Source organism: Alloyangia pacifica (assembly GCF_900116195.1).
Classification (GTDB): domain Bacteria; phylum Pseudomonadota; class Alphaproteobacteria; order Rhodobacterales; family Rhodobacteraceae; genus Salipiger; species Salipiger pacificus.
Genome location: NZ_FOZW01000007.1, coordinates 55,148 through 111,541, shown reverse-complemented (window position 1 = coordinate 111,541; position 56,394 = coordinate 55,148). Strand labels below are relative to the sequence as shown.

The window sequence follows — 56,394 nt, the reverse complement described above, 5'->3', positions numbered from 1 at the left end:
GGTGACCGCGGCGCTCGACCGCTGGGACATCGTGCCCGACGACAGCGCCGGCATCCCGCTGCAGCTGACCCCGCCGGGCCGTTTCCTTCGGCAGGTGGCGGCGCTGTTCCAGCGCGAGCTGACCGCCGAGAGCCTGCTGTCGCTGCTCAAGCACCCGCTGACCCACAGCGGCTCGGAGCGCAACAACCACCTGCGCGCCACCCGCGAGCTGGAACTGCATATCCGCAAGAAGAGCTGGCCCTTCCCGCAGGCCGAGCTGATCGAGGCCTGGGGCGCGGCCGCCGGGTTTCCCGACTGGGCGAACTGGGTCGCCGAGACCTTCTGCCAGCCGCCGCTGCACGGCACGCGTGCATTGAGTGACTGGCTGATGATTCACGTGGAACGGGCGGAGGCCATCGCCGCCGGTCCCGAGATGGGCGAATCCGAACTCTGGAAGGAAGGCGCGGGCCGCAAGGCGCGGCAGGTGGTCGCCGAGCTCGAGGGCGAGGCCAGCCACGGCACCGACCTCGACGCGCGCGACTACGCCGACCTCTTCGGCGCGATCCTCGCCAAGGGCGAGGTGCGTGACCGCGACGCGCCGCACCCGCATATCCTGATCTGGGGCACGCTGGAGGCCCGCGTCATGGGGGCCGAGCTGCTGATCCTCGGCGGCCTCAACGAGGGCAGCTGGCCGGAAATCCCCGGTGCAGACCCCTGGCTGAACCGCAGGATGCGGCACAAGGCGGGCCTGCGCCTGCCCGAGCGCAACATCGGCCTCGCCGCGCATGACTTCCAGCAGGCGGTCGCCGCCGAGGAGGTCTGGCTTACCCGCGCACTGAAATCCGACGACGCCGAGACGGTGCCCGCCCGCTGGGTGAACCGCCTGATGAACCTGATGAACGGCCTGCCCGCGAAACAGGGCCCGGAGGCGCTGAAGGCGATGCAGGCGCGCGGCCGTCACTGGCTGGCGCTGGCGCGGCAGGTCGAGAGCCCGATAAAGACCCCCTCGGCCGCGCGACCCTCGCCGGTGCCGCCGGTCGCGGCCCGGCCACGACAGCTCTCGGTCACCGAGATCAAGACGCTGATCCGCGACCCCTACGCCATCTACGCCAAGCGCGTGCTGCGGCTGCGCCCGCTCAACCCGCTGCAACGCGCCCCCGACGCCCTGCTCCGCGGCATCCTCATCCACCAAGTGTTCGAGGAGTTCGTGCGCGAAACGGTCTCTGATCCGGGGCTTCTGACCCCCGAGGCGCTGCGCGCCAAGGCGGCCGAGGTGATCGGCGATCCGGAGGTCCTGCCCTTCCCGGTGACCCGCCATGTCTGGCAGTCGCGCATCGCCCGCATCGCCGAATGGTTCACCCGCACCGAGACCGCACGCCAGCAGATCGCCCGCCCGGTACATTTCGAAACCAGCGGCTCCAGCGACATCGCGTCCCTCGGCTTCACCCTCAAGGGCACCGCCGACCGGATCGACATCGACGAGAAGGGCAACGCGCACCTTTACGACTACAAGACCGGTGCCGCCCCCACCGCCAAGCAGCAGAAGAACTTCGACAAGCAGCTGCTGCTCGAGGCGGCGATGGTCGAGCGCGGGGCCTTCCCGAACCTGCAGCCGCGCCACGCCTCGCGCGCCGTCTTCGTCTCTGTCTCGACCAATCCGAACGAGGTCGAGGCACCGCTCGACGAGGTGCCGCCCGCCAAGGTCTGGAGCCAGTTCGAAACCCTGATGACCCGCTGGTTCGAGCCGGATCGCGGCTATACCGCCCGCGCCGCCATGCTCAGCGAGAACGATTTCTCCGACTACGACCACCTCTCGCGCTTCGGCGAATGGGACGTGATCGACGCCGCCGAACGGGAGATGCTGGAATGAGCCGCAACGAGGCCAGCGAAAAGCAGGTCGAGGCCGCCCGCCCCGATGCCTCCACATGGCTTGCCGCCAACGCGGGCTCGGGCAAGACCCGCGTGCTCACCGACCGCGTCGCACGGCTCCTGCTCGACGAGGTGCTGCCTGAACATATCCTGTGCCTGACCTACACCAAGGCCGCCGCCACCGAGATGCAGAACCGCCTGTTCAAGCGGCTCGGGGCCTGGGCGATGCTCGACGATGAAAAGCTGATCGCCGAGCTGCGCCAGCTCGGCCTCGACGGCGCGCTACCGCCCGAGCGGCTGCGGCAGGCCCGCACGCTCTTTGCCCGCGCCATCGAGACGCCCGGCGGCCTGCGCATCCAGACCATCCACTCCTTCTGCGCGAGCCTGCTGCGGCGCTTTCCGCTCGAGGCCGGGGTCTCGCCGCAGTTCACCGAGATGGAGGATCGCTCCGCCGAGATGCTGCGCGCCGAGGTGCTGGAGCGCATGGCCGAGGGGCGCGATGCCTGGCTGGTCGAGGCCATGGCCCCCTTCCTCGGCGAACAGCCAGAGGCGCTTCTGGCCGAGCTCTGCGGGCGCAAGGCGGCCTTCCTGCCGCCGCGCTCGCCCGAGGACATCCGCGCGCTCTACGGGTTGCCCGGCGACATGGACGAGGACGCGGTTCTGGCCGAGGTGTTCCTCGGCAGCGAGAGCGACCTAATCGCCCGGGTCATCCCCGTGCTGCAGACCGGCAAGAGTACCGATCAGGGCGCGGCGAAGAAGCTCGCGCGCTTCACCGGGCCGGACATGGCCGGGATGCTGGCGCTGGAGGACGCGCTGCTCACCCAGAAGGGCACGATCAGCAGCCGCGTGCCGACCAAGGACAGCAAGCAGGCGCTCGGCCCCGACGCACCGCGGCTCGAACAGCTGGCGCAGCGGGTGGAATCGGCCCGCGAGAGCCGCCTCGCGGTCGAGGCGGTGAAGCGCGAGATCACCCTGCACCGCTTCGCGCAGGTCTTCCTGCCCGCCTACGAGGCCGAGAAGATGCGCCGCGGCTGGCTCGATTTCGACGATCTGGTGGTGCGCGCCCGCGACCTTCTGGCCGACGACCGGGTCGCCGACTGGGTGCTCTACCGGCTCGACGGCGGCATCGACCACATCCTCGTCGACGAGGCGCAGGACACCAGCCCGGTGCAATGGCAGGTGATCGAGCGTCTGGCGCGCGAGTTCACCTCCGGCGAGGGTGCGCGCGGCGACGTGCGACGGACGATCTTCGTGGTCGGCGACAAGAAGCAGTCGATCTACTCCTTCCAGGGCGCCGACCCGCGCGAGTTCGACCGCATGTGCGACGATTTCGCCGAGCGCCTGCAGGGCACCGATGCGCCGCTGTCGCGGATGATGCTGGAATACTCCTTCCGCTCCGCCGGGCCGGTGCTGAAGCTGGTGGATGCGACCTTCGAGGGTCGCGAGGAGTCGGGGTTTTCCCCGGAACAGAGACACAAGGCGTTCAAGTCCGAGATGCCGGGGCGGGTCGATCTCTGGCCGCATATCGAGCCCGCCAAGGAGGAAGAGGAAGACGCCGAGTGGTACGAGCCCGTCGACCGCATCGGCGCGCAGCACCACACGGTGCGGCTGGCCAACCGCATTGCCCTCTTCATCGCCGAGACCATCGGCAAGCCGCTGCCCGTCGAAATCGGCTTTAGCGGTGAGTACAAGGCCCGCCCCGCCCATGCCGGGGACTTCCTGATCCTCGTGCGCCGGCGCGGCACGCTCTTCACCGAGATCATCCGCGCCATCAAGGCGCGCGGCCTGCCCATCGCCGGGGCCGACCGGCTGAAGGTCATGTCGGAACTGGCGGTGAAGGACATCGGCGCGCTGCTGGCCTTCCTCGCCACCCCCGAGGATGATCTCTCGCTTGCCACCGCGCTGCGCTCGCCGCTCTTCGGGCTGACCGAGAAGGCGCTCTTCGATCTTGCGCACCACCGCAAGCCGGGCAGTTACCTCTGGGTCGCCCTGCGCGAGCGGCGCGAGGAATTCCCGGCCGTGCTGCAGGTGATGGACGACCTGCTGAACCGCACCGACTTCCTGCGCCCCTACGACCTGATAGAGCGCATCCTCACCCGCCACCGCGGCCGCCAGAAGCTGCTCGGGCGGCTTGGCGAAGAGGCGGAGGACGGGATCAACGCGCTGCTGCAACAGGCGCTGGCCTACGAGCAGAGCACCGTGCCCTCGCTCACCGGCTTTCTCGAGTGGATGCAGTCCGACGATCTGGAAATCAAGCGCGCCCCCGACAGCGCCGGGGCGCGGATCCGGGTGATGACGGTGCATGGCTCCAAGGGTCTGGAAGCACCGATCGTGATCCTGCCGGACTGTGCCCAGCCCACCAAGACCATCCGCGAGCGCCTCCTGCCCGCCGGTGAGGGCGAGACCGCGGGCATGGTCTGGCAATCCAGCGCCGCGGCGCAGCCGCAGGTGCAGTCCGACGCGCTGGAGCGCGCCAAGGCCGCCGCCGAGCGCGAGCGCGACAGGTTGCTCTACGTCGCGCTGACCCGTGCCGAGAAATGGCTGGTGGTCGCCGCCGCCGGCAATCTCGGCAAGGACGGCAGCGCCTGGTTCGACCAGGTCTCGCGCGGCATGGAGCGCGCCGGGGCCGAAAAGGTCGGATATGATTTCGGTAGATGGGGTTCGGGCGAGGGCCTGCGGCTCGGACAGGCCGACTGGTCGCATCTTGCCTTCGAACAGGTCGAGGCGCAGGTGCCGGTGCTGCCCGACCTTCCGCCGCACCTGCTGACCCCCGCGCCCGTCCCCGCACCGCTGCCCGAGAGCCGCTCGCCCTCGGATCTTGGCGGGGCCAAGGCGCTGGCGGGGATCGAGGGGCTCGACGAGGAAGAGGCCAAGCTGCGCGGCACGGTGCTGCACCTGCTGCTGGAACATCTCGCACCCCTCGCCGCCCCGGAGCGCGCCGGCGCAGTGCCGCATGTGCTGACGCTCGCCGAAGATCTGCCCGAGGAGACCGACAGCATCGTGACAGAGGCGCTGGCGGTGCTCGGCGCTCCCGCGCTGGCGCCGGTCTTTGCCGGGGAAGCCCTCGCCGAAGTGCCGATTTCCGCTGAAATAGAGCCTGTCGGGCGCATTCACGGCGTCATCGACCGGCTGCTGGTCACCCCCGAGAAGATCGTCGCGCTCGACTTCAAGTCGAACCGCACCGTGCCTGCCACGCCCGCCGAGGTGCCAGAGGGGTTGCTGCGCCAGATGGGCGCCTATGCCGCCGCCTTGACGCAGGTCTTCCCGGGGCGCAGCATCGAGACCGGACTGGTCTGGACCGCGACGCAGGAGCTGATGGTCCTGCCACACGATCTGGTGTCTGCCGCCCTTTCGAGGACTACGATCGCTTGACGACTCCCCGGGGCGTGCCTACCTTCGCCTCCCGAAACCCGGGTGCGTCCCTGCCGCGCGCCCTGCCGCCAAACCCCTGCCAAGGAGACCTCCCATGGCCACCGTCCCCGTCACCGACGCGACCTTCGACGAAGAAGTGAAGAACTCCGACATCCCCGTTGTGGTGGATTTCTGGGCCGAATGGTGCGGCCCCTGCAAGCAGATCGGCCCGGCTCTGGAAGAGCTCGCCGCCGAGTACGAAGGCAAGATCAAGGTTGCCAAGGTCGACGTCGACCAGAACCCGAACACCGCCGCCATGATGGGCGTCCGCGGCATCCCCGCGCTGTTCATCTTCAAGGACGGCCAGGTGATCTCGAACCGCGCCGGCGCGGCCCCGAAGGCCTCGCTGCAGAGCTGGATCAACGAGTCGATCTGAGCCTTACGGCCCAAAGACTTCGCGAAATGCGCCTCCCGACCGGGGGCGCATTTTTCTTTGCGCAGCCTCCGGCCCCACCGCGCCCGCTGCCTTCCATTGTTCCTCAAATACGCCCGCCGGAGGCCACCACCCGCGCCACGCTCAGGCGCCGGGAAACACCCTCCTCGCCAGCGCCTGCACCCCGGCCCAGCGCCGCGCCTGCGCCGGTCCCCGGTCCTCGGCCTTTGCCGGCAGCCCCCACCATTCCGCCAACACCCGGTTGCGCAGCAGGAGCTGCACCGACGGATCCTCCGCCGCAACCAGCCCATAGCCGTCGAAAAAGGCGCTCAGGGCCTTGGGCGGCAGCACCTCCCTCTCGGGGATGGCCTCCTTCGGCGCATGCAGGATGGCGTAATCGGCCAGAAGCCGGGCAATGTCATGCCCCACCGGCACCACCCGTCCCCCGGCGAAATCGAGCCCCCAGAAGCCAGTCTGACCCATGACCAGGTTGCGCAGGTGCAGATCGCCATGGGTCTGCGCCGTGATGGTCTCGCGACCTTCGTAGAGGGATTGATCCGCGCAAAGCGCCTCGGCGCACCTCAGAAAGCGCTGCGGCTCCGCCACCTGACGCGCGCCGTCGGAAATCTCCGACATCACCGATCGCAGGAACCGCACCGTGTGTTTGGGCTGAAACACCCGCCGCTCACCAAGAAGCGCCCGGTGAAACCCGCCCATCCAGACCCCGGCCCGCCGCAGCAGCGCCGCCTGCTCGGTCAGCGGTGCCCCCTCCAGCAGCACCGACAAGGGCCGCGCATCGAGATACGCCATGAGGCAGGCCCGCCGCTCCACATCGAAGGCCAGCAGCTCCGGCACCCCCTGCGCATAGACCTCCTGCACCGCCAGATGCGCCGCCATGGCCGCGGCGAATTTCTCCGGGTCAGCCGGTCGTGCCTCGTACTTCAACACCAGCCGCGCGCCCCCCGGCCCCTGCATCCGCAAGAGGATCCGCGCCACCCGCGCGTCTTCGCGCCGGGCCAGCGGCGCGGCGCGCCAGGACGCCGGGTCAAGCCCGATCTCCCGGGCAAGAACCGGCCAATGCGCCAGCGCCGCCTGCGCCAAATCCCCCGCGATCATTCCCATTTCCCGCCCCCTGCGCTATCTGCCCCGGCAAGGGCAGCGCCTTGCGAGGGGACTTCTCAGCCCCCATATGGCGCCCAGCAAGAAAGGAAAGACAATGTCCGATCAGGAATTTCCGGGCTGGCACGGCACCACGATCATCGGCGTCCGCAAGGGCGGCAAGGTGGTCGTCGCAGGTGACGGGCAGGTGAGCCTCGGCCAGACCGTCATCAAAGGCACCGCGCGCAAGGTGCGCCGGCTGGCGCCCGGCGGTCACGAGGTGGTCTGCGGCTTCGCCGGCTCCACCGCCGATGCCTTCACCCTGCTCGAGCGGCTGGAAGGCAAGCTCGAGAAATCCCCCGGCCAGTTGCAGCGCGCCTGCGTCGATCTCGCCAAGGACTGGCGCACCGACAAGTACCTGCAGAAGCTCGAGGCGATGCTGATCGTCACCGACGGCAAGGAACTCTACGTCATCACCGGCGCCGGCGACGTGCTCGAACCCGAGCATGACATCGCCGCCATCGGCTCGGGCGGCAACTTCGCCCTCGCCGCCGCGCGCGGGCTCTACGCCTACGAAGAGGATGCCGAGACCATCGCCCGCACCGCCATGGCGATCGCCTCCGACATCTGCGTCTACACCAACGGCAAGCTGACCGTTGAGACCATTTCGGCCTGAAACAGAGCCTGAAAGGACGACCATGACTGACCTGACACCCCGCGAGATCGTCTCGGAACTCGACCGCTTCATCATCGGCCAGCAGGACGCCAAGCGCGCCGTGGCCGTGGCGCTGCGCAATCGCTGGCGCCGCAAGCAGCTGAGCGCCGACCTGCGCGACGAGGTCTACCCCAAGAACATCCTGATGATCGGCCCGACCGGCGTCGGCAAGACCGAGATCTCGCGCCGTCTCGCCAAGCTCGCCCGCGCGCCCTTCATCAAGGTCGAGGCCACCAAGTTCACCGAGGTCGGTTACGTCGGCCGTGACGTCGAGCAGATCATCCGTGATCTGGTGGATGCCTCCATCATCCAGACCCGCGAATGGATGCGCGAGGACGTGAAGGCCGCGGCGCACAAGAACGCCGAGGAGCGCGTGGTCTCTGCCATCGCCGGCGAGGACGCACGCGAGGGCACCCGCGAGATGTTCCGCAAGAAGCTGAAGAACGGCGAGCTCGACGACACGGTGATCGAGCTTGACGTGGCCGAGAGCGCCTCGCCCTTCCCGATGATGGAGATCCCCGGCCAGCCCGGCCAGAACATGGGGATGATGAACCTCGGTGACATCTTCGGAAAGGCCTTCGGTGGGCGCACCACGCGCAAGAAGATGACCGTGGCGGAAAGCTACGAGGTGCTGATCGGCGAAGAGGCCGACAAGCTGCTCGACGACGAGCAGGTCAAGCTCGCCGCCATCGAGGCGGTGGAGCAGAACGGCATCGTCTTCCTCGACGAGATCGACAAGGTCGCGGCGCGGCAGGAAGCTCGCGGCGGTGACGTCTCCCGCGAGGGCGTGCAGCGCGACCTGCTGCCGCTGATCGAGGGCACCACCGTCAGCACCAAGCACGGCGCGGTGAAGACCGACCACATCCTCTTCATCGCCTCGGGCGCCTTCCATATCGCCAAGCCGTCGGACCTGCTGCCCGAGCTTCAGGGCCGGCTGCCGATCCGGGTGAACCTGCGGGCGCTGACCGAAGAGGATTTCGTCCGCATCCTGACCGAGACCGACAACGCCCTGACCCGCCAGTACACCGCGCTGATGGCCACCGAGGAGGTCACCGTGACCTTCACCGAGGGCGGCATCCATGCGCTGGCTAAGATCGCCGCCGAGGTCAACGAAAGCGTCGAGAACATCGGCGCGCGGCGGCTCTACACGGTGATGGAGCGGGTCTTCGAGGAGCTGAGCTTCACCGCCCCCGACCAACCGGGCACCGCGATCACCGTCGACGAGGCCTTCGTCGAGAAGCACCTCGGCGAGCTGACCCGCTCGACGGACCTCAGCCGCTACGTGCTCTGACAAACTTGGATGCGGGGGCCAGCCCCCGCACCGCTTTCTTCCGTGGGGGGCCCCCCCCCACACCGCTTTCTCTCATGGGGGGCCAGCCCCCCACACCCCCCGGCGTATTTTCAAAGAGAAGAATGACGGCGCACCCGCGGCTTCTTCTCTTTCCAAATACGCCCGCCGGAGGCGTTCGGCCTCTACCACCCCTCGCATCCTCCGGCTATGTTCGCGCCAACATCTTCAGGAGGAGACCCGCGATGAAACGTTCCCACGTCAATGAGATCCTGCGCGCCAGCGAGGCCTTCATCCGCAGCCATGGCTACACGCTGCCGCCCTTCGCCTATCTCACCCCCGAGGGACTGAGGAAATCCGAGCATGGCGAAATCAAGCGCCGCCGCATGGGCTGGGACGTGACCGATTACGGCGGCGGGAAGTTCGACGAGCTGGGGCTCTTCCTGTTCACCACCCGCAACGGGCTCAATGCCGATCTCGGGCAGCGCAGCGCCATGCTCTACGCCGAGAAGATCATGATCTCGCGCAAGGACCAGCTCAGCCCGATGCACCGCCATGACCTCAAGGTCGAGGACATCATCAACCGCGGCGGCGGCACGCTGGTGCTGGAGCTGTTCACCGCCACGCCCGAGGGCGAGATCGACCGCGACGCGGCGGTCACCGTGCTCTGCGACGGCATGGAGCGCACGCTGCCGGCGGGCGGGCACCTGAAGCTGGCGCCGGGTGAATCGGTGACGCTTTTCCCGACCACATGGCACGCCTTCTGGGGCGAGGGCAGCGACGTGCTGATCGGCGAGGTCTCGACGGTCAACGACGATCTCACGGACAATATCTTCGCCGAGCCGCTGGGACGCTTTTCCGAGATTGAGGAAGACGAGGTGCCGCTGCACCTGCTGGTGTCAGATTACGACGACAAGCTCTGACCCGGCGCACGGCCCCTCAGGCCATCCACCACCGTTCGGCCATGCGCGAATCGTCCATCGCGCGCATGGCACCGACGCGCGCGGGCGTGGAGATGCGCGCCGAATGCGCCTGTAGGTGATTGGCGTACATCGGCAGGATCAGCCCGCCCTCGTCGCGGCTGATCCGCTGCATCTCGGCGTAGAGCTCGGCGCGCCGGGCGCTGTCGAACTCGGCCCGCGCCTCGCGCAGCAGCCTGCCGAAGCGGCCGGAGCCGCCGCGGCTGGCGTTCCACGGCGCGGCTTCGGTGAGAACGGTGGAGAAGGCCCAATCCTCGGTGGCGCGGCCCGACCAGCCTCCGGCGCGGAAACCGGCACTGTCGCGCGGCCATTGCGTCTCGGAGGGGAGTTGTCGCAGCTCCAGCGTGATCCCAGCCTGCGCGGCGCTGTCGCGGTAGAGCTCGGCGGCGCGGGTCGCGCCGTCGAAGGCGGCCTCTGAGACCAGCATCGGCAAGGCGATGTGGTCTTGCCCGGTCTGCGCGAGATGCCAGCGGGCGCGGTCAGGGTCGAACCCCTGCGGCTCCAGCGCGGTGAAATAGGGGTTGGCGGGGCCGATCGGGCTGTCCTGACCGATGCTGCCATGACCATGCAGGATTTCGGCGACCATCGCCTCGCGGTCCACTGCCGCCTTCAGCGCCTGCCGCAGGTGCGGATCGGCGAAGGGCGCGAGATCGGTGCGCAGGGCGAAGCCGTAGTGCTGGTTGCCCGCGAGGCTTTGCACGGTGAAGCGCGGCTCGGCCTGCAGCGCGTCTGCCTCAGCGGCGGGCAGCCGGTCGATGGCGTCGACGCGGCCCGAGCGCAACGCTTCGAGCCGCTCGCGCGGGTCGTTCATCGCGAGGAAATCCACCCCGTCGAACCAGCCCGCACGGCCATCCTTGTAATGCTCGGCGATCCGGCGGCCGATGAAGCGGCGGCCCGGCTCGAAGCGTTCGACCCGGTAGAGGCCGGTGCCGATGCCGCGCGCCATGGCCTCGGCGATCTGCCCGGCGGGGTAGATCAGCAGGTGGTAGTCGGCCAGCAGGTAGGGGAAGTCGGCGTTGCCGGTGGCGAGGGTGAACTGCACCTGATGCGGCGCGGTGGCGCGCATCTCCTCGATCTCGGCGACGATGGGCCGGGCCGGAGAGGCGGTGTCGCGATGCAGCGCCAGCGAGGCCAGCACGTCCTCGGCGCCGAAGGGCTTGCCGTTGTGAAAGCGCACGCCGGGGCGCAGGTCGAAGGTCCAGACCCGGGCATCGGGCGAGGCGCTCCAGCCAGTGGCCAGCTCGCCGCGCAGCGCGCCATCGGCACCGACCTCGGTCAGCGTGTCGAAGACCGCACCCTGCGCTGCGGCGCTCATGAAGAGCCCGGCGTGGGTCCGCGCATCCCAACTGTCGGTGCCGCGCGCGCCGCCCAGCGCGGCGCGGAAATAGCCGCCGCGGGTCGCCCCGGCCACGGCAGCGGCGCCAGCCAGCCCCGACGCGCCGAGAACGGCGGCGGCGAGGGCCGATTGCAGCACGCGGCGGCGGCGAATGACGGTCATGGTGCGGGGCGCTCCCCTGGAGACGGGACTTGAGTCGTATCTGTTGCGGCACTCACTCTGCACGGCGGCCTGCCCGGGTGCAACAGCGCCCCTGTTACAGGCCGGTCAAACCTGCGCCATCGCGGCGAACGGTCAGTATTCGTGCCGGTTCGGCAGGCTCTCGAGCATGGAGATCTGGTCCATCACCCGCACCAGTTCGGCGCTGATGCCGGGTTCGGACAGCGCGTGGCCGGCGTTGCGGATCATCCGCAGCTCGCCCTCGGGCCAGGCACGTGACAACTCCCAGGCACGGCGCGGCGGGCAGATCATGTCGTAGCGGCCCTGCACGATCACCCCGGGAATACCGCGCAGCTTGCCCGCATTCTTCAGGATCCAGCCGTCCTCGTCGAGGAAGCCCGCGTTGACGAAGTAATGGTTTTCAAGCCGGGCGAAAGCGCGGGCATATTCCGCCGGGGCCTCGCCGCCGTGGCCGTTCGAGTAGACCGAGGCCAGCGCGTTCTCCCAGCTCGACCAGGCGCGGGCGAAGCGCACTTCTTCGCGCAGGTCGCCGGAGAACAGCCGCCGGTGGTAGGCGCCGACGAGATCGCCGCGCTCCTCCTCGGGGATCAGGCTCTCGAAGCGCGCCCAGGTCTCGGGCCAGAACTGCCCGGCACCGCCACCGTAAAACCAGTCGAGCTCTGCCTGGGTCATCATGAAGACCCCGCGCAGCACGAGGTTGCGGACCCGCTCGGGGTGGCTGATGCCGTAGACCAGCGACAGCGTCGCGCCCCAGCTGCCGCCGAAGACGATGAACCGGTCGATCTCCAGCGTCTCGCGGATCTTCTCGATGTCGGCGACGAGGTGCCAGGTGGTGTTGTTCTCGACGCTGGCATGCGGCGTAGAGCGCCCACACCCGCGCTGGTCGAAGAGCACCACGCGGTAGACATCGGGATCGAAGTAGCGCCGCATCGCCGGACTGCAGCCGCCGCCGGGGCCGCCGTGCAGCACGATGACCGGAATCCCTGACGGATTTCCGCATTGCTCTACATAGAGCTTGTGCCCGTCACCCACGTCGAGCATGCGCTGGTCGAAAGGGTCGATCGCGGGATAGAGATGTTGCACTGCGCTCTTTTGGCCCGGGTATTTGTCCATGGAACCTCTATATTGGCTGATGAGCCCAAAAGAAAACGGGATACCGAAATTATGACCCTGACCGTCGATCCGTCCGAAGTCGCCAAGTTCGAAGCCATGGCGGCAGAATGGTGGGACCCGAACGGAAAGTTCAAGCCGCTGCACATGATGAACCCGGTGCGTCTCGATTATATCACGACGCAGGTGGCCGGCGAGTTCGATCGCGATCTTTCGCAGCCGCGGCCCTTCGAGGGGCTGCGCATCCTCGACATCGGCTGCGGCGGCGGGCTGCTCTGCGAGCCTATGGCGCGGCTCGGGGCCGAGATCGTCGGCGTCGATGCCGCAGAGCGCAACATCCCCGTGGCACAGACCCACGCCGAGCAGTCGGGGCTGGAGATCGACTACCGCTTCTCCACCGCCGAGGCGCTGGCCGAAGCGGGCGAACAGTTCGACGTGGTGCTGAACATGGAGGTGGTCGAGCATGTCGCCGACCCGCAGGCCTACCTGAATGCCTGCCACGACCTGCTGAGACCCGGCGGGCTGCACCTGTGCTCGACGATCAACCGCAACGCCAAGAGCTTCGCCATGGCCATCGTCGGCGCCGAATGGGTGATGCGCTGGCTGCCCAAGGGCACCCATGACTGGGCGAAGTTCATCACCCCGGACGAGCTTTACGAGCTGATGCGCAAGGCGGGTCTCGAGCCGGTGGACCGCAAGGGCTACGTGTTCAACCCGGTGAGCTGGCGCTGGTCGATCTCGGACCGCGACCTGTCGGTGAACTACGTGACCGCGGCGCTGAAGCCCAAGGGCTGAACGCAGCAGCAGACCCTGATCAAGGGAGAAGCGCCTGCCCGGGTCCCGGGCAGGCGCTTCGCTTTTGGAGCGTCGGTTACTCCGCCGGACGCTGCGCGTGGGCGGCAAGCTCGGCCTCGGCCTCGGGATCGATGTGCAGATCGTCGATCACCACGCCCGCCGTCGGATCGCGGTAGACGTCCATGTCGATCTGCCCCTCGGTCTTGGCGACGATGGCGGTCACCACCGCGTCGCCGGTGATGTTCACCGCGGTGCGGATCATGTCCATCAGACGGTCCACCCCGAGGATCAGCGCGATGCCCTCGATCGGCAGGCCGACCTGCCCCAGCACCATGGTCAGCATCACCATGCCCACACCGGGTACGCCCGCAGTGCCGATCGAAGCCAGCACCGCCATGCCGATCACCGTCAGGTAGCCGCCGACGCCGAGGTCGATGCCGTAGACATTGGCCAGAAACACGGTGGCCACGCCCTGCATGATCGCCGTGCCGTCCATGTTGATCGTCGCGCCGAAAGGCACGGTGAAGGACGCCACCGAGTTGGTCACCCCCATGCGCTCGGTCACCGCGCGCAGCGTGACCGGTATCGTCGCGTTGGACGAGGCGGTGGAGAAGGCGAAGATCTGCGCCGGGCGGATCTTCTTCATGAAGATGAAGGGATCGAGGCCGGAGAAGACCTTGAGATAGAACATCAGCGTCACGAAGAGATGCAGCAGCAGCGCCCCGACCAGCACCAGAACGTAGGTCATCACGGGCAGGAACAGCCCGATGCCCTGTTCGGTGAAGGTCTTGGCGATCAGGCAGAAGACACCGTAAGGCGCAAAGGCCATGACGATCTCGACGACCTTCATCATCAGCTCGTTCATGTACTCGCAGGCATCGACGAACTTGGTCGACCGCTCACCGAGCATCAGCGCCGCGACGCCGAGGATGATCGTGTAGAAGATGATCTGCAGCATCTCGCCCGCGGCGAAGGAAGCCACGGGGTTGCGCGGCACGATGGCGGCAAAGGTCTCCCAGACCGTCGGGGCCTCCTTGCCGGTGACGCCCGAGGTGTCGACCCCCTCGATGGTGAAACCGTCGCCCGGCGCGACGATCAGCGCGATCAGGATCGCCACGGCGATCGCCGTGGCGGTGGTCAGCAGGTAGAGCGCGAAGGAGCGCCCGCCGACCCGCCCGAGGATGCGGATGTCGCCGATTCCGGCGACGCCGCAGATCAGCGAGAAGAAGACCAGCGGCACGACCAGCATCTGCAGCGCGTTGACGAACATGCGCCCGACCATGCCGAAGAGGCCGCCGACGATGTTGCTGTTGATCCAGCCGATCTGCAGCATGTTCAGGATCACGCCGAGGACGAAGCCCGCCCCCATGCCGATCATCACCTTGGTGGTCAAAGAGAGTTTCGTGCTTGTGGCGCTCATTCCGCCCTCCTGTTGTTGCTGACCTACACTTTCGGATAGGCGACACCGGAGGCGAATTTCTTTGTGACAGGCAAACCGAAAAGGTGAACGGACACCACCGAGTCACCTAAAGATTGCATAGATTTTCGGCAAAATTCCAGAAAATTGGTGACGCTTGGTCATCCGCCCGCGCAGGCGGCGGGCAAAACCGGGCTCAGTCCGCTTCGAGTTTGAGCCGCAATTCGCGCAGCACGGGCAGCGCCGCGCGCACCTTGTCGACGCCCAGATCCTTGACCATTTCCGAGATCACCGGAGCCATCGCGGCCAGCGCCGCCTCGCGCGCGCGCTTTCCGGCCGGGCTGATCGCCACCATCTTGCGCCGCGCGTCGTCCCAGTCGGGCCGGATATGCACGTAGCCGGCGATCTCCAGCTTGGTGAGCGTGTTGGTCATCGCGCCGCGGGTGACGTGGAAACTGCGCGCCAGCTGCGCCGGGCTGCGCTCGTTCTGCACCCGCGCAAGGTGGTTGAGCACGGAGAAATGCGAGATTTCCATGCGGTCGGGCAGCACCCGGGTCAGGCGGTTGCGCAAGAGCTGGTCGGCGGTGAGCAGCTCGCTGAACAGCGAGATCGCCAGCGCGTCGGCGGGGGAGCTCATGCCGGTCCCTCGAACTGGCGGTCATGGCTCAGCACGGGGATCTGCGCGCGCGCCTTGTCGGACTGCGCGAGGTCGATCTCGGCATAGACGATGCCCGGCTCCGTGCCGCCGTCGGCGACGACCTCGCCCCAGGGCGAGACCACCAGAGAATGGCCGTGCGTCCGGCGCGGCTTGCCCTCGGAGATCTTGTGATCCCCGCATTGCGCCGGGGCGAGCACCCACGATCCCGTCTCGATGGCACGGGCGCGCAGCAGCGGCTCCCAGTGGCCCGGCCCGGTGGCGGGCGAGAAGGCCGCCGGCACGGTCAGGATCTGCGCCCCGGCATGGGCCAGCGCCCGGTGCAGATAGGCAAAGCGCACGTCGTAGCAGATCGTCATGCCGAGCGTGCCGAAGGGCGTTTCCACCGCCACCGCCCGGTCACCCGGGGCAAAGCCGTCAGATTCGCGGTAGGTCTCGGTCTCGGTCACCTGCACGTCGAACATGTGGATCTTGTCATAGCGCGCGGCGATCTCGCCCTCGGGCGTGATCAGGAAGCTGCGGTTGGCAAAGCGCGTCTCGGGCGGTTCGGACGTCACGCCCAGAGAGCCGATCAGCAGCCAGACGCCAAGCGCCTTCGCCTCGGCACGCAGACCGGCGAGCGTCTGATCCTCGCTCTCGGGTTGCAGCACCGCCTTCTGGTGGCTGCGGCTCGACGAGACGCAATTGGTCACTTCCGGCGTCAGGATAAAGCCCGCGCCCTGCCCGGCCGCCTCGCGCATCATGGCGCGGACGGTCTCGAGATTCTCCGCCGGATCGTCCGACGAGCTGATCTGCAGCAGCGCGGCCTTCATCATGCGTCTCCGTCAGCCGGCCAGCAGCGGGTCGAGCTTGCCGTCGCGCTCCATGGCATAGAGCTCGTCACAGCCGCCCACGTGGAACTCGCCCACGAAGATCTGCGGCACGGTGCGGCCGCCGTTGGCGCGCTGGGTCATCTCGGCGCGGCGCTCGGGCGCGGCGGCGACGTTGATTTCGGTGAATTCGGCGCCCTTCTGGGTCAGCAACCGCTTGGCCGCGACGCAGAAGCCGCAGGTGGGCGTGGTGTAGATCTCGATCGGTTTCATGCAGGGGTCCCTTTCCGGCGGGCTGGCAGCCCATCTTTCAGGGATTTAGGTATCCTTTGCAACGCGCGCCAGTACCGAGACCACCACCTGTGCCGCACCTGCCGCTTTGCAGGCCCGCGACGCTGCGGAAAGCGTCGCCCCGGAGGTCATCACATCGTCGACGAGGATCACCCGGCGTCCGCGCACCACGCCGGCCGCCCGCAGGTCCGGCACGATCGCCCCGTCCAGCACGGCGAAGCGCTCGTCGCGGTTCCTGCCGTCGAGAGAGGGCGTGGCGCGGACCCGGCGCAGCGCGTCGGGGACATGGCGCAGCCCCAGCTCGCGCGCCAGTCCCGCGCCCAGCAGCGCCGACTGGTTGTAGCGGCGGCGCAGGTGGCGGTGCAGGTGCAGCGGCACCGGCACCACCAGCGCCTCGTCGGTGAGCCCGCGCAGGCTCCGCGCCATCCAGCGCGCCGCGGGCCGGGCGATATCGGTCCGGTCGCCATGTTTCAGCATCAGTACCAGCTTTCGCCCGTTGCCCCTGTACAGCAGAGCGGCGCGCCCCTGCGCCCAGGGCCGCACCAGCGCGCGGCATTCATCGCAATGCTCGGCCTGCTCGGACCGGCCCGGCAGCGGCGCGGCGCAGAGATCGCAGCTCAGCCCGCCGGTGAAGGTCGTGTCGCGCCAGCACGACCCGCAGAGGCCGTGATCGCTCTCGACCAGGCCGCCGCAGATCAGGCAGCGCGGCGGGTAGACAAGCCGCAGCGCCCCGCGCAACAAGGTTTGCAACCGCTCCTGCCGCATCTTATCTAGCCCCCATGTCCAGCCCCGTTCCGAGCCAGGCCCCGCATCTCATCGACCGCTCCGCGCTCGCCCGCAATCGCGCCCGCGCCCGCCGCGCGCCCGAGCTGGCGCGCGCCCTGTTCCTGCACGAGGCGGCACGGGACGAGGCGCAGGATCGCCTGAGAATGGTTAACAGGGAGTTCAAATCCCCGGCCATCGTCACCCCCTTCCCCGAAATCTGGCAGGATGCCTTCCCCGGCGCGAAGGTCATCACGGACGACGAGGTGCTCGACCTCGAGGTCGGCGCGCATGATCTGGTGATCCACGCGCTGGCGCTGCACTGGGCGAACGACCCGGTGGGCCAGCTGATCCAGTGCCGTCGTGCCCTCGTCGCGGACGGGCTCTGCCTGACCATCGCCTTCGGCGGCGACACCCTGTCCGAGCTGCGCGCCGCTATGGGACAGGCCGAGATCGAAGTGACCGGCGGGCTCTCGCCCCGCGTGCTGCCGATGGGTGAGATCCGCGACCTCGGCGCGCTGCTGCAACGGGCCGGACTGGCGCTGCCGGTGGCCGATTCGCTGCCGCTGGATGTCAGCTACGAGACCGCGCTGCACCTGATGCGCGATCTGCGTGCCATGGGCGAGGCCAACGCCCTGTCCGCCCGGCTTCGGGCTCCCACCCGCCGCGCCGTGCTGCTGCGCACCGCCGAGATCTACGCGCAGAGCTACGCGCGCCCCGGCGGAAGGCTGAAGGCCACCTTCGAGCTGGTCACCCTGACCGGCTGGGCCCCCGACGAGAGCCAGCAGAAACCGCTGCGTCCGGGGAGTGCGGCGCATCGTCTCGCCGAGGCACTGGGCGCCAAGGAAACGCCGCTCAAGGATTGAATCATTCTAAATTCGCGTTAACTAGCGCCAGACTTTGAGGGAACAGAACGCATGAACGACATGACCACCGGCCCGATCCGTCCCGCCCAGGCCCCCGCCGACCACCCGGCGCTCCCACGCGAAAAAGTCGGTATCCTGCTCGCCAACCTCGGCACGCCCGATCACTACAGCTACTGGCCGATGCGCCGCTACCTGTCCGAATTCCTCTCGGACCAGCGCGTCATCGACTACCCGAAATGGAAATGGCAGCCGCTGCTGCAGCTGATCATCCTCAGCAAGCGGCCCTTCTCCTCGGGCGCAAACTACAAGTCGATCTGGAACGAGGAGCTCAACGAGAGCCCCCTGATGACCATCACCAAGGCGCAGACCGCGGCCATCGCCGAGTCCATGAAGGCGCGCTACGGCGATCGGGTCATGGTCGATTTCTGCATGCGCTACGGCAACCCCTCGACCAAGTCCAAGGTCAAGGCGATGACCGAGGCCGGTTGCCGCAAGATCCTGTTCTTCCCGCTCTACCCGCAATACGCCGGGGCGACCTCGGCCACCGCCAACGACGCCTTCTTCAAGGCGCTGATGGACGAACCGTGGCAACCCACCGCCCGCGTCGTCGATCCCTATTTCGAGAGCCCGGCCTATATCGAGGCGCTGGCGCAATCGGTCGAGCGCGCCTATGCCGCCAAGGCGCAGAAGCCCGAGATGCTGGTGGTCTCCTACCACGGCATGCCAAAGCGCTACCTGATGCAGGGCGACCCCTACCATTGCCAGTGCCAGAAATCGACGCGGCTGCTGCGCGAGCGGCTCGGCTGGGACAAGACCGAGATTCGCACCACCTTCCAGTCGGTCTTCGGCCCCGAGGAATGGCTCAAGCCTTACACCGTCGAAGAGGTCGCCCGGATCGCCAAGGACGAGGGCAAGAAGCGCATCGCGGTGATCGCGCCGGCCTTCTCGGCCGACTGCATCGAGACGCTCGAGGAGATCAACGAGGAGATTCGCGAGAGCTTCGAGCACGCGGGCGGTGAGGAGTTCACCTACATTCCCTGTCTCAACGACGACCCCGCGCATATCGCGGCGCTGAGCAAGGTGATCGAGGAAAACCTGCAGGGCTGGATTGACTGATCCGGCCTTAGCTCACCGGAAAGACAACAAAAAAAGGCGGTGCCGAGGCACCGCCTTTTCCGTACAGGCTGGCCTGTAAGATCAGTCTGCCGACGCAGCTGCAGCAACCACGGCGATCAGCAGCAGCGGGATCAGGATGCCGGCCGAGGAGGACGATGCCTGGGTTTCTTCGACGACGACGACGGGCTCCATGACCACATCATCTTTCGCGTAGGAACCGGCCATTGCCGAAGTTGCGGAAGCAGCGAATGCGGCGGCGAGTGCGAGTTTTTTCATAGTTTTCTCCAGATAAAAGCCTGCCGCGGCTTGGAAAACCTGTCCACGGCAAGCACCAAGACTTACCTCGTGCCATTTTTCTAAGCAGTATTCCGCCGAGATTGCAAACCCAAGTTATGCTTGGTTTTTCTGATCCCACTGACGTGTCGTCAAATCAGCAACACCTGAGTTCCCACCTGCGCCATCTCGTAGAGCGCTTCGATATGCTCGTTATAGAGCCCGATGCAGCCGTTCGAAGAGCGCCGTCCGATCTTGCGCGTGTCGTGGGTGCCGTGGATGCGGTAGTAGGTCCAGCTCAGGTGCAGCGCCCGGGTGCCGAGGGGGTTGTCCGGTCCCGGCGGCACGTAATCGGGCCACTCCGGGTTGCGTTCCTTCATCGAGGGAGTCGGACGCCAGTCGGGATGCGGATCCTTCAGCACCACCTGCGTGCGGCCCTTGCGGGTCAGGTCGTCGGTCAGCGGCACCGACGACGGATAGAGGTGGTAGCGACCGTTCTGCTCCCAGAAGTGCAGCGCGCGCGACGAGATGTCGACCAGCACCGCACCCTTGTCCAGGTTGCTGAAGTAGGGTTGCCAGTCGAGCGTCCGGAAGCTGGAGATATTGTGCCGGATCACCTTAGAGATATCGTTCTCCATCTCGACCGTGCCAGCGCCATTGTAGCTCTGCGCCAGAGCCGGTGTCGCCGCCGCGCTGGCGAGCGCTGCCGATCCTGCGAGGAAGGCGCGACGGGAGTAGGGGGATTTTGCCATGGCAGAAGTGTCCTTTGGAGCCACGAAAAACGAAATGCCAGTAGTTAGGCCCACTAGTAGGCCAAGTATAAGGCTCTGTGGCGTACGCACGAAAGCCGGTAAGAGTTCCCTGACCATATTGCGTGAGCGCCGCAGTCGCAAATCAAACACCGGTGTGCACGGCCAATCACATGCATGTGGGTTTGATCGCGCAGGCTCGGCGGGCTATGTGTGTCCCGCAATAGTGAACCAGCGCTACGCGAAGGCCAGCCAAACATGAACAGACGTACGTTTCTCCTGCTTTCCTCCGGCCTCCTCGCGGCGGCGTGTGCCCCCTCGGTGAGCCCGCCGCAGATCGGCCCGGACGGAAAGCCGCTGCCTCGCGTTTACCGCATTAACGACGGCGACAGCGGCAAGATCGAATATTCGATGCTCGATTCGGTCAACGCGCTGCGCCAGGCGCGCGGCGTGCAGGGCGTTTCGCTCGATAGCAAGCTCAACGCCGCCGCCGCCACCCATTCGCGCGACATGTCGGTGCAGAACCGCCCCTGGCACTTCGGCTCCGACGGCTCCTCGCCGATCGACCGGGTGCAGCGCGTCGGCTACAGCGGCCGCCTGCTCGGCGAAAACATCTCCGAGACCTACGAATCCGAGCTCGAGACCCTCGCTGCCTGGATGGAAGACGCACCGACCCGTGACGTGATCCTCGACCCGAGCGCCCGCCAGATGGGCTTTGCCTGGTTCCAGGAGCCGGGTGGTAAGATCTGGTGGACGCTGGTCATGGGCGCGCCCGACCTCGCGCCGACGCCGGGCTCGCAGACCGCCGGTTTCTGAACCGACCTATCCGATCCGCATGAAAAGGCCGCCCCTCGGGGCGGTCTTTTTGCTTCCGGCGCAGCAGATCGCGCGGCGCATAGAGCGGTCCGCCCAAGTAAAAGGCCGCCCCTGGGGACGGCCTGTCGGTGGTCATCGTGTCAAAGCCCGCGCGGGGCGTGATCAGGGCATGATCAGGATCGGCGTGGGCCTGTCGGTGCGAATCATCGCGTAGATGTCCTCCATCTCGCGATCGGTCACCGCGATGCAGCCCCAGGTCCAGTCCCAGACCCCGTTCTGATAGGCGGCAGGACGGCCATGGATGAAGATGTCCCCGCCCGGGCTTTTGCCGAGATAGCGCGCCTCGGCGCGGTCGGCGGCGTTGGGGTAATCGATCCCGAGGCTCAGGTGGAACCGCGAGTTCGGGTTGCGCCGGTCGATCATGTAGAGACCCTCGGGCGTCTTGCCGTCACCCTCGATCTTCTTGTCGCCGGTCGGGCTGAAGCCGAGTCCGACGTCATAGACCTTCATGATCTGATCGTGGTGCAACAGGTACATCTTGCGCGCCTGCTTGTGCACCACGACATGGGTAACCGACGGCCCGCTGTAGGACCTGAATTTCATGCTCGGCTGTTCCCGCCCACCGCCGCAGGCGGCAAGCAGCAACACTGCTGCCAGCACGAGCACGTGCCTGCCAATAAACATCTTGCCTGTCTCACTCGTTCTTATTTTGCCACAGTTATACAGCACACTGCGGCATCGCGATAGGAGGAGTTGGCAGGAAGTCGTCGGAATCTCGGCACTATTGCCTTTTGAATCCTGCAACGAGCTCGATGTGGGTCGACCAGCGGAACTGGTCCACCACCCGCAGCCCGTCCAGCACGTAGCCGGCCCTGAGCAGCGCCGCCGCATCGCGGGCAAAGGTCACCGGGTTGCACGAAACAAAGGCGATGCGCGGGATTTTCGTCTCGCAGAGCTGCGCCACCTGCGCCTCGGCCCCGGCCCGGGGCGGGTCGATCACCGCGGCATCGAAACGCGCCAGATCCTCGGGCAGCAGCGGATTGCGGAAGAGGTCGCGCGCCTCGGTCGTCACGTGGCGCAGACCCTGCGCGTGACGCCAGCCGTGATCCAGCGCCTGGGTCATCGCCTTGTCGCCTTCGACCGCATGCACCCGCGCCTTCTCGGCAATCGGCAGGGCGAAGGTGCCGCAGCCGGCAAAGAGATCGACCACGTGGGCAGCACCGTCGATATATTCCAGCACATCGGCCAGCAGCGCCGCCTCGCCCTGCGGCGTCGCCTGCAGGAAGGCACCCGGCGGCGGCGAGACCTCGGCCCGGCCCAGCTTCTGCATCGGCGGGCGGCGGGTCAGCACCACGTCCTCGCCCCAGGCGATGCGCGCGCAGTCATGCTGCCGTGCCAGCTCGGAGAGCTGCTGCTGCATCTGCGCATCGGCTTCCTTGCCGCCCCTGGCGACCACGTCGAGCCCGCCGTGGCTGGTGGTGACCATCACCGACAGCTCGGCCTTGCGGCTTGCGCCGAGCACCGCCAGCGCCTCGACCAGCGGCAGCGCTGCGGCCAGTTTCGGGTCTATCACGCGGCAATCGGGCACTTCGACGATCACATCGGAGCGCTTGCGGTGAAAGCCGACCTGCGCGCCCTTCTTGGTGCGCTTGGCCGAGAAGCCGGCGCGGCGGCGGGTCTGCTCGGGCGAGGTGGCAATCTCGCGGAACGCGGTCTCGATGCCGTGGGCGGCGAGCGCGTGGCGCACCACCGATTGCTTCCACTCGGCGACGAAATCGGGGCGGGCGTGCTGCAGCTGGCAGCCGCCGCAGGTCTTCGCGTGCCGGCAGGGCGCGCTGACCCGCATCTCCGAGGGCCTGAGGATGCGCGGCGCGTCCATGGTGCCGCCGGTGATCTCGCCCTCGACAAGCTCGCCGGGCAGAGTGCCGGGCACGAAGACGGGACCGGCGGCGATGCCGTCCCCCTGGTGCCCGAGACGTTCGATTGTGACCTGTTCCATGCGCCGCCTCATGCCCCCAACCGGGTCTCCGCGCAAGCCTGATCCGCCGGACGCACGGCCCCGCGCAGCCTCTATTCCGCCGCTTCCTGCGGGTCGATCACGCCGCCGCTCTGGCGGTTCCAGTAGCGCGCGTAGAGCCCGTTCCGCGCCAAGAGCGCGTCGTGGCTGCCCTGCTCGACGATGCGCCCCTGATCAAGCACCACGATGCGGTCCATGCTGGCGATGGTCGACAGCCGGTGCGCGATCGCGAGAACCGTCTTGCCCTCCATCACCCGCTCGAGCGCGCGCTGGATCGAGGCCTCGACCTCGGAGTCGAGTGCCGAGGTGGCCTCGTCCATCACCAGGATCGGCGCGTCCTTGAGGATCGCCCGGGCCAGCGCAATGCGCTGCCGCTGCCCGCCCGAGAGCTTCACACCGCGCTCGCCGAGGTGCGCGTCATAGCCGGTGCGCCCCATGTGGTCGCGCAGGTGCAGGATGAACTCATGCGCCTCGGCCTTCTCGGCTGCGGCGATCACCTCTTCCATCGTGGCATCGGGGCGGCCATAGCGGATGTTGTCCAGCGCCGAGCGGTTGAACATGGCGGTCTCCTGCGTGACCATGCCGATCTGCCGCCGCAGGCTCTCCTGCGTGACGCCCGCGATGTTCTGCCCGTCGATGAAGATGCCGCCCTTTTCCGTGTCGTAGAGCCGCAGCAGCAGCGCCACGAGGGTGGACTTCCCGGCCCCCGAGGCGCCGACGATGCCGACCTTCTCGGCTGGCGCGATGTCCAGCGCGATATGCTCGACGCCGCCCTCTTCGCGGCCATAGGCAAAGCCCGCGTCGCGGAACTCGATGCGCCCCTGCGGCACCGCCAGAGCCGGGGCGTCCGGCGCGTCGAGCAGCGTGTGGTCGGGGGTGATCGTGCGGATGCCGTCCTCGATCTCGCCGATATTGGCGTAGATGCCCATCAGCGTGAAACTGACCCAGCCGGTCATCTGGCTGAGTCGGATGGCGACGGCGCCGGTGGCGGCGATGTCGCCCGCGGTGACGTAGCCCTGCGACCAGAAGGCCAGCGCGCCGCCGATCAGCAGCACCGGCAGCGTGCCCGCCAGCGCCATCAGCCAGAAGCGGAAGGCCGAGGCGATGTAACCAAAGGCGATGAACCGCTCGCGGTAGGTCGACATGGCGTCGAGCGCGGCGCGGTCCTCGAACTCGTCATGGGCAAAGAGCTTCACGGTCTTGATGTTGGTCACCGTGTCGACCAGCTGCCCGGTAACCATCGCGCGCGCGGCGGCCCGCGCCTTCGAGCGGGTGCGGATGCGCGGCATGAAGTGGCGCAGCAGCAGGCCGTAGACGACGATCCAGCCGATCAGCGCCAGCCCGATGCGCCAGTCGATCGAGCCGACCAGCCAGACCGAGCCGATCACCGACGCGAGCGCGAAGAGCACCGCCTGGATGACCTCGGAGATCACGTCGTTCAGCGCCCGCGCGGTCTGCATCTCCTTCTGCGAGATGCGCCCGGCGAAATCATTGTCGAAGAAGGTCACCGAATGGCCCAGCGTGTAACGGTGCACCCGGCTGAGGATCAGGTTGAACACGTTGGGCTGCATGACGACCGACTGCACGTAGGCCGAGAGCCCGGCGATCCCCGGCCGCAGCAGGATGAAGAAGGCGGCGCAGAGCAGCAGGAACAGCCAGTGATCGGCAAAGACCGTGCTGGCGGGGCTGCTCAGGGTCTTGTCGATCACGTCGCCCAGCAGCTTTGCCGACATCACCTCGAAGACCCCGCCCAGCGCCGAGAGGATCCCCGCCGGGATCAGCACCGGCCAGGCGCCGCGCAGCGCCCAGAGCACGAAGCGGCCCAGCGTCTGCGGCGGCGGTGTATGGGCGCGGGAAAACGGGTCTATCATGTCGGAAAGGCTCATGCCTCGCCCTCTCGGTCTTGGGTCAGTTCATGCGGTGTCCTGCGCTTGGCTGTCGGCGTCGGGGTCGAGGAACCCGCCGGACTGGCGCGCCCAGAATCCTGCATATAGGCCAGCTTGGGCCAAAAGCGCGTCATGTGCACCCTCTTCGACGATGTGCCCGCCGTCCATCACCAGAATGCGATCCATGGCGGCGATGGTCGACAGCCGGTGCGCGATGGCGATCACCGTCTTGCCCTCCATCATGCCGTAGAGCGTGTCCTGGATCGCCGCCTCGACCTCGCTGTCGAGCGCCGAGGTGGCCTCGTCGAGAATGAGGATCGGCGCATCCTTGAGGATCACCCGCGCCAGCGCGATGCGCTGCCGCTGGCCGCCCGAGAGTTTCACGCCGCGCTCGCCCACATGGGCGTCATAGCCGCGCCGCCCCAGCCCGTCTTCCAGCGTCAGGATGAACTCATGCGCCTGCGCCTGTTTCGCGGCCTCGATCATCTGTCCCTCGCTGGCCTCGGGGCGACCGTAGAGCAGGTTCTCGCGCACCGAGCGGTGCATCAGCGCGCTGTCCTGCTGCACCATGCCGATCTGCCGCCGCAGGCTGTCCTGCGTCACCCGGGTGATGTCCTGCCCGTCGATCTCGATCCGGCCCGTTTCGGGGTCGTAGAACCGCAGAAGCAGCTTCACGAGGGTCGATTTCCCGGTCCCCGAGCGGCCCACGAGGCCGATCTTCTCGCCCGGCCTGATGGTCAGCGTCACCCGGTCGAGCCCGCCCCAGCCGCGCCCGTAGTGGTGCGAGAGATCCGAGACGGCAATCTCCCCCGCGGTCACCTGCAAAGGTTTCGCATCCGGCGCATCGACCAATTCGATCGGCTGGGCGATGGTCTCCATCCCTTCGGCCACCACGCCGAGCTGGCGGAAGAAGGTGGTCAGCGCCCACATGATCCAGCCGGTCATCGCGTTGAGCCTCAGCGTCAATGCCGTTGCCGCCGCCACCGCGCCGGTGCTGGCCTGCCCCTGCATCCACAGGGCAATGGCCCAGCCGACGACCCCCACGATGAGCAGCCCGTTGAGGATCATCAGCCCGAGATCCATCAACGTGTAGATCCGCATCTCGGCCTGGAAGGTCTGCCGCGCCTCCTCGATCGCCTCCTTGGCGTAGTCGAGCTCCTGCCGGTCGTGGGCGAACATCTTCACCGAGTGGATGTTGGTATAGGCATCCACCACCCGCCCGGTGACGAAGCTGCGCGCATCCGAGGCAGCCTTGGACGCCGCGCCGACGCGGGTGACCGTCCATTTCATCAGCGCGCCGTAGAGCGCCAGCCAGAGCAGCATCGGGATCACCAGCCGCACATCGGCATCCCCGAGCAGCACCAGCGCCCCCACGAGATAGGAGATCGAGAAGGTGATCGCGTCGAAGACCTGGAACACCGCCTCGCCCGCCGCCGGGGGTGTCTGCATGATGCGGTTGGCGATGCGCCCGGCGAAATCATTCTCGAACCAGCCGATCGACTGGCGCAGAACCTGTTTATGCGCGCGCCAGCGCACCAGCGTGCCGAAGTTGGGCATGATCGCATTGTTCAGCAGCAGCACGTCGAGCGCCTGGAACAGCGGTCGCAGCAACAGGATGAACAGCGCGAGCCCGATCAGCTGCCAGCCATGAGCCTCCCAGACCTGCGCCGGCTCGCCGCCGAGGATGTCGACGACCCAGCCCATGGCCCAGATCAGCCCGATCTCGATGCTGGCGACCACGACCGAGAGCAGCGCCGTCCAGACGAAGACCCGGCGGAACGGCCGGGAATAGTCCAGCATGAAGGGCAGCAGCTTGGTCGGGGGCCGGTCCGTCTGCGGATAGTCCACATAAGGATCGACCATGCTCTCGAAACGGCGAAACATGGGTCAGGTCCTGAAAAGATGACGCTAGGTCTAGGTCAGGCCTTACAGGAACACCATGACGGAAAAACTTGCCAGCGCGAGCGCCATCACCCGCGTGAACCAGCGCCAGGCCGCCGGGGTCGCCAGAAGGTAGGTCAGCAGCGCGCCCGCCGAGGTCCAGAAGAGGCAGCAAAAGAGGTTCAGACCCGAAAAGGCCGAGCCCAGCCGCAGCGCCTCACCCCAGGGGCCCATCATCGACGGGTAGGCCGAGGCCGCCGCCAGCGCCACCGCCCAGACCTTGGGGTTCACCCATTGGAAGAGCGCGCCCTCGATCAGCGTCATGGGGCGCTCTGCCTCGGCCTTCTTGCGGCGCTCGGAATTCCACAGACCCCAGGCCATGTAGAGCATCCAGGCGCTGGCCGCGACGCGCAGCGCGAACTCGAGCCGGGGCATCTGCTGCAGCAGCGCCGCGATGCCGAGCCCGGTGAGCCCGGCGGTGATGCCGACGCCGATCACCACGCCGAAGAGATGCGGCAAGGTGCGTTTCACGCCGAAACGCGCGCCCGAGGCCGTGAGGAGGATGACATTGGGACCCGGCGAGAAGAGCCCGAAGAAGACAAAGGCGTAGAGCGGGTCGAGAGTCATGTAGTGCGCTTACTCGTCAGACAGAAGTTCCGTCTTGGTAAGCGTGAAACCCGATCCGATCCAGCGTTTCTCGGCGTCGCGCAGCGCCTCGCCCAGCGCGGGGCCCTTGAGCGCAGGCATGAAATCCTTGGCCGAGAGCGGGAAGCGGACCTCGGTGCCCCTGGCCATCTCGAAGAGAGCGTCTTCCGTGACCGGCTGCTGGAAGCTCGCGGCACGCAGCAGGAGCACGCTCTGCGCCACCTCGCCGCCGTGACGATAGGCCAGTTCCGCAGGGCCCTGCGGCTCGCCGATCAGGCTCTGATACAGGGAAAGTTGACGCTGCTGCGCCTTCGAGAGCCGCAGATCAGGCTCTTCGGCGCCGAGGCAGGCGAGCCGGCGCAGGCCATCGGGGGCGACGGACAGTCGCTGTTCCTCGGCCACCAGCGGGCCCAGAGCGATCACCGAGGCCCCGGGCAGCACATGCGCCAGCACGCCGACCTGCGCCATGACCGAAACCGCCGGAACGGGATCGGGCGCGGCCAGCAGGCGCAGCATCTCCTGCCCGACCCGCTCGCGCGACAGGGTATCGAGCCCGTCGAGCGTCTCGGCAATGCCCGCCAGCGCCTCTGAGTCGAAGCCCTGCTCGGGATCGCCGTACCAGGCGGAGAAACGGAAGTAGCGCAGGGTCCGCAGGTAATCCTCGCGGATGCGGTCGGTGGCGGTGCCGATGAAGCGCACGCGGCGGGCGCGCAGATCCGGAAGCCCGTCCAGCGGGTCGCGGATCAGACCCCGTGCGTCGGCGTAGAGCGCATTCATGGTGAAATCGCGCCGCGCCGCATCCTCGGCGATATCCCCCGAGAAGCGCACCACGGCACGGCGGCCATCGGTCTCGGTGTCGGCGCGGAAGGTGGTGATCTCGTGACCGATGCCGCCCGCCACCACCGTTACCGTGCCATGCTCGATGCCCGTCGGCACCGGCTTCAGCCCGGCGGCCTGCGCCAGTTCGACCACCCGCTCGGGCCGTGCATCGCTGGCGATGTCCACGTCGCTCACCGGCACGCCCATCAGCGCGTTGCGCACGCAGCCGCCGACCACGTAGCCCTGATGCCCGCCATCTTCGAGCATGGCCAGAACCTGCTGCGTCTCGGCGCGGGTCAGCCAGTCACCGGTTACCGTGGTCTTTCCGAGGCTCATACCATGCGCTCCGCCAGTCCGCGCAGCATCCGTGCCGTCGCGCCCCAGATGTAATAGGGGCCGAAGGGCACCGTCCAGTAACGCCGCGTGGCCCCCTGCCAATGCCGCCCCTGGACGCGGTAATTGCCTAGCGCGGCAATGTGCTCGAAGGGCACGCGGAAGACCTCGGCCACCTCGCCGGGCTCCGGAACAGGATCGAAATCATACATGACAAGGCCGATGACCGGGGTCACCTGGAAGCCGGTGACCGTCTCATGCGCGGGCAGCGTGCCCAGCACATCCACCCGGCTTTCCGACAGGCCGACCTCCTCGCGCGCCTCACGCAGGGCGGCGGCCACCGCGTCCTCGTCGCCGGGGTCGACCTTGCCACCGGGAAAGGCGATCTGGCCGGGGTGGTGCTTCAGCCGCGAGCTGCGTTTGGTCAGCACGAGCTCGAGCCCCTGCTCGCAGGCAACAAAGCCCGCGAGGACGCCGGCGGGACGCAGCTTGCGCCCCTCCGGCAGGACCGTGCCCGGGTTCAGATCGAAATCGGACGAGGCACCGGAGTCTGCCTCCAGCGCCCGTTTCAGCAGATCGATCTGATCCCGGACCCGGCTCACTTCTTGGCCTCGAACCCGACCGTTTCCGGATCAAGCTCGTAGTGCGCGCCGCAGAACTGGCAGTCGGCGGTGACCTTGCCGTCCTCGGTGGTCATCTTCTCGATGTCCCGCGCCGAGTAGATCGACAGCGACTGGCGCACGCGGTCCTCGGAGCAGGTGCAGCCGAAACGCACCGGCTGCGCGTCGAAGACCCGCGGACCTTCCTCGTGGTAGAGACGCACCAGAAGGTCGGTCGGAGGCAGGTCCGGGCCGATCAGTTCCAGCTCGTCCACCGTGTCGAGGTGGAAGTTCACGCGGCGCCAGTTCTCACCGTCGTCCGTATCGCCGAGCAGGTCCTCGGGACGCAGCACGCCGTTCTCGCCGGTGCCGCCCTCGCCGTCGACCGTCGGTTTGGCGAAGGGCGAGGCCTTGGGCATGTGCTGCAGCATCACGCCGCCGGCCCGCCAGTGCGAGCTGCCATCCGCCTGCGGCACATTGCCGAAGTTGAGCATGAAGCGGGTCGGGATCTGCTCGGACTGGGCAAAATAGCTCTCGGCACAGCGCGCCAGCGCACCGCCCGCCAGCGGGGTGATGCCCTGGTAGGGCGTGGTGCCCTTGCCCTGGTCGATGAGCACGGCGAAATAGCCGTCCTCGAGCTGGTCGTAGGCCGGCGCGTCGGTGATCTGCTCTCGGTCGAAGCTGGCGTAGGCGCGCAGGCGGGCCGGCTCACCCTCTTTCGTCGGGGCGAAGTAATCGGTCGCGATCATGCGCAGCGCGCCACGGGTCTGCACCTGCAGCGAGAGCTTCCAGCGCAGCTTCATGGTCTGGCCGATCAGCGCGGTCAGCAGAGTCATTTCCGCGATCAGAGCCTCGACAGGCTCCGGGTAGTCGTGTTGGCTGAGGACCCCGTTCAGCACCCCGTCGAGCCGCGCAACGCGGCCCCGGATGTCGGCGTGATCCAATTGAAATGGCAGGACGGTATCGTCCCAGGCGAGTTTGCTGCCGATGGTCATGGGGTTTCCTTATCTGCCGGATCTTGGCATATCGGCCCCATATAAGCAGCAAAAACACGGGAACCAAGGGGGACCGATGACCGCAAGATACGGCGAGCCGCCTGAATCCGGGCGCCGGTACACCCTGCGCCCCGGGGCCTATGCAATCCTGCCGCGAAACGGGGCGGTGCTGGTCACCCATCAGGCAGACCCCTGGCCAGAGTACCAGCTGCCGGGCGGCGGCATCGACGCGGGCGAGTCGCCGATCGCGGCCCTGCACCGGGAGGTTTTCGAGGAAACCGGCTGGAAGATCGCCGCGCCGCGCCGGCTCGGGGCGTTCCGCCGGTTCACCTACATGCCGGAATACGACCTCTGGGCCGAGAAGCTCTGCATCATCTACGCCGCCCGCCCGGTGCGCCCGCTCGGCGCGCCGAGCGAGCCCGGTCACCAGGCGGTCTGGATGGACCCGGTGCTGGCCTCGGAAATCCTCGGGAACCCCGGAGACCGCGACTTCCTGCGCCGCGCGCTTGCCTGAAACCAATCTGGCCCGACCTAGAGAATGATCGCCCCGTGACCGGCTCCGGACCGGGGCTGACCTGCCGCAAACGAGCCTGATCCGGGCCAATCAGGCCTGGATCCCGCCGAACTCCAGCAGCGCCGCCGAGACATCGTCCTCCAGCCGCACGCCACTGCGCGTGCGCTGGGTGAGCCGCCAGAACAGGTCGTCGAGGTATTCCGTACCCTGCCCCTGCACCTCGAGCGCCAGCGCCCGCAGCCCCGCGAGGTCGAGCTGCCTGCCATCGGGCATCAGCGCCTCGGTGATCCCGTCGGAATAGAGCAACAGCCGGTCTCCGGGTCGCAACTGCAGGCTCAGGCGCTCGAAGCGCGCACCGGGGATCAGCCCCACCGGCAGCCCGCCCTGCCCGACGAAATCCGCCCCACCCCCGGCGTGCAGCAGCAACGGCGGCGGATGACCCGCCTGCACCAGCTCGACCTTGCCGGAATCGAGATCGGCGACCGCGTAGGCCATGGTCAGATATTCCTCGACCCCCGGATCGGCGACGAGCCGGTCGTTGAGCCGTCGCGCCACCTCCTCGGGTGGGCGGAACAGCGTGCCATGCACGATCCGCTCGAGCGCGATGTTCTGGTCCGGGAAGTCCCCACCCAGCAGCCCGGCGATCCGCGCGGTCATCAGCGCCGAGGTGATGCCATGCCCCGAGACGTCGATGCTGTAGAGCCCGACGCTGCGCTCGCAATGCGAGAAGCTGCCCACCAGATCGCCGCCGACGTGGCCACAGGGCTTGAGCAGAAGGCTCACCTGCGAGGCGCCGATGCGCCGGCTGCGGCGCGGCACCAACGCCTCCTGGATGGTGCGCGCCTGCCGCAGGTCACGGTCGACTGCGTCATAGGCCGCCTGCAGGCGCCCCAACGTCGCCGAGAGCTGCCGCTGCATCTGCAGGATCCGCGCCCCGGCGTTGATCCGCGCCCGCAACTCGCCGGCGTTTACAGGCTTGGTCAGGAAGTCATCCGCCCCGGCGTCCAGCCCGCGCGCGATCTCGGCCTTGTCGCTCTTGCTGGTGAGCAGGATGAAATAACCGTAGCGCTCGCCGCATTGCGTCCGGAAGCGGCGGCAGAACTCCAGACCGTCCATGCCGGGCATCATCCAGTCCGAAAGCACCGCATCGGGCCGCAGCCGGTCGCAGACCTGCAGCGCCTCGGCACCGCTTTGCGCCTGCGACACCTCCAGCCCCCAGCGCTGCAGCATCGACGACAGGATCTTCAGCTGCAACGGGCTGTCGTCCACCACCAACACCCGCCGGATCGGTGCCTGACCCGATCGCGGTTCCAAAGAGTCTGCCGCGTATGGGAGCACCGCGCATCCTTTCGAGGTTTGCCCTGACCGGAGCGCAAACTAGCGTGCGGACGTTAATGCGTGCTTTCACCCGGTGCAGAGGCTCGGAACGGAGACGCGGCCCGAAACACTCCGTTCAGCTTTTCCTGCGAGCCTGCGCGCAGGAGGTATCCCAAATGACCAAGTCCTCATCTCCCGAGCTGCCGGGCGCCCCCTCGACCAGGGCGCAGGCCACAGCGCCGCACACCCCTGCAATCGACCCGAGCCGGTCTGAGGTTGCCGGGTCAGAGGTCACGGAATCCCTCGAAAGAGAGACATATCTTGCCGGGTCGCCTCTCACCTGGGCGGCTCCGACGGATCCGGCCGGTCCGCTTGTCGACTGGCACCGGGTGGCCGAGCTGCGCGACGAGATCGGGCTTGAGGATTTCGACGAGGTCGTCGCCCTGTTCCTGACCGAGGTGCGGGCCACGCTCGACCGTCTGCCCGCCCGCGCCGAGAAGCTGCAGGACCTGTCCGAGCAGCTGCATTTTCTCAAGGGCAGCACGCTGAACCTGGGCTTCCGGAGGCTCTCGATGCTCTGCGAAGCCGGCGAACTGGCGATCAGCGCCGGGCTCGGCGCGCCGCTGGATCCCGACCTGCTGCGCCGCTGCTACGCCCGCTCGCTCGAGGAATTCCTCGAGCGGCTTCCGGCACTGCGCGCCGCCTGAGCGCACCCGGGCGACAGGACCTGCGCAGTCCCGGCCGCAGTGCCCGGCGCAGGCGTCTTCAGATCACGAACTGCGCCAGAACCTCGTCGTCGGTAATGTCGCGATAGGCATAGCCGCGCGCGTCCAGCGCCCCGAACAGCCGGTCGAAATTCTCCGGATCCACGGTCTCGATTCCGATCAGGACAGAACCGAAGTTGCGCGCCGACTTCTTCAGGTACTCGAAGCGGGCGATGTCATCCTCCGGACCAAGCAGGTTGAGGAAATCCTTCAGCGCGCCGGGGCGCTGCGGCAGCCGCAGGATGAAGTATTTCTTCACCCCCGAGTAGCGCTGTGCCCGTTCCTTGACCTCGGGCAACCGCTCGAAATCGAAATTCCCGCCCGAGGTGATGCAGACCACGGTCTTGCCCTTGATCGACTGGCCAAGGTCTTTCAGCGCGTCGATCGACAGCGCCCCGGCGGGTTCGAGCACCACGCCCTCGACGTTCAGCATGTCGAGCATGGTGGTGCAGAGCCGGTCCTCGTCGACGGTCAGCGTGTTGGCCAGCCCGACCCCCTTCAGCACCTCGAAGGTCTTCGCCCCGATCCGCGCCACCGCCGCGCCGTCGGCGAAGTTGTTCACCCCCGGCAGGGTCACCGGCTTGCCCGCCTCCAGCGCCGCCCGCAGGCAGGCGCCGCCCAGCGGCTCGACGAATGTGTAGTTGGTCGAGGTGCCGAAATAGCTCAGCAGCCCCGAGCCGAGCCCGCCGCCGCCCACCGGGATCACCAGGTGATCCGGCACCCGGCCGAGCTGCGTTTCGATCTCGACCGCCACCGTGGCCTGCCCTTCGATCACGTCCTCGTCGTCGAAGGGCGACAGGAAATGCCCGCCGATCTCGGCGCAATACTCCTGCGCGGCGCTGAGGCATTCGTCGAAATAGTCCCCGATCAGGCGAATCTCGACGTTCTCGCCGCCGAACATGCGGGTCTTCTGGATCTTCTGCTGCGGCGTGGTCACCGGCATGAAGATCACCCCGGTCTTGTCGAACTGGCGGCACATGTAGGCCACGCCCTGCGCGTGGTTGCCGGCGCTGGCCGCCACGAAGGTCTGCACCTCGGGCCGTTTGCGCATGGCGTTGAAGGCGCCGCGCAGCTTGTAGCTGCGCACCGGGCTCAGGTCCTCGCGCTTGAGCCAGATGTCGGCGCCGAAGATCGCCGAGAGGTGATCGTTGCGCAGCAGCGGCGTCTCGGGAAAGACCGAGCGCATCTCCTGCGTGGCGGCGCGGGCGTGAGCGAGAAAATCATCCATGCCCTACGCAGTGGCGCATCCGCGCGCCCTGCGCAAGAGCGGAGCCGGTCCCGCCGATCAGCTCACCCGATCGGGCGTTTCTCGACGAAGTGGCCGTAGAGCGAGGTCAGCACCGAGATGCCGATCATCGTGGCGAACCAGTTGATCACCAGGCCGTAGACCAGGTTGACGATCGAGCCGGCGCTGTCGTCGATCAGCGCCGGAAGCTCGACCAGCAGCGAGCCGCCGATCACCAGCAGCGCCAGCGTCACCACCGCGCCATCGTCATCAGAGGTGGCGCGCCAGGCCTGTTTCAGGGTCAGCTTCTCGCCCAGCGCGGAGGCGGGCAGGATCAGGCCGAGCCGGAAGAACAGGTAGCCGCCCAGACCCACGAGGCCGAAGACGAGCACCGGGGCGAGTGCCGGCACGGCGGCGCCGACCAGCGCCACCGGGATGGCCGAGAGCATCATGCCAAGGAAGATCACCAGCGCGATGAGGATCGAGCGGCCGAAATAGCCGAGGATCTCGCCGCCGTGCCATTGCGGCAGCCAGCCGCGCGGCTCCTCGCCGGTCAGCACGAAACGGTGCCACGCCACCGCGATCCACAGGCTTGCCAGCACCGCCAGCACCATGAGCGCGAGCGCGGGCACGCCGATCATCGTCACGGGCATCCCGTCGGGCCCGGTTTCGGAAGGATGCAGGTAGGTGGCGATCTGGCTGGCGACCTGCACGAGGTAGAGCACCAGCGACACCCGCAGCGCGGTGCCGATATTGTCGATCACCATCCGCAGCGAATGCAGAAAAATGCGCCAGCCCTTCATGAAACCCTCACCCGTTTCTCAATTACTTGGCCGACCGCTAGCATATGACGCCGATAGGTCAACGTGCGATCCTTGATACCCGCAATAAAACCCAGTAATGCGCGAGGCCAGTTCATACGTGAGGGAAAGCCCATGTCCGCGCCCAAGAAAGTCGTCCTGGCCTATTCCGGGGGCCTCGACACCTCGATCATCCTGAAATGGCTGCAGGCCGAATACGGCTGCGAGGTCGTCACCTTCACCGCCGATCTCGGCCAGGGTGAAGAGCTGGAACCCGCCCGCGCCAAGGCAGAGATGCTGGGCGTGAAAGAAATCCACATCGAAGACCTGCGCGAAGAGTTCGTGCGTGACTTCGTCTTCCCGATGTTCCGCGCCAATGCGCTCTACGAAGGGCTCTACCTGCTGGGCACCTCGATCGCCCGCCCGCTGATCTCCAAGCGCCTCGTCGAGATCGCCGCGGCGACCGGCGCCGATGCCGTGGCCCATGGCGCCACCGGCAAGGGCAACGACCAGGTCCGCTTCGAGCTGGCCGCCTACGCGCTGAACCCTGACATCAAGGTGATCGCGCCCTGGCGCCTGTGGGACCTGACCTCGCGCACCAAGCTCATCGACTTCGCCGAGAAGAACCAGATTCCGATCGCCAAGGACAAGCGCGGCGAGGCACCCTTCTCCGTGGACGCGAACCTGCTGCACACCTCCTCCGAGGGCAAGGTTCTGGAGAACCCCGCCGAGCAGGCCCCCGACTACGTGCTGCAGCGCACCGTGCCGGTCGAGCAGGCGCCGAACGAGCCCGAATACATCGAGATCACCTTCGAGAAGGGAGACGCCGTGGCGATCAACGGCGAGGCGATGTCGCCCGCGACGATCCTCACCAAGCTCAACGAGCTCGGCGGCAAGCACGGCATCGGCGTTCTCGATCTCGTGGAAAACCGCTTCGTCGGCATGAAGTCGCGCGGCGTTTACGAGACCCCGGGCGGCACCGTGCTGCTCGAGGCGCACCGCGGCATCGAGCAGATCACCCTCGATTCCGGCGCCGGTCACCTCAAGGATTCGATCATGCCGCGCTACGCCGAGCTGATCTACAACGGCTTCTGGTTCTCGCCCGAGCGCGAGATGCTGCAGGCGCTGATCGACAAGAGCCAGGAGCACGTCAGCGGCACCGTCCGCCTGAAGCTCTACAAGGGCTCGGCGCGTACCGTGGCACGCTGGTCGGACCACTCGCTCTACTCCGAGGCCCATGTCACCTTCGAGGATGACGCCGGCGCCTACGACCAGCAGGACGCCGCGGGCTTCATCCAGCTCAACGCCCTGCGCCTGAAGCTGCTGGCCGCGCGGAACCGCCGCTTGAAAGGCTGAGCCCCGTCCCAGCGCTGACCTGAATGATCCCCGCCGGGCATGCCTCCGGCGGGGATATTTTTTCCATGTGGAAGATCTGCGCGCGCGCCCGCATTCCACATGGTCCAAATATCCCGGGGAGTCCGCGCGCAGCGCGGGCGGGGCAGCGCCCCGGCTCGCTTTCCGCCGCCGCCGCGCTAGACTTGCGCGCAAGGTGGAGGGCTTTGACATGGCGGAGCTACAGGAATTTCTCGACGCCCAGGCACGGGTCTGGCCGCAGGTCACACGCGAGCTACAGGACGGTCGCAAACTCACCCATTGGATCTGGTGGGTCTTCCCCCAGCTCGAGACCCTCGGCCGCTCGCCGCGGGCGCGGCATTTCGGACTGCGCGATCTCGACGCGGCCCGCGCCTACCTGGGCCACCCCGTGCTCGGTCCGCGACTCGCCGAAGCGGCGGGCTGGCTGCTGCGCCATCCGGATCGCAGCGCCGAGGATATGCTCGGTCCGGTGGATGCCCTGAAGGTCCGCTCCTGCATGACCCTCTTCGAGGCCGTACCCGGCGCACCGACGGTCCTTTCCCAGGTGCTCGAGACCTTCTATGGCGGCAGTCGCTGCCCGGTGACCCGCAGTGCGCTGGAGGCATGACGCGAAAGACGGGGGCTGAATTCAGGCGATGCGCCGATGAACCGCGCGCCGGGCCAGCCCGATGCCTGTCGCTGAAGAGGATCGCGCTGAAGAGGATCTGCCTCTGAACCCGGCCCCCCGAAAACAATGCCGCCCCCGGTCACGACACCGGAGGCGGCCCAAGACGCGCCGAGGTGGGGATACGCAAGCGCGCCTTAGCTTCAGAGCACCGCGAAGCGTCCCTCCGGACCCTTCGCCTGGGATCGGTGCAATGGATTTGTCCGGTCTGCGCAACCGGCAATCTGTCCTTCTGCGGTGGCCGGCGGGAAAATCCCCCGGCAACCGGGCTTTCATTGCCCGCGGTCTGGTCAGGTTCCGCCACAGGTCCTTGGGGAAGGATGGCGGCAAATCGTTAACAACACCTGTCGACCAGACCCGAAGCAAACCAGAGTCACTCGTTACCATTGCAACCGCGGCGCAGGAGCAGGAGCAACAGCCTCTATCGCGACGGTCTTGCACCATACACGCAACCACGCGGCGAAGAGTTTCGGGGGCGTGCAACTTTTTTCGAAATTTTCCGGAGGATGGGGTCAGCGTCGCTGGCGAGCATCTCCAAGGCTCGGCCCCCTGCGACTCGGAAGGTCGGGAACCGGCCGCAGCGCAAGCCGGGATCGCGGGCCCTCCGCCCGCCCTCTGCAACAGCCGCCGCTGCCGAAAGCCGGGGCAGCGGGCCCTATGGCCCGGCAAAGCCGGTGGGGCGGTGCACGGAGGCCTGCCAATGCGGCGCCCAGACGCCATCCTGCGCATGGCCGCCAGCCGGCTGGCCCAACATCGCCGGGTCGTATGCCAGCCCGATGGCGGCGCAGAGCCGGCGCAGAAAACCCTCGGGATCGCGGCGGATGTCGGGGCTGACGATCACCACAGGCGCCTGACCCGCGTCGCGGATCTCGTCGCGGAGTTCGGACCGCTGGCGGGATCCCATGCCCTCACCGGCGCGCGGAAGGAAGATGCCGAGCCTCTCCTCCGCCCGCTGCGCGCTGATCTTGTCGATTCCGGCACGCGACCCCGCGCGCGAAGAAAAAGAAAAAGGAAAACTCCGCCCTCACCAAGCGGTGAGACCTCCGGAAAACCGTTGATCGGCCGACGACGCGGGCGCAGGCTGATGGAAAAGAGGAGGAGGGTCACATGAAACACCAAATGAAACGCCTTGTTTCGGGACTGTTCCTGGCCGCGCTCGCGGCCCTGTCCACCGGGCTTCCGGCGGCCTCCGCCACGCGCGAGATCATCGTTGCCGGCGGCTGCTTCTGGTGCGTCGAGGCTGATTTCGAGAAGGTCCGCGGCGTGCGCGAAGTGATCTCCGGCTACACCGGCGGCAGCGTGCAGAACCCCAGCTACAAGCAGGTCAGCCGCGGCGGCACCGGCCATTACGAGGCGGCGCGGATCATCTATGACGACAGCCGCGTCAGCACCGACGAACTCTATGCGCTGTTCTTCCGTTCGATCGACCCCACCGATGCGGGCGGGCAGTTCTGCGACCGGGGCGAGAGCTACCGCACGGCGATCTTCGCCAATGGCCCGGCGCAGAAGAAGGCGGCGGAAACCGCCAAGTCACAGGCGCAGGCCGCGCTGGGGCAGAAGATCGTCACGCCGGTGCTGCAGGCCGGACACTTCTGGCCCGCCGAGGCGGACCATCAGGATTACTACAAGGGATCCGGCCTCGTGCTGACCCGCTTCGGGCCGTTGCGGCAGTCCTCGGCCTACAAGCGCTACCGCGAGGCCTGCGGCCGCGATGCGCGGGTGCGTCAGCTCTGGGGCAGCGCCGCGCCCTTCGCGGGGGGCTGAGGCGCCCGGGGTTGCCGTTCCCGGAAGCCGGAGCGCCGCCGCTCAGAAGCGGTGTTCGGTGACCTCCTTGAGGTCGGGGATCACGTCGGCGGTGCCCTGGCGAGTGACCATGATCGCGGCGGCGCGCTGCGCCAGTTCGATCGAGGTCGGCATCGGCAAGCCGCGGTCGAGCCCGGCGAGCAGGTAGCCGGTGAAGGTGTCGCCCGCGCCGGTGGTGTCCACCGGGGTCACCGGCAGCGCCGAGAAGTCGCGGATCTCGCGCGAGTCGGTGTTGATCCAGCGGCAGCCGCGCCCGCCCAGCGTCACCACCACGTCGCGCACCGGGATCGTCTCGATGCTCTGGCCGGTCGCCTGCTCGAGCTGGCCCGCCTCGATCTCGTTGAGCACCAGCAGGTCGAGCAACGGCAGCACCAACGTCACCGCGTCGGCATCGAAGGGCGCCGCGGCATAGGCCACCCGCAGCCCGCGCGACGAGGCCAGCTCGGCCGCCTCGCGCTGCGCGTTGGTCTCGTTCTGGAAGACGAAGAAGTCGTCGGGCGTGGCCTCGGAGAGCCCCGCCTCGATGCGCTCGACCGAGAGCGCGCGGTTGGCGCCCGGGTAGATCAGGATGCAGTTCTCGGCCTTCCGGTCGAGCATGATGATGGCATGGCCGGTTGGCTCCGAAAGCACCGAGATCTGTCTTGTGTCGACACCGTATTCGGTCAGCCGCTCGATCGCCCAGCGCCCGTCCTCGCCGACCGCGCCGAGGTGGCGCACCTGCGCCCCGGCCCGCGCCGCGGCCACCGACATGTTGGCGCCCTTGCCGCCCAGCCCGCGGCTCAGCGCCGTGGTCGCCAGCGTCTCGCCCGGGGCCAGGAGATGCGGCACGCGGTAGGTCATGTCCGCGTTGATGGACCCGAGGTTGTAGATCGCCATGCGCGCGCGCCTTTCATTGTTCCGGTAAATACGCCTGCCGGACTGTCCCGGCAGGCGCGGGGCCGGGTCAGCCGACCTTGCAGGCCGCCAGCACCGCCATGTTGAGAATGTCATTGGCGGTCATCGTCGTCGAGCAGATCTGGATCGAGCTGTCGATGCCGGCGAGGATCGGGCCGATCACCGTGGCACCGGCCATCTCCTGCATCAGCTTCACCGAGATCGAGGCGGAGTGCCGCGCCGGCACCACCAGGACGTTGGCCGGGCCGGTCAGGCGCTGGAACGGGTAGTTCTCCTGCGCGCGGGTGTTGAGCGCCACGTCGACGGTCATCTCACCCTCGTACTCGAAATCGACGCCGCGCTCGTCGAGGATCTTCGGCGCGCGGTGCATCTTCGAGGCGCGCTCCGACACCGGGTAGCCGAAGGTCGAGAAGGAGACGAAGGCGACCCGCGGCTCGAGGCCGAGGTGGCGGGCGACGTCGGCACCGCGCTCGGCGATATTCGCCAGGTCTTCCGCCTCGGGCCATTCCTGCACCAGCGTGTCGCTGATCAGCACGATGCGGCCCTTGTGCAGCAGCGCGGTGACCCCGGCGACGCCATGCTCTGCATCGGCGTCATAGACATGGTTGATCGCCTCGAGCACATGCGCCGACTTGCGCGTCGCGCCGGTGATCAGCCCGTCACCGTGCCCATGCGCCAGCATCAGCGCGGCAAAGACGTGACGGTCGCGCGCGGCCAGCCGGTGCACGTCCTGGCGGTCGTAGCCCTTGCGCTGCAGGCGCTTGTAGAGGAACTCCTTGTAGGCCTCGAGGTGCGGCGTGTTGGCGGCGTTGACCACCTTGATCTCGCGCACCGCGTCGCCGAGGCCGCTGGCCTCGAGCTTCTCCTTCACGTCGGCCTCGCGACCCACCACCACGGCCTTGCCGAAGCCGTTGCGCTGGTACATGACCGCGGCCCGCAGCACGCGCGGATCGTCGCCCTCGGCAAAGATCATCCGCGACTGCGCGGCCCGCGCGCGGCTGTTGATGCTGCGCAGCACCGAGGCGGTGGGGTCCATGCGCCCGCGCAGCCCGGCCTCGTAGGCCTCGATGTCGATGATCGGGCGGCGCGCCGCGCCGGTGTCCATGCCGGCGCGCGCCACGGCGGGCGGGATGCGGTGGATGAGCCGCGGATCGAAGGGCGTCGGGATGATGTAGTCGCGGCCGAAGGTCAGCGACTTGCCGTAGGCCAGCGCCACCTCGTCGGGCACGTCTTCGCGCGCCAGCTCGGCCAGCGCGTTGGCGCAGGCGATCTTCATCTCGTCGTTGATCGCGCGGGCGTGGATGTCGAGCGCGCCGCGGAAGAGATAGGGGAAGCCGAGCACGTTGTTCACCTGGTTCGGGTAGTCCGAACGGCCGGTGGCGACGATGGCATCGACCCGCACCTCATGCGCCTCCTCCGGGGTGATCTCGGGGTCGGGGTTCGCCATGGCGAAGATGACGGGGTTGTCGGCCATGCTCTTGACCATGTCCTGTGTCACCGCGCCCTTGGCAGAGACACCAAGGAAGACATCCGCACCGACCATCGCCTCTTCGAGGGTGCGCAGCTTGGTGTTGGCCGCATGCGCCGACTTCCACTGGTTCATGCCCTCGGTGCGGCCCTGGTAGATCACCCCCTTGGTGTCGCACATGATGCAGTTGTCATGCTGCGCGCCCATGGACTTCAGCAGTTCGAGGCAGGCGATGCCCGCCGCCCCTGCGCCATTGAGCACGATCTTCACCTCTTCGATCTTCTTGCCCGAGAGGTGCAGTGCGTTGATCAGACCCGCGGCGCAGATCACCGCCGTGCCGTGCTGGTCGTCGTGGAAGACCGGGATGTCCATCTCTTCCTTCAGGCGCTGCTCGATGATGAAGCATTCCGGCGCCTTGATGTCCTCGAGGTTGATGCCGCCGAAGGTCGGCCCCATCAGCTTGCAGGCCTTGATGAACTCCTCGGGGTCCTCGGTGTCGAGCTCGATATCGATCGAGTTCACGTCGGCGAAGCGCTTGAAGAGCACCGACTTGCCCTCCATCACCGGCTTGCCGCCCAGCGCGCCGAGGTTGCCGAGACCCAGAACCGCGGTGCCGTTCGAGATCACCGCAACCAGGTTGCCCTTGTTGGTGTAGTCATAGGCCAGTTCGGGGTTGGCTGCGATCTCCTCGCAGGGAACCGCCACACCCGGGGAATAGGCAAGGCTCAGGTCGCGCTGCGTGGTCATCGGGACCGTCGCGGTCACTTCCCATTTGCCGGGAGTCGGATCGAGGTGGAAGGCAAGCGCCTCTTCACGGGTGAATTTTGTTTTTGTCATTGGCCTGCGTTCCTCCGGTATGAGCGGCGTTTCTCTTAGCGCAGCGGAAGGCTTGGCTCAACTGCGCTCGACCGGGTGCATTTCGCCTTTCGCCGCCCCCGCGCGCTTTGGTATGTCTGCGCCAAGCAGCACTGGGGGACTAGATGACGGCAGTCACGCCGATGATGGCGCAATATCTTGAGATCAAGGCGCAGTATCCGGACGCGCTCCTCTTCTACCGGATGGGCGACTTCTACGAGATGTTCTTCGACGACGCGGTGGCGGCGTCCGAAGCGCTGGACATCGCCCTGACCAAGCGCGGCAAGCACGCCGGTGACGACATCCCGATGTGCGGCGTGCCGGTGCACGCGGCCGAGGGCTACCTGCTGACGCTGATCCGCAAGGGCTTCCGCGTCGCCGTGGGTGAGCAGCTGGAAAGCCCAGCCGAAGCGAAGAAGCGCGGCCACAAGTCGGTGGTGAAGCGCGACGTGGTGCGGCTGGTGACCCCCGGCACCCTCACCGAGGAGTCGCTGCTGGAAGCCCGCCGTCACAACTACCTCGCCGCTTTGGGCCGTATCAGGGACGATTGGGCGCTGGCCTGGACCGACATTTCCACCGGCGCGCTGCATGTCATGCCGCTGAGCCGCGCGCGCATCGGTGCCGAACTGGCGCGGCTCGCGCCCTCAGAGGTGCTGGTCTCCGACAGCACCGACGAAGAGCTGCGCCCGGTGCTGAGCGATCTCGGCATCTACCCCACCGTGCTGGGCGCGGCCTCCTTTGACTCCACCGGCGCGGAAGAGAGACTGAAACGGCTCTTTGCCGTGCAGACGCTTTCGGGCTTCGGGGCCTTCGAGCGGCCCGAGCTCTCGGCCCTCGGCGCGCTTGTCGACTATCTCGACATCACCCAAAAGGGCCGTTTGCCCCTGCTCCGCCCGCCGCAGCGCGATGCGGTCTCGAACCTCTTGCAGATCGACGCCGCCACCCGCCGCAACCTCGAGCTGACGCATTCGATGAACGGCGGCCGCGCCGGCTCGCTGCTGTCGGTGATCGACCGGACGGTGACGCCCGGCGGTGCGCGCCTGCTTGAAAGGCGAGTTTCATCCCCTTCACGCAATCTAGGGGTGATAGAAGCCCGGCTTCAGGCTCTGGACTGGGCGATGGAAAGCGCCGAGGCCAAGCTCCTGCGCGAGAGCCTGCGCAAGGTGCCCGATCTTGACCGCGCGCTCTCGCGGCTCGGTCTCGACCGTGGCGGGCCGCGCGATCTGGCCGCCGTGCGCAACGCGCTGGCGCAGGCCGAGGAGATCGCCGAGACCCTGAACGGGGCCGAGTTGCCGCCGCTTCTGCGTGATGCACGTGAAACACTGACCGGCCATGACGAGCTGATCGCCATGCTCGAGACCGCGCTCATCGCCGAGCCGCCGCTGATGGTGCGCGACGGCGGCTTCATCGCACCGGGCTACGATGCGCAGCTCGACGAGGCCCGCACGCTCCGCGACCAGGGCCGCGGTGTGATCGCCTCGATGCAGGCGAAATACGCCGAGATGGCCGGGGTGAATTCCCTGAAGATCAAGCACAACAACGTGCTGGGCTACTTCATCGAGACCACCGCCACCCATGCCGAGAAGATGATGTCGGCGCCGCTGAGCGAGATCTTCATCCATCGCCAGACCACCGCCAACCAGGTGCGCTTCACCACGGTCGAGCTGACCGAGCTGGAAACCCGCATCCTGAACGCCGGTAACGAGGCGCTGGAGATTGAAAAGAGGCTCTACGAAAGCCTGAAGGGTGCCATTCTGGAGCGCGCGCCGCAGGTGTCGGAAACCGGCCTGTCGCTGGCGGAGTTCGACGTGGCGCTTGGCCTGTCGGATCTTGCGAAGGCCCAGAAGTGGGCCCGCCCGCAGGTTGACGACAGCCGCGCCTTCGAGATCGTCGCGGGCCGTCACCCGGTGGTGGAACGCGCACTGCAGCAGCAGGGCGGCGCGCCCTTCATCGCCAATGATTGCGCCCTGAACGCCAATGGCGAGGGCGCGGCGGTGACGCTGCTGACCGGCCCCAACATGGCCGGTAAGTCGACCTACCTGCGGCAGAACGCGCTGATCGCCCTGCTGGCGCAGATGGGCTCCTACGTGCCTGCCGACCGCGCGCATCTGGGTGTGGTCAGCCAGATCTTCAGCCGTGTCGGTGCCTCCGACGACCTCGCGCGCGGCCGCTCGACCTTCATGGTCGAGATGGTCGAGACTGCCGCCATCCTCAACCAGGCGGACGACCGGGCGCTGGTGATCCTCGACGAGATCGGCCGCGGCACGGCGACCTATGACGGCCTGTCGATCGCCTGGGCAACGCTCGAGCATCTGCACGGGGTGAACCGCGTGCGCGGGCTCTTTGCCACGCACTACCACGAGCTGACCCAGCTCGCCGCCAAGCTCGAGGGCGTCGGCAATGCCACCGTCGCGGTGAAGGAGTGGGAGGGCGAGGTGATCTTCCTGCACGAGGTGCGCGAGGGTGCCGCCGACCGTTCCTACGGCGTGCAGGTGGCTCAGCTCGCCGGTCTGCCGCCCGCGGTGATCGCCCGCGCCCGCGACGTGCTGAGCGCACTCGAGGAAGGCGAGCGCGGCCGCACCTCACCCAAGGCACTGATCGACGACCTGCCGCTGTTCTCGGCAGCGGCGAAACCAGAGCCTGTTGCGGCGCCGAAAGGCCCATCGGTGGTCGAAGAGCGGCTCGACACCCTGCTGCCAGACGAGATGACCCCGCGCGAGGCGCTGCAGGCGCTTTACGAGCTGAAGGGTCTGATGAAGGGATAAGCGCGTTTCACGTGAATCCATGCTCCGTTTGGATTCACGTGAAACCAAGGCTGGGCGCGCCCAAAGAAAAACCCCCGGTCTCGCGACCGGGGGTTTTGCATGTCGGTGCCTGAAGGAATCAGCCCTGCATCGAGCTGACGCCAACCTGCGCGGGGCGCAGCAGGCGGTCGTAGAGCATGAAGCCCTCGGCCGAGACCTGGATGATCTCGCCGGCCTTGGTGCCCGGCACCGGGGCCTCGAACATCGCCTCGTGCATCTTCGGGTCGAACTTGTCGCCGACCTGAGGGCTGATCGCGGTCATCCCGTGCTTGCTGAACACGTTGGTCAGCTCGCGCAGGGTCAGTTCCACACCCTCGATCAGCGCCTCGCCAGCCTCAGCTTCGCGCGCGGCGTTCAGCGCGCGGTTGAGGTTGTCATAAACCGGAAGCAGGTCACGGGCGAGCTTCGAGCCACCGTACTGCTGCGCCTCGCGGCGATCCTTGTCGGCGCGCTTGCGGGCGTTCTCGGCATCGGCCAGCGCCCGCATGAAGCGGTCCTTGTACTCGTCGCGCTCGGCGCGCAGCGAGTCGAGCTCGAGCGCCTCGTTGTCGATCTCTTCCATCTCGTCAGCGAAAGCCTCTGCTTCTGCCGCCTCGATGTCGTCGAGGAATTCGTCTTTCTTCGCGTCTGCCATGTCTAACCTCTAGCTCCGCTCGGCAATCAGCCTGCCGACCAGCTGTGCCGTGTAGTCCACGATGGGTACGATCCGCCCGTAGTTGAGCCGCGTGGGTCCGATGACCCCGACCGCACCGATTATCTTTCGATCCGCGTTCATATATGGAGAGACCACCAGAGAGGAACCCGAAAGTGAGAAAAGTTTGTTCTCGGAGCCGATAAAAATACGGACCCCGTCGCCGGATTCCGCAAGCTGCAGGAACTCGGCAATATCCCGCTTGCGTTCGAGGTCGTCGAACAGCGAGCGGATGCGATCCAGCTCCTCCGCCTCGCCCTCCTGACCCAGCAGATTCGACGTCCCACGGACGATCAGCCGAGCCGAATTGTCGGCGTCCTTCTCCCAGGCGGCCATGCCTGTTTCGATCAGCTCCGCCGCCAACGTGTCGATCTCCTGCCGGCGGGTGGCGATCTGCCGCGAGATCTCGCCGCGCAGTTCAGAGAGCGTCTTGCCCTCGATCAGCGCGTTGAGGAAATTCGCCGCCTCGCGCATCGAGCTGGGGGTCTGACCGGCGGGCGGGCGGAACAGCCGGTTCTCGACATGCCCGTCGCCGAAGACCAGCACCACGAGCGCCCTGTCGTGGCCGAGAGAGACGAACTCGATATGTTTGACCGGCGCCTCGTGCTTCGGCGTCAGAACCAGGGAAGCACCGTGGGTTACGCCGGAAAGCGCGGCACCGACCCTGTCGAGCAGCCCGCCGACGTCATCGCCACCCTGCGTGGTGGTCGCGTCCAGCGCCAGCCGGTCGGAATTGTCGAGGTCGCGCACCTCGAGCAGCCCGTCGACAAACATGCGCAGTCCCACCTGCGTCGGCACCCGCCCCGCCGAGACATGCGGGCTGTCGAGCAGGCCGAGATATTCGAGATCCTGCATCACGTTGCGGATGGTCGCGGCCGAGACCTTCTCGGACAGGCTGCGCGTCAGGGTGCGCGAGCCCACCGGCTCTCCCGTCTCGAGATAGGACTCCACCACGCGCCGAAACACCTCGCGCGAGCGATCGTTCATTTCCTCGAGAAGACGGTTACCCTCTTTCATCCACATGCTCCGGCTGTTCAGGGTCATTAAAGGCCCGCTTCGGCGCGCGTCAATCAGGCCATGGATCGCGCCGCCAATCGGGGTTGCGAGACAGCATCAGCCCCAGTATCCCGGCAGCAACCGAGAAGAGAGGCACTCATGAGACCTTCTGGACGAGATCTAAGCGATATGCGCAGCGTTTCAATCGAGACGGGCGTCACGAAACATGCCGAAGGGTCCTGCCTGATCAAGATGGGCGACACCCACGTGCTCTGCACCGCCACGCTGGAAGACCGCGTGCCGCCCTTCGTGAAGGGCAGCGGCCTTGGCTGGGTCACCGCGGAATACGGCATGCTGCCGCGTTCCACCGGCTCGCGCATGCGCCGCGAGGCGACCGCCGGCAAGCAGGGCGGACGCACCGTCGAGATCCAGCGCCTGATCGGCCGCAGCCTGCGCGCCGGTGTCGACCGCGTCGCGCTCGGCGAGCGCCAGATCACCATCGACTGCGATGTGATCCAGGCCGACGGCGGCACCCGCTGCGCCTCGATCACCGGCGGCTGGGTCGCACTGCGCCTTGCGGTGAACAAGCTGATGAAGACCGGCGCCATCAGCACCGACCCGCTGACCCCGGTCGCGGCGGTGAGCTGCGGCATCTATGCCGGCCAGCCGGTACTGGACCTCGACTATGCCGAGGACAGCGAGGCGGGCGTTGACGGCAACTTCATCCTGCGCGGCGACGGCCAGCTGATCGAAGTTCAGATGTCCGCAGAGGGCGCGACCTTCAGCCGTGACCAGATGAACAAGCTGATGGATCTCGCCGAGGCCGGCGTCTCGCAGCTCGTCCAAGCGCAGCTGGCGGCCTGCAAATGACCCGGGTGTTCAGCGACAAGAAACTGCTCGTCGCGACCCACAACGCGGGCAAGCTCGAGGAGATCACCGAGCTGCTCGCGCCCTACGGGGTCGAGGTCGTGGGTGCGAAAGAGATGAACCTTCCCGAACCCGAGGAAACCGGCACCACCTTCGTCGAGAACGCCCGCATCAAGGCGCATGCCGCGGCCTCGGCCACCGGCCTGCCCGCGCTGGCCGACGACAGCGGCATCTCGGTGGATGCCCTGGACGGCGCCCCCGGTGTCTATACCGCCGATTGGGCCGAAACCGGCAATGGCCGCGACTTCATCATGGCCATGGGCAAAACCCATGACGCCCTGCTGCAGTCAGGCGCCGAGCAGCCCTGGACCGCGCGCTTCAACTGCACGCTGGTCCTGGCATGGCCCGATGGCACCGATGCCGTCTTCCCCGGCGTGATGGAGGGCACGGTGGTCTGGCCGATGCGCGGCAAGAACGGCCACGGCTACGACCCGATCTTCCAGCCCGAAGGCTACGAGATCACCTTCGCCGAGATGGACAGCGACGAGAAGAACCGCATCAGCCACCGTGCCGATGCCTTTGCCAAGTTCGTGAAGGGCTGCTTTGCCAAGGACGATGCCTGAGTCCGGGCCTGAAACCTGGCGTGAAGGAGGCTTCGGCCTCTACGTGCATTGGCCTTTCTGCGAGGCCAAATGCCCCTACTGCGACTTCAACAGCCATGTCGTCCGGTCGATCGACCAGACCCGCTGGGCAGACGCACTGAGCTCCGAGGTCCGCCGCTACGGCGAGATGACCTCGGGGCGCATCCTCAACTCGATCTATTTCGGCGGCGGCACGCCCTCGCTGATGGAGCCGGCGACGGTGCAGGCGGTGCTGGACGCCGCCAAGGAGCACTGGACCTGGGCCAACGACATCGAGATCACGCTCGAGGCAAACCCCCGCTCGGTCGAGGTCTCAAAGTTCGAGGGCTTCCGCGACGCGGGTGTGAACAGGGTCTCCATGGGCATTCAGAGCCTGCGACCGGACGATCTGCGCCGCCTCGGGCGGTTGCATGACGTGGGTGAGGCGATCGTCGCGCTCGAAACCGCCAAGTCGGTCTTCGAGCGGGTCAACTTCGACCTGATCTACGCGCGCGAAAACCAGACCCTGCAAGGCTGGGAGGCCGAGTTGCGCGAGGCGCTCGATCTCGCCGCAGACCACCTGTCGCTCTATCAGCTGACCATCGAGGAAGGCACGATGTTCTGGGAGCGCGCGCAGCGTGGCCAGATGAAGAAGCTGCCCGATGAAGACCTCGCCGCCGACATGTTCCTCGCGACGCAGGAGATCACGGCGAAGGCGGGCTACGCCCCTTACGAAGTCTCGAACCACGCCCAGCCCGGCGCGCAGTCCCGGCACAACCTCGTATACTGGCGCGGCGGCGATTACGTCGGCGTCGGCCCCGGCGCTCATGGCCGCGTCACGGTGAACGGCACGCGCCACGCCACCGAGGCCTGGAAGATGCCCGGCGCCTGGATCGAGAAAGCCGAGACCGGACGTGCCGACAGCGTCTTCGACCCGCTCGGCACCGAGGACATCATGACAGAATTTGTCATGATGGGTCTGCGGCTGAGCGAGGGGATCTCGCTTGCGCGTCTTGCCGAGATCTCACCGAAGCCCCTGCCCGCCCACAAGCTGACCGAGCTTCAGGACCTCGGCCTGATCTGGCGCGAACGTGACCTGATCGGCGCCACCACCGAGGGCCGTTTGGTGCTGAACGGCGTGATCTCAGAGCTTCTGACCAACTGACGCTTCACCGTTTCATGTGAAACGTTACCCACAGGATCCGGCCGGATCCTGTGGAGATCTCTCTTCTATCGGAAACCCGGAAAACAAGAAGGCCGAGCCACAGGGGCTCGGCCTTCTTAATTTGAACCAGATCCGACGGATCCGATCAGATCTGGTGAACAAACGCCCTGCCCCGCGCCTGCGTTTATTGCTTCATGTGAAACGCAGCGAGATCTCTCCACAGGATCCTGTGGAGATCCTTCAGCGCGCGGCGCTGAGGATTGCGCAGAGTTTGTCGAGTTCCTCGAAGCTCTGGTAGCTGACCACCAGCTTGCCGCTCTCCGCGCCCGGCGCGTTCTGGATCGCAACCTTCATGCCGAGCGCCGCCGAGAGATCCCCCTCAAGCGCCCGAGTGTCCGCATCCTTCTGCCCGCCACCAAAGCCGTTCAGGCCCTGTTTCGGTGCTTTCTGTGTCTGCGGCTTGGCCAGTTGTTCGGCCTGGCGGACCGAGAGCTTGCGCCGCACGATCTCTTTTGCCAGCTCTTCCGGGTTCTCCGAGGTGATCAGCGTGCGCGCGTGGCCCGCCGTCAGCTCGCCCTCGACCACCATGGTCTGAACGGTCTCCGGCAGGTTCAGCAGGCGCAGCAAGTTGGCGATATGGCTGCGGCTCTTGCCAAGCGCCTCGGCGATCTTTTCCTGCGTGTGCCCGAAGCGGTTCATCAGCTGCTTGTAGCCCGCCGCCTCTTCGATGGCGTTCAGGTCCGCGCGCTGGATGTTCTCGATGATCGCGACTTCGAGCACCTCGATGTCGTCGAATTCCCGCACCAGCGCGGGCACCTCGTGCAGCTGCGCCATCTGCGCGGCGCGCCAGCGGCGTTCGCCCGCGACGATCTCGAACTCACCTTCCGATCCGGGCCGCGGCCGGACGATGATCGGCTGGATAATCCCCTTGGTGCGGATCGATTCCGAAAGCTCGTTGAGCTGCTCGGGGGTGAAGGTCCGGCGCGGCTGGTCCTTGTTCGGGAACAGCTTCTCGATCGGAATCATCCGGTCGGGAGTCCGCGGCGCCGCCTCTTCCTCGGCCACCACCGCGGGGCGCACATCCACATCCGACATCAGGGCCGACAGTCCCCGCCCGAGTCCCCGACGCATTTCGCGTTTCTCTGCCATAACTGCCCTCTTGTCTCGAATTTCGTCTTAGGCCGCCATCTGCGCATTGTTGCGCAACAGCTCGTCCGCCAGCGCCCGATAGGCCAGCGCGCCCTTGGAATTGGTGTCGTAGGTCAGCACCGGACAGGCATAGGACGGCGCTTCGCTGACCCGCACGTTCCGCGGGATCACCGTGTTGAACACCAGGTCACCAAGGTTCGCCCGTGCGTCTTCCTCGACCATCCGCGACAGGTTGTTGCGCGCATCGAACATGGTCAGAACCACGCCTTCGATCCGCAGGTCGGGATTGGCGCTCTGCCGCACTTCGCGGATTGTCAGCATCAGCTGCGACAGACCCTCAAGTGCAAAGAACTCGCTCTGCAGCGGCACAAGGATCGAATGCGCCGCGACCATGGCATTGACCGTCAGAAGGTTCAGCGACGGCGGGCAGTCGATCAGGATGTAATCGAAGCAGAACTGCGCCATGTCCGCCTGCCGCAGCGCGTCGTGCAGCAGGAAACTGCGCTTTTCGTTCGCCACCAGCTCGATGTCCGCCGAGGCCAGATCCACCGTTGCCGGGATCAGCTTCAGATTCGCCGTCTCCGTCTCGAGGATCATGTCCGACAGCGGTGCGTCCTCAAGCAGCAGCTCATAGGCCGTGTATTCGCGCGCTTCAGGCTCGATGCCGAGCCCCGTGGACGAGTTGCCCTGCGGATCGAGGTCAACGATCAGCACCTTCAAGCCGCGCTCCGCCAGCGCCGCACCGAGGTTGATCGTCGTCGTGGTCTTGCCCACCCCGCCCTTCTGGTTGGCGATGGCTACGATCTTGGCCGCGCCGGGCCGGATGGAATCAGACATGAGTCAGCGCTCCGATTTGCAAGACAACCGCTTGGGGATCCGTAAGGCTTGTATGCCGTACCAGATCAAACTGCCACATCTTGCGTGCATCTGCGATTTCTTTTTCGGCCTGCGCGCCCTTGGGAAAGAGCGCAGTGCCATTCTCGCACAGGTGACGTTCAGCGAAGCCCAAAAGTTTATCGAGCGAAGCCAGCGCGCGGGCGCTGAGCAGGTCCGCACCAAGCGGGGGAATTTCCTCGATCCTGCGGGCTTCGACATTCGCTTCGACGCCGGTCTCGCGGAGAACTGTCCGCAGGAACGCGCATTTTCGCTGATCGCTTTCGACCAGCGTTACCTTCATCTCCGGTGTGAATTCATCGCGCAGAATTGCGACGACAAGGCCCGGGAAGCCCCCGCCTGCGCCCAGGTCTGCCCAATGCTGTGGGTATGTCTGTGGAATACCCCAGATCTGCGCAGAATCTACGATGTGCCGGGTCCAGGCCTCGGCCAAAGTCGTCGGCGAAACGAGATTGATCCGCGGATTCCACTTTTTCAGAAGGTCCGTGTAGTGCTCGAGGCGGTCCCATGTTTCACGTGAAACACTGAGCCCGCCCCCAAGGTCCAGATCGCTCATGCGCTGCGCGCCTTGTCGTTGCGCCGGAGCCGGATAAGAAGAAGCGAAAGCGCCGCCGGTGTCATCCCGTCGACTTTCGCCGCCTGTGCAAGCGTCGAGGGCTTTGCCCGCGCAAGCTTTTGCTTCAATTCGGTGGAAAGCCCTTCAATCGTCGAGAAGTCGAAGTCGGATGGCACCTGATAGGTCTCGTCGCGCTTCAGCGCATCCACATCGCGCTTCTGGCGATCGATATAATTGGCGTATAGCGCGTCCTTGGCCAGCTGCTCTCCGATTTCGGGCGCAATGGTGCTGAGTTCCGGAACGTGCTCACGCAGGAAGTCCATAGAGATGTCAGGAAAGGAGAGCAATTGGAACAGACTGCGCCGCGCGCCGTCTGCGTTCATTTTCAGCCCCAGTTCTCCAAGCTCGCGCGGGGTCATCGTGATCTCGCCGAGCACGCCCCTGCCCCGCTCCAGATCTTCCGACTTTTCGAGGAACGCCCTCTTGCGCGTTTCGGACACGCAGCCGAGCGCCAATGCCATGGGTGTCAGGCGCTGGTCCGCGTTGTCGGCGCGCAGGGACAGACGGAACTCGGCGCGCGAGGTGAACATTCGGTAGGGTTCCGTCACACCGCGCGATGTCAGATCGTCGATCATAACGCCGATATAGCTTTCCGCACGGCTGAAGGTGATTTCCTCCCGCCCGAGGCTCTGCGCCGCGGCGTTCAGACCTGCGACCATGCCCTGTGCTGCCGCCTCTTCGTACCCGGTCGTACCGTTGATTTGCCCCGCGAGGTAGAGGCCCGAAACAGATTTCACCGAGAGCCGCAGGTCCAGCGCCCGGGGATCGATGTAGTCATACTCGATGGCGTAACCAGGCTGCAGGATCCTGGCGTTCTCGAGGCCGACGATTGAATGGACATAGGCCTCTTGAACGTCCTCGGGCAGCGATGTCGAAATCCCGTTGGGATAAACCGTGTGGTCGTCCAGGCCCTCCGGCTCAAGGAAGATCTGGTGAGAGTCCTTGTCGGCGAAACGCACCACCTTGTCCTCAATCGAGGGGCAGTAGCGCGGACCGATGCCCTCGATATGCCCGCCATACATGGCGGACCTGGAAAGGTTGTCGCGGATCAGCTCGTGCGTGCGCGTATTTGTATGAGTGATCCCGCAGGAAATCTGCCGCACGAAGGGCGAGGCCGACAGGAAAGAGAACATGGCAGGATCGTCATCGCCGGGCTGGCTGTCGAGGATCTCCCAATTGATCGTCCGCCCATCCAGACGCGGCGGCGTGCCGGTTTTCAGACGTCCAAGCGGCAGCGCCATCTCGTCGAGCCGCTCCGCCAGTTTGACCGCGGGCTTGTCGCCCATGCGGCCGCCGGGGCGCTTCTGATCACCGATATGGATGACGCCGCGCAGGAAGGTACCTGTAGTGAGCACCACAGCACCGGATCTGAGCACGGATCCATCGGCAAGGACCACACCTTGCACAAGATCGCCGGTCTTCAACAGGTCCGTGACCTCCCCTTCCACGATGGAAAGGTTCGGCGCGGCTTCCATCTCGCGCAGCATGGCCTCGCGGTAGAGCTTCCGGTCTGCCTGGGTCCGCGGCCCTTGAACGGCGGGACCCTTGCGACGGTTCAGCAGGCGGAACTGGATGCCCGCCTGGTCCGCCACACGGCCCATAACACCATCCATAGCGTCAATCTCGCGCACCAAATGGCCCTTTCCGAGCCCGCCGATGGCCGGATTGCACGACATGACCCCGATCCCGGCTCGGGTCAGGGTGACAAGCGCCGTTTTTGCGCCCATTCGCGCCGAAGCCGCGGCGGCCTCGGTGCCCGCATGTCCGCCGCCCACGACGACGACGTCAAAATCGAGTTGTTTCACGTGAAACACTCCTTACTTACCCAGGCAGAAGCTCGAGAAGATCTTGTCCAGCAAATTTTCAACATCGACGCGGCCGATCAGGGCTTCAAGGCGTCGAATCGCGACCCGGACTTCCTCTGCAGCGATATCGTACCGCTCCGGTCCGAAATCAAGCAATTCCAGCGCGGTTGTGAGCGAATCGGCGCCTTCCTGGAAGGCGATTCGGTGGCGCTCCCGCGTGGCGAGGCCGCTGGACTGTACGCGCTCGGACAAGATGCCACCAATTTCCGAGATCAGCGCCTCTATCCCCTGCCCCGTGGCGGCGGAAATCGCCTGCGCGTCTCCAGAGAGATCTCCCTTGGAGCGGCGGACGATGTCACCCTTGCGCGGAACAACGTCCAACGTCTCATCCGCCTCGAGCAGAAAGACCCGCAGGTCCGCCAGCTCAGCGCGGTCCCGGGCGCGCTGAATACCGATCTTTTCGACCGGATCCGCGGCCTCTCGCAGACCTGCGGTATCAAGAAGCGTCACGGGCAGGCCCGCAATTTCCATACGCACCTCGATCACATCGCGGGTCGTGCCCGCATGTTCCGAGGTGATTGCCGCGTCTCTACCTGACAAGGCATTGAGAAGAGTGGACTTTCCGACATTTGGCCGACCAATGATCGCAACTTCGAAACCGGATCTGATGCGTTCCGCTGCGTCAACTCCGGCCAGTTCGCGCTCGATCTCCGTCTTCACCTTGAGGAGCGCTGCACGCACATCGTCGCTGACGTCGACCGGAACCTCTTCGTCGGCGAAATCGATCGTCACCTCGAGCAGAGAGGCGGCGAAAATCAGCTCTTCACGCCAGCCGTCCACTTTCTTGCCGAGCGCCCCGGCGAAAATCGTCATCGCCTGGCTGCGTTGGCTTTCGGTCTCGGCCTCGATCAGATCCGCCAGCGCCTCGACCTGGGTGAGATCCAGCCGATCATGCTCCAGCGCCCGCCGGGTGAATTCGCCGGGCTCTGCCTGACGGATCCCCTCCATCGCCGCGAGCTCGCGAAGCACTGCGCGCAGGATGGCAATGCTGCCATGCAAATGGAACTCGACGACCTGTTCGCCGGTGAAACTCTTGCCGTCTTCAAAGGTGAGCACCAGCGCTTCGTCGAGCACCTGCCCTGCCCCGTCGGACAGTTTGCGCAGCGCGGTCCGGCGCGGTGCGGGAACATCGCCGCAAAGACGAGAACAGGCGTCCCATGCGGAAGGTCCGGAAACCCTCACCACGGAGACGCCTGCTTTGCCCACCGCGCTGGCAAGTGCGAAGATCGTATCCATCCCCGCCTCCTTTGCGGTTTATGTTTAGCTGTTCATGGAGTCGAAGAATTCGCCGTTCGTCTTCGTCTGCTTAAGCTTGGAGAGCAAGAATTCGACCGCGTCGGTCGTGCCCATCGGATTGAGGATCCGGCGCAGGACGAAGGTCTTCTGCAGGTCGACCTTGTCGGTGAGCAGATCCTCTTTCCGGGTGCCCGACTTGAGGATATCGATCGCCGGGAAGACGCGCTTGTCTGCGACCTTGCGGTCGAGCACGATTTCCGAGTTACCGGTACCCTTGAATTCTTCGAAGATCACCTCGTCCATGCGCGAGCCGGTGTCGATCAGCGCGGTGGCGATGATGGTGAGCGAGCCGCCCTCTTCGATGTTCCGCGCCGCGCCGAAGAAACGCTTCGGACGCTGCAGCGCGTTTGCATCGACACCACCGGTCAGGACCTTGCCCGACGACGGCACGACAGTGTTGAAGGCCCTACCAAGTCTTGTGATCGAGTCGAGAAGAATCACAACATCTCGTTTATGCTCGACGAGGCGCTTGGCTTTCTCGATGACCATTTCCGAAACGGCCACGTGACGGGTCGCCGGTTCGTCGAAGGTCGAGGAGACAACCTCGCCCTTCACCGAACGCTGCATGTCGGTGACTTCCTCGGGGCGTTCATCGATCAGCAGGACGATGAGGTAGCACTCGGGGTGGTTCTTCTCGATCGAGTTGGCGATGTTCTGCAGCAGCACCGTCTTACCGGTGCGCGGCGGCGCCACGATGAGCGAACGCTGTCCCTTGCCGATCGGTGCGACCAGATCGATGATCCGGGCCGACTTGTCCTTGATCGTCGGATCCTCGACTTCCATCTTCAGACGCTCGTCGGGATAGAGCGGCGTCAGGTTGTCGAAGGCGATCTTGTGGCGGGCGCGTTCCGGATCCTCGAAGTTGATCGCCGAGACGTCGACCAGCGCGAAGTAGCGCTCTTCGTTGTCAGGCGCACGGATCTCGCCCTCGATGGTGTCGCCTGTGCGCAGCGAGTATTTCCGGATCATGTCGGGCGAGACATAGATGTCATCGGGGCCCGGCAGGTAGTTTGCCTCGGGCGAGCGCAGGAAGCCGAAGCCGTCCTGCAGCACTTCGAGCACGCCGTCGCCAAAGATGGTCCAGCCCTCGTCCGCGCGTTCGCGCAGGATCTGGAACATCATCTCGCCCTTGCGCATCGTCGATGCGTTTTCGATGTCCAGCTCTTCGGCCATCGCCAGCAGATCTTTCGGGCTCTGCGCCTTGAGATCGGACAGGTTCAGACGCTCGACGATATCGGCATCAGTCATGAATTCCTCCGGGCCGCGGTCGGCCGTCGCTGTCGCAGCTATCTGCGTATGTCTTTTGGGAAGGTCCCACCAGAACAGGTGTTGAGAAGATGCCTATCCCCTCCCCCCCTCGAAGTCAATTCCCGGACCGAGCCGCCTGGGCCGCCCGGTACCTTTCAAAAAATTAAAGAAAGAAAAGAAGAGATGATTTTGGTTAAGGGTAACCCGAGTCCGGTGGATCAAATGTTTCACGGAACTTAGTCCACGGCGGATCCCTCTGTGGATAGATCTGCGGAGATCTCTCGGATCTGCTTTGGGTGAATCTGCGTTTGGATCATATAAAAAAGCCCTTATAGGGTGATGTACCCCATTGTGGACAGATCTTGGAGAGATCCGGTCGGATCCTGTTCTCCACAGTGGGAAGTTATCAAAACCCACAGACTCAGGAATCACCGCGACTCGA

51 protein-coding genes (1 of these 51 running past the window's edge) are annotated in these 56,394 nt (G+C 66.5%); 19 read left to right on the top strand and 32 right to left on the bottom strand.

What is annotated here, in order from left to right:
* From addB to trxA, 3 genes are all read left to right on the top strand, one after another.
* On the top strand, positions 1–1,849 hold the 3' portion of the coding sequence (addB, locus tag BM397_RS15680) for a double-strand break repair protein AddB (RefSeq protein WP_092425755.1). The gene continues 1,082 nt to the left of window position 1, outside the view; the window shows 1,849 of its 2,931 coding nt (coding positions 1,083–2,931); the start codon falls outside the window, past its left edge; the stop codon is at positions 1,847–1,849.
* Entirely contained in the window at positions 1,846–5,220 is a 3,375-nt protein-coding gene (addA, locus tag BM397_RS15675) for a double-strand break repair helicase AddA (protein WP_092425753.1), read from the top strand. The genes addB and addA overlap by 4 nt, the downstream gene beginning before the upstream one ends.
* Positions 5,221–5,314: 94 nt before the next feature.
* Positions 5,315–5,635 (top strand): thioredoxin, encoded by a 321-nt coding sequence (trxA, locus tag BM397_RS15670; protein ID WP_066103331.1) that lies wholly within the window; start codon positions 5,315–5,317, stop codon positions 5,633–5,635.
* A 141-nt stretch (positions 5,636–5,776) separates the two neighbouring features.
* On the opposite strand, the gene BM397_RS15665 is transcribed toward trxA, so the two are convergent.
* Entirely contained in the window at positions 5,777–6,748 is a 972-nt protein-coding gene (locus tag BM397_RS15665) for a phosphotransferase (RefSeq protein ID WP_245696098.1), read from the bottom strand.
* A 100-nt stretch (positions 6,749–6,848) separates the two neighbouring features.
* On the opposite strand from BM397_RS15665, the gene hslV reads away from it, so the two are divergent.
* The 3 genes from hslV (at position 6,849) to BM397_RS15650 (ending at position 9,656) form a co-directional block, all read left to right on the top strand.
* A complete protein-coding gene (hslV, locus tag BM397_RS15660) occupies positions 6,849–7,406 on the top strand; it encodes an ATP-dependent protease subunit HslV (protein WP_092425747.1) in 558 nt (185 codons plus the stop codon).
* 22 nt (positions 7,407–7,428) lie between these two features.
* Positions 7,429–8,736: an ATP-dependent protease ATPase subunit HslU gene (gene hslU / locus BM397_RS15655; protein ID WP_092425745.1), complete on the top strand. Its 1,308-nt coding sequence runs from the start codon at positions 7,429–7,431 to the stop codon at positions 8,734–8,736.
* A 242-nt stretch (positions 8,737–8,978) separates the two neighbouring features.
* Positions 8,979–9,656, top strand: coding sequence for a D-lyxose/D-mannose family sugar isomerase (locus BM397_RS15650; protein WP_092425743.1), 678 nt, complete (start codon positions 8,979–8,981; stop codon positions 9,654–9,656).
* Positions 9,657–9,672: 16 nt separating this feature from the next.
* Here BM397_RS15650 and BM397_RS15645 read toward each other — a convergent pair whose 3' ends face one another.
* Both BM397_RS15645 and pip read right to left on the bottom strand, forming a co-directional pair.
* Positions 9,673–11,211 carry an ABC transporter substrate-binding protein gene (locus BM397_RS15645; protein ID WP_092425740.1) on the bottom strand — a complete coding sequence of 513 codons (1,539 nt, stop codon included), beginning with the start codon at positions 11,209–11,211 and terminating at the stop codon, positions 9,673–9,675.
* A 132-nt stretch (positions 11,212–11,343) separates the two neighbouring features.
* Positions 11,344–12,342 (bottom strand): prolyl aminopeptidase, encoded by a 999-nt coding sequence (pip, locus tag BM397_RS15640; protein WP_092425738.1) that lies wholly within the window; start codon positions 12,340–12,342, stop codon positions 11,344–11,346.
* 51 nt (positions 12,343–12,393) lie between these two features.
* On the opposite strand from pip, the gene ubiG reads away from it, so the two are divergent.
* Positions 12,394–13,134 carry a bifunctional 2-polyprenyl-6-hydroxyphenol methylase/3-demethylubiquinol 3-O-methyltransferase UbiG gene (gene ubiG, locus BM397_RS15635; RefSeq protein WP_092425735.1) on the top strand — a complete coding sequence of 247 codons (741 nt, stop codon included), beginning with the start codon at positions 12,394–12,396 and terminating at the stop codon, positions 13,132–13,134.
* Positions 13,135–13,210: 76 nt separating this feature from the next.
* On the opposite strand, the gene BM397_RS15630 is transcribed toward ubiG, so the two are convergent.
* The 5 genes from BM397_RS15630 to BM397_RS15610 all read right to left on the bottom strand — a co-directional run bounded on the left by BM397_RS15630 (position 13,211) and on the right by BM397_RS15610 (position 17,071).
* Complete coding sequence (locus tag BM397_RS15630; protein WP_092425732.1) at positions 13,211–14,554, bottom strand: dicarboxylate/amino acid:cation symporter; 1,344 nt, start codon at positions 14,552–14,554, stop codon at positions 13,211–13,213.
* 193 nt (positions 14,555–14,747) lie between these two features.
* Positions 14,748–15,188 carry a MarR family winged helix-turn-helix transcriptional regulator gene (locus tag BM397_RS15625; RefSeq protein ID WP_092425730.1) on the bottom strand — a complete coding sequence of 147 codons (441 nt, stop codon included), beginning with the start codon at positions 15,186–15,188 and terminating at the stop codon, positions 14,748–14,750.
* Complete coding sequence (locus BM397_RS15620) at positions 15,185–16,018, bottom strand: carbon-nitrogen hydrolase family protein (protein ID WP_092426205.1); 834 nt, start codon at positions 16,016–16,018, stop codon at positions 15,185–15,187. The genes BM397_RS15625 and BM397_RS15620 overlap by 4 nt, the downstream gene beginning before the upstream one ends.
* Before the next feature lie 12 nt (positions 16,019–16,030).
* Positions 16,031–16,288: a glutaredoxin 3 gene (gene grxC / locus BM397_RS15615; protein WP_092425728.1), complete on the bottom strand. Its 258-nt coding sequence runs from the start codon at positions 16,286–16,288 to the stop codon at positions 16,031–16,033.
* Positions 16,289–16,333: 45 nt separating this feature from the next.
* Positions 16,334–17,071 carry a ComF family protein gene (locus tag BM397_RS15610; protein ID WP_092425726.1) on the bottom strand — a complete coding sequence of 246 codons (738 nt, stop codon included), beginning with the start codon at positions 17,069–17,071 and terminating at the stop codon, positions 16,334–16,336.
* 14 nt (positions 17,072–17,085) lie between these two features.
* Here BM397_RS15610 and BM397_RS15605 point away from each other — a divergent pair, with 14 nt between their 5' ends.
* Both BM397_RS15605 and hemH read left to right on the top strand, forming a co-directional pair.
* On the top strand, positions 17,086–17,934 hold the full coding sequence (locus tag BM397_RS15605; protein WP_092425723.1) for a methyltransferase domain-containing protein: 849 nt from the start codon (positions 17,086–17,088) through the stop codon (positions 17,932–17,934).
* 51 nt (positions 17,935–17,985) lie between these two features.
* Positions 17,986–19,050, top strand: a complete 1,065-nt coding sequence (hemH, locus tag BM397_RS15600) for a ferrochelatase (protein WP_092425721.1) — start codon at positions 17,986–17,988, stop codon at positions 19,048–19,050.
* Positions 19,051–19,131: 81 nt separating this feature from the next.
* On the opposite strand, the gene BM397_RS15595 is transcribed toward hemH, so the two are convergent.
* Together BM397_RS15595 and BM397_RS15590 are read right to left on the bottom strand one after the other, a co-directional pair.
* The gene (locus BM397_RS15595; RefSeq protein ID WP_092425718.1) at positions 19,132–19,326 is read right to left on the bottom strand and encodes a ferrochelatase; all 195 of its coding nucleotides are present in this window, start codon (positions 19,324–19,326) and stop codon (positions 19,132–19,134) included.
* A 149-nt stretch (positions 19,327–19,475) separates the two neighbouring features.
* Positions 19,476–20,075, bottom strand: coding sequence for a L,D-transpeptidase (locus BM397_RS15590; RefSeq protein ID WP_092425716.1), 600 nt, complete (start codon positions 20,073–20,075; stop codon positions 19,476–19,478).
* A gap of 255 nt (positions 20,076–20,330) precedes the next feature.
* On the opposite strand from BM397_RS15590, the gene dalA reads away from it, so the two are divergent.
* Positions 20,331–20,888: a divisome-associated lipoprotein DalA gene (gene dalA / locus BM397_RS15585; protein ID WP_092425714.1), complete on the top strand. Its 558-nt coding sequence runs from the start codon at positions 20,331–20,333 to the stop codon at positions 20,886–20,888.
* 162 nt (positions 20,889–21,050) lie between these two features.
* On the opposite strand, the gene BM397_RS15580 is transcribed toward dalA, so the two are convergent.
* From BM397_RS15580 to hslO, 8 genes are all read right to left on the bottom strand, one after another.
* A complete protein-coding gene (locus BM397_RS15580; protein WP_176806691.1) occupies positions 21,051–21,572 on the bottom strand; it encodes a L,D-transpeptidase family protein in 522 nt (173 codons plus the stop codon).
* 97 nt (positions 21,573–21,669) lie between these two features.
* Positions 21,670–22,887 (bottom strand): class I SAM-dependent RNA methyltransferase, encoded by a 1,218-nt coding sequence (locus tag BM397_RS15575; protein WP_092425711.1) that lies wholly within the window; start codon positions 22,885–22,887, stop codon positions 21,670–21,672.
* A gap of 71 nt (positions 22,888–22,958) precedes the next feature.
* On the bottom strand, positions 22,959–24,791 hold the full coding sequence (locus BM397_RS15570; protein WP_092425709.1) for an ABC transporter ATP-binding protein: 1,833 nt from the start codon (positions 24,789–24,791) through the stop codon (positions 22,959–22,961).
* Between the two features lie 27 nt (positions 24,792–24,818).
* Positions 24,819–26,675 carry an ABC transporter ATP-binding protein gene (locus tag BM397_RS15565; protein WP_092425707.1) on the bottom strand — a complete coding sequence of 619 codons (1,857 nt, stop codon included), beginning with the start codon at positions 26,673–26,675 and terminating at the stop codon, positions 24,819–24,821.
* A 42-nt stretch (positions 26,676–26,717) separates the two neighbouring features.
* The gene (locus BM397_RS15560; protein ID WP_092425706.1) at positions 26,718–27,299 is read right to left on the bottom strand and encodes a LysE family translocator; all 582 of its coding nucleotides are present in this window, start codon (positions 27,297–27,299) and stop codon (positions 26,718–26,720) included.
* 9 nt (positions 27,300–27,308) lie between these two features.
* A complete protein-coding gene (locus BM397_RS15555; protein WP_245696097.1) occupies positions 27,309–28,472 on the bottom strand; it encodes a CCA tRNA nucleotidyltransferase in 1,164 nt (387 codons plus the stop codon).
* The gene (locus tag BM397_RS15550; RefSeq protein WP_092425704.1) at positions 28,469–29,071 is read right to left on the bottom strand and encodes a CoA pyrophosphatase; all 603 of its coding nucleotides are present in this window, start codon (positions 29,069–29,071) and stop codon (positions 28,469–28,471) included. Before BM397_RS15550 ends, BM397_RS15555 begins: the two co-directional genes overlap by 4 nt.
* Positions 29,068–30,063, bottom strand: coding sequence for an Hsp33 family molecular chaperone HslO (gene hslO, locus BM397_RS15545; RefSeq protein WP_092425702.1), 996 nt, complete (start codon positions 30,061–30,063; stop codon positions 29,068–29,070). Before hslO ends, BM397_RS15550 begins: the two co-directional genes overlap by 4 nt.
* A 76-nt stretch (positions 30,064–30,139) precedes the next feature.
* Here hslO and BM397_RS15540 point away from each other — a divergent pair, with 76 nt between their 5' ends.
* Positions 30,140–30,577: an NUDIX hydrolase gene (locus tag BM397_RS15540; protein ID WP_092425700.1), complete on the top strand. Its 438-nt coding sequence runs from the start codon at positions 30,140–30,142 to the stop codon at positions 30,575–30,577.
* Between the two features lie 90 nt (positions 30,578–30,667).
* Here the strand turns inward: BM397_RS15540 and BM397_RS15535 are convergent, their stop codons facing one another.
* Positions 30,668–31,891, bottom strand: coding sequence for a PP2C family protein-serine/threonine phosphatase (locus tag BM397_RS15535; RefSeq protein ID WP_245696096.1), 1,224 nt, complete (start codon positions 31,889–31,891; stop codon positions 30,668–30,670).
* A gap of 179 nt (positions 31,892–32,070) precedes the next feature.
* Here BM397_RS15535 and BM397_RS15530 point away from each other — a divergent pair, with 179 nt between their 5' ends.
* A complete protein-coding gene (locus tag BM397_RS15530) occupies positions 32,071–32,601 on the top strand; it encodes an Hpt domain-containing protein (RefSeq protein ID WP_092425698.1) in 531 nt (176 codons plus the stop codon).
* A 58-nt stretch (positions 32,602–32,659) separates the two neighbouring features.
* Here the strand turns inward: BM397_RS15530 and ilvA are convergent, their stop codons facing one another.
* Positions 32,660–33,886, bottom strand: coding sequence for a threonine ammonia-lyase IlvA (gene ilvA, locus BM397_RS15525; RefSeq protein WP_092425696.1), 1,227 nt, complete (start codon positions 33,884–33,886; stop codon positions 32,660–32,662).
* A gap of 62 nt (positions 33,887–33,948) precedes the next feature.
* Complete coding sequence (locus BM397_RS15520; RefSeq protein WP_092425694.1) at positions 33,949–34,686, bottom strand: hypothetical protein; 738 nt, start codon at positions 34,684–34,686, stop codon at positions 33,949–33,951.
* Between the two features lie 132 nt (positions 34,687–34,818).
* On the opposite strand from BM397_RS15520, the gene BM397_RS15515 reads away from it, so the two are divergent.
* Together BM397_RS15515 and BM397_RS15510 are read left to right on the top strand one after the other, a co-directional pair.
* Positions 34,819–36,039, top strand: a complete 1,221-nt coding sequence (locus BM397_RS15515; protein ID WP_092425692.1) for an argininosuccinate synthase — start codon at positions 34,819–34,821, stop codon at positions 36,037–36,039.
* A gap of 208 nt (positions 36,040–36,247) precedes the next feature.
* On the top strand, positions 36,248–36,664 hold the full coding sequence (locus tag BM397_RS15510) for a DUF1810 domain-containing protein (RefSeq protein WP_092425690.1): 417 nt from the start codon (positions 36,248–36,250) through the stop codon (positions 36,662–36,664).
* 712 nt (positions 36,665–37,376) lie between these two features.
* Here BM397_RS15510 and BM397_RS15505 read toward each other — a convergent pair.
* On the bottom strand, positions 37,377–37,625 hold the full coding sequence (locus tag BM397_RS15505) for a sulfotransferase-like domain-containing protein (protein ID WP_176806689.1): 249 nt from the start codon (positions 37,623–37,625) through the stop codon (positions 37,377–37,379).
* Between the two features lie 203 nt (positions 37,626–37,828).
* On the opposite strand from BM397_RS15505, the gene msrA reads away from it, so the two are divergent.
* Positions 37,829–38,485 carry a peptide-methionine (S)-S-oxide reductase MsrA gene (msrA, locus tag BM397_RS15500; protein WP_245696095.1) on the top strand — a complete coding sequence of 219 codons (657 nt, stop codon included), beginning with the start codon at positions 37,829–37,831 and terminating at the stop codon, positions 38,483–38,485.
* 42 nt (positions 38,486–38,527) lie between these two features.
* On the opposite strand, the gene BM397_RS15495 is transcribed toward msrA, so the two are convergent.
* Both BM397_RS15495 and BM397_RS15490 read right to left on the bottom strand, forming a co-directional pair.
* On the bottom strand, positions 38,528–39,400 hold the full coding sequence (locus BM397_RS15495) for a ribokinase (protein ID WP_092425685.1): 873 nt from the start codon (positions 39,398–39,400) through the stop codon (positions 38,528–38,530).
* 67 nt (positions 39,401–39,467) lie between these two features.
* Complete coding sequence (locus BM397_RS15490) at positions 39,468–41,723, bottom strand: NADP-dependent malic enzyme (protein ID WP_092425683.1); 2,256 nt, start codon at positions 41,721–41,723, stop codon at positions 39,468–39,470.
* Between the two features lie 143 nt (positions 41,724–41,866).
* Here BM397_RS15490 and mutS point away from each other — a divergent pair, with 143 nt between their 5' ends.
* Positions 41,867–44,506: a DNA mismatch repair protein MutS gene (gene mutS / locus BM397_RS15485; RefSeq protein WP_245696094.1), complete on the top strand. Its 2,640-nt coding sequence runs from the start codon at positions 41,867–41,869 to the stop codon at positions 44,504–44,506.
* Positions 44,507–44,624: 118 nt separating this feature from the next.
* Here mutS and BM397_RS15480 read toward each other — a convergent pair whose 3' ends face one another.
* On the bottom strand, positions 44,625–45,179 hold the full coding sequence (locus tag BM397_RS15480) for a nucleotide exchange factor GrpE (RefSeq protein WP_092425681.1): 555 nt from the start codon (positions 45,177–45,179) through the stop codon (positions 44,625–44,627).
* 9 nt (positions 45,180–45,188) lie between these two features.
* Positions 45,189–46,253 (bottom strand): heat-inducible transcriptional repressor HrcA, encoded by a 1,065-nt coding sequence (gene hrcA / locus BM397_RS15475; protein ID WP_092425679.1) that lies wholly within the window; start codon positions 46,251–46,253, stop codon positions 45,189–45,191.
* 138 nt (positions 46,254–46,391) lie between these two features.
* Between hrcA and rph the strand changes: the two genes are divergently transcribed.
* Genes rph through hemW form a run of 3 tightly spaced genes read left to right on the top strand, consistent with a single transcriptional unit; the run spans position 46,392 to position 48,884 of the window.
* Positions 46,392–47,102, top strand: coding sequence for a ribonuclease PH (rph, locus tag BM397_RS15470; protein WP_092425677.1), 711 nt, complete (start codon positions 46,392–46,394; stop codon positions 47,100–47,102).
* Positions 47,099–47,722 (top strand): RdgB/HAM1 family non-canonical purine NTP pyrophosphatase, encoded by a 624-nt coding sequence (gene rdgB / locus BM397_RS15465; RefSeq protein ID WP_092425675.1) that lies wholly within the window; start codon positions 47,099–47,101, stop codon positions 47,720–47,722. The genes rph and rdgB overlap by 4 nt, the downstream gene beginning before the upstream one ends.
* Complete coding sequence (gene hemW / locus BM397_RS15460) at positions 47,715–48,884, top strand: radical SAM family heme chaperone HemW (protein WP_092425673.1); 1,170 nt, start codon at positions 47,715–47,717, stop codon at positions 48,882–48,884. Before rdgB ends, hemW begins: the two co-directional genes overlap by 8 nt.
* 240 nt (positions 48,885–49,124) lie before the next feature.
* Here the strand turns inward: hemW and BM397_RS15455 are convergent, their stop codons facing one another.
* The 6 genes from BM397_RS15455 to rho are packed head-to-tail and all read right to left on the bottom strand — an operon-like array spanning position 49,125 to position 55,952.
* The gene (locus BM397_RS15455) at positions 49,125–50,033 is read right to left on the bottom strand and encodes a ParB/RepB/Spo0J family partition protein (protein ID WP_092425671.1); all 909 of its coding nucleotides are present in this window, start codon (positions 50,031–50,033) and stop codon (positions 49,125–49,127) included.
* Between the two features lie 27 nt (positions 50,034–50,060).
* A complete protein-coding gene (locus BM397_RS15450) occupies positions 50,061–50,870 on the bottom strand; it encodes a ParA family protein (protein WP_092425669.1) in 810 nt (269 codons plus the stop codon).
* Positions 50,863–51,483, bottom strand: a complete 621-nt coding sequence (gene rsmG / locus BM397_RS15445; RefSeq protein ID WP_092425666.1) for a 16S rRNA (guanine(527)-N(7))-methyltransferase RsmG — start codon at positions 51,481–51,483, stop codon at positions 50,863–50,865. The genes BM397_RS15450 and rsmG overlap by 8 nt, the downstream gene beginning before the upstream one ends.
* Positions 51,480–53,348: a tRNA uridine-5-carboxymethylaminomethyl(34) synthesis enzyme MnmG gene (mnmG, locus tag BM397_RS15440; protein WP_425425941.1), complete on the bottom strand. Its 1,869-nt coding sequence runs from the start codon at positions 53,346–53,348 to the stop codon at positions 51,480–51,482. The genes rsmG and mnmG overlap by 4 nt, the downstream gene beginning before the upstream one ends.
* Positions 53,349–53,360: 12 nt before the next feature.
* Positions 53,361–54,644: a tRNA uridine-5-carboxymethylaminomethyl(34) synthesis GTPase MnmE gene (gene mnmE, locus BM397_RS15435; protein WP_092425662.1), complete on the bottom strand. Its 1,284-nt coding sequence runs from the start codon at positions 54,642–54,644 to the stop codon at positions 53,361–53,363.
* A gap of 24 nt (positions 54,645–54,668) precedes the next feature.
* Complete coding sequence (gene rho, locus BM397_RS15430) at positions 54,669–55,952, bottom strand: transcription termination factor Rho (protein WP_092425659.1); 1,284 nt, start codon at positions 55,950–55,952, stop codon at positions 54,669–54,671.
* Positions 55,953–56,394 lie beyond the last annotated feature (442 nt).

Coding starts and splice junctions, on each gene's coding strand:
- addA (WP_092425753.1), top strand. CDS start 1,846: ATGAGCCGCAACGAGGCCAGCGAAAAGCAGGTCGAGGCCGCCCGCCCC.
- trxA (WP_066103331.1), top strand. CDS start 5,315: ATGGCCACCGTCCCCGTCACCGACGCGACCTTCGACGAAGAAGTGAAG.
- BM397_RS15665 (WP_245696098.1), bottom strand. CDS start 6,748: ATGATCGCGGGGGATTTGGCGCAGGCGGCGCTGGCGCATTGGCCGGTT.
- hslV (WP_092425747.1), top strand. CDS start 6,849: ATGTCCGATCAGGAATTTCCGGGCTGGCACGGCACCACGATCATCGGC.
- hslU (WP_092425745.1), top strand. CDS start 7,429: ATGACTGACCTGACACCCCGCGAGATCGTCTCGGAACTCGACCGCTTC.
- BM397_RS15650 (WP_092425743.1), top strand. CDS start 8,979: ATGAAACGTTCCCACGTCAATGAGATCCTGCGCGCCAGCGAGGCCTTC.
- BM397_RS15645 (WP_092425740.1), bottom strand. CDS start 11,211: ATGACCGTCATTCGCCGCCGCCGCGTGCTGCAATCGGCCCTCGCCGCC.
- pip (WP_092425738.1), bottom strand. CDS start 12,342: ATGGACAAATACCCGGGCCAAAAGAGCGCAGTGCAACATCTCTATCCC.
- ubiG (WP_092425735.1), top strand. CDS start 12,394: ATGACCCTGACCGTCGATCCGTCCGAAGTCGCCAAGTTCGAAGCCATG.
- BM397_RS15630 (WP_092425732.1), bottom strand. CDS start 14,554: ATGAGCGCCACAAGCACGAAACTCTCTTTGACCACCAAGGTGATGATC.
- BM397_RS15625 (WP_092425730.1), bottom strand. CDS start 15,188: ATGAGCTCCCCCGCCGACGCGCTGGCGATCTCGCTGTTCAGCGAGCTG.
- BM397_RS15620 (WP_092426205.1), bottom strand. CDS start 16,018: ATGAAGGCCGCGCTGCTGCAGATCAGCTCGTCGGACGATCCGGCGGAG.
- grxC (WP_092425728.1), bottom strand. CDS start 16,288: ATGAAACCGATCGAGATCTACACCACGCCCACCTGCGGCTTCTGCGTC.
- BM397_RS15610 (WP_092425726.1), bottom strand. CDS start 17,071: ATGCGGCAGGAGCGGTTGCAAACCTTGTTGCGCGGGGCGCTGCGGCTT.
- BM397_RS15605 (WP_092425723.1), top strand. CDS start 17,086: ATGTCCAGCCCCGTTCCGAGCCAGGCCCCGCATCTCATCGACCGCTCC.
- hemH (WP_092425721.1), top strand. CDS start 17,986: ATGAACGACATGACCACCGGCCCGATCCGTCCCGCCCAGGCCCCCGCC.
- BM397_RS15595 (WP_092425718.1), bottom strand. CDS start 19,326: ATGAAAAAACTCGCACTCGCCGCCGCATTCGCTGCTTCCGCAACTTCG.
- BM397_RS15590 (WP_092425716.1), bottom strand. CDS start 20,075: ATGGCAAAATCCCCCTACTCCCGTCGCGCCTTCCTCGCAGGATCGGCA.
- dalA (WP_092425714.1), top strand. CDS start 20,331: ATGAACAGACGTACGTTTCTCCTGCTTTCCTCCGGCCTCCTCGCGGCG.
- BM397_RS15580 (WP_176806691.1), bottom strand. CDS start 21,572: ATGTTTATTGGCAGGCACGTGCTCGTGCTGGCAGCAGTGTTGCTGCTT.
- BM397_RS15575 (WP_092425711.1), bottom strand. CDS start 22,887: ATGGAACAGGTCACAATCGAACGTCTCGGGCACCAGGGGGACGGCATC.
- BM397_RS15570 (WP_092425709.1), bottom strand. CDS start 24,791: ATGAGCCTTTCCGACATGATAGACCCGTTTTCCCGCGCCCATACACCG.
- BM397_RS15565 (WP_092425707.1), bottom strand. CDS start 26,675: ATGTTTCGCCGTTTCGAGAGCATGGTCGATCCTTATGTGGACTATCCG.
- BM397_RS15560 (WP_092425706.1), bottom strand. CDS start 27,299: ATGACTCTCGACCCGCTCTACGCCTTTGTCTTCTTCGGGCTCTTCTCG.
- BM397_RS15555 (WP_245696097.1), bottom strand. CDS start 28,472: ATGAGCCTCGGAAAGACCACGGTAACCGGTGACTGGCTGACCCGCGCC.
- hslO (WP_092425702.1), bottom strand. CDS start 30,063: ATGACCATCGGCAGCAAACTCGCCTGGGACGATACCGTCCTGCCATTT.
- BM397_RS15540 (WP_092425700.1), top strand. CDS start 30,140: ATGACCGCAAGATACGGCGAGCCGCCTGAATCCGGGCGCCGGTACACC.
- BM397_RS15530 (WP_092425698.1), top strand. CDS start 32,071: ATGACCAAGTCCTCATCTCCCGAGCTGCCGGGCGCCCCCTCGACCAGG.
- ilvA (WP_092425696.1), bottom strand. CDS start 33,886: ATGGATGATTTTCTCGCTCACGCCCGCGCCGCCACGCAGGAGATGCGC.
- BM397_RS15520 (WP_092425694.1), bottom strand. CDS start 34,686: ATGAAGGGCTGGCGCATTTTTCTGCATTCGCTGCGGATGGTGATCGAC.
- BM397_RS15515 (WP_092425692.1), top strand. CDS start 34,819: ATGTCCGCGCCCAAGAAAGTCGTCCTGGCCTATTCCGGGGGCCTCGAC.
- BM397_RS15510 (WP_092425690.1), top strand. CDS start 36,248: ATGGCGGAGCTACAGGAATTTCTCGACGCCCAGGCACGGGTCTGGCCG.
- BM397_RS15505 (WP_176806689.1), bottom strand. CDS start 37,625: ATGGGATCCCGCCAGCGGTCCGAACTCCGCGACGAGATCCGCGACGCG.
- msrA (WP_245696095.1), top strand. CDS start 37,829: ATGAAACACCAAATGAAACGCCTTGTTTCGGGACTGTTCCTGGCCGCG.
- BM397_RS15495 (WP_092425685.1), bottom strand. CDS start 39,400: ATGGCGATCTACAACCTCGGGTCCATCAACGCGGACATGACCTACCGC.
- BM397_RS15490 (WP_092425683.1), bottom strand. CDS start 41,723: ATGACAAAAACAAAATTCACCCGTGAAGAGGCGCTTGCCTTCCACCTC.
- mutS (WP_245696094.1), top strand. CDS start 41,867: ATGACGGCAGTCACGCCGATGATGGCGCAATATCTTGAGATCAAGGCG.
- BM397_RS15480 (WP_092425681.1), bottom strand. CDS start 45,179: ATGGCAGACGCGAAGAAAGACGAATTCCTCGACGACATCGAGGCGGCA.
- hrcA (WP_092425679.1), bottom strand. CDS start 46,253: ATGAAAGAGGGTAACCGTCTTCTCGAGGAAATGAACGATCGCTCGCGC.
- rph (WP_092425677.1), top strand. CDS start 46,392: ATGAGACCTTCTGGACGAGATCTAAGCGATATGCGCAGCGTTTCAATC.
- rdgB (WP_092425675.1), top strand. CDS start 47,099: ATGACCCGGGTGTTCAGCGACAAGAAACTGCTCGTCGCGACCCACAAC.
- hemW (WP_092425673.1), top strand. CDS start 47,715: ATGCCTGAGTCCGGGCCTGAAACCTGGCGTGAAGGAGGCTTCGGCCTC.
- BM397_RS15455 (WP_092425671.1), bottom strand. CDS start 50,033: ATGGCAGAGAAACGCGAAATGCGTCGGGGACTCGGGCGGGGACTGTCG.
- BM397_RS15450 (WP_092425669.1), bottom strand. CDS start 50,870: ATGTCTGATTCCATCCGGCCCGGCGCGGCCAAGATCGTAGCCATCGCC.
- rsmG (WP_092425666.1), bottom strand. CDS start 51,483: ATGAGCGATCTGGACCTTGGGGGCGGGCTCAGTGTTTCACGTGAAACA.
- mnmE (WP_092425662.1), bottom strand. CDS start 54,644: ATGGATACGATCTTCGCACTTGCCAGCGCGGTGGGCAAAGCAGGCGTC.
- rho (WP_092425659.1), bottom strand. CDS start 55,952: ATGACTGATGCCGATATCGTCGAGCGTCTGAACCTGTCCGATCTCAAG.